Source organism: Methylobacterium sp. J-001 (assembly GCF_022829565.1).
Lineage (GTDB): Bacteria > Pseudomonadota > Alphaproteobacteria > Rhizobiales > Beijerinckiaceae > Methylobacterium.
On record NZ_JAKSYN010000170.1, the window covers coordinates 1 to 51,393 of the forward strand.

The 51,393-nt window shown below is 69.4% G+C and carries 53 protein-coding genes, 4 pseudogenes and 1 riboswitch; of the genes and pseudogenes, 33 read left to right on the forward strand and 24 right to left on the reverse strand.

Going from position 1 to position 51,393, the window contains the following annotated elements:
- A pseudogene (locus tag MKK65_RS21645) lies at window positions 1-238 on the reverse strand (porin family protein); the annotation flags it as partial.
- Window positions 239-803: 565 nt separating this feature from the next.
- Between MKK65_RS21645 and MKK65_RS21650 the strand changes: the two are divergent.
- Both MKK65_RS21650 and MKK65_RS21655 read left to right on the forward strand, forming a co-directional pair.
- Complete coding sequence (locus tag MKK65_RS21650; protein ID WP_058193543.1) at window positions 804-1,286, forward strand: DUF2721 domain-containing protein; 483 nt, start codon at window positions 804-806, stop codon at window positions 1,284-1,286.
- Between the two features lie 93 nt (window positions 1,287-1,379).
- On the forward strand, window positions 1,380-1,589 hold the full coding sequence (locus MKK65_RS21655; RefSeq protein WP_058193544.1) for a hypothetical protein: 210 nt from the start codon (window positions 1,380-1,382) through the stop codon (window positions 1,587-1,589).
- 64 nt (window positions 1,590-1,653) lie between these two features.
- On the opposite strand, the gene MKK65_RS21660 is transcribed toward MKK65_RS21655, so the two are convergent.
- The 3 genes from MKK65_RS21660 to MKK65_RS21670 form a co-directional block, all read right to left on the reverse strand.
- Window positions 1,654-1,854, reverse strand: a complete 201-nt coding sequence (locus MKK65_RS21660; protein WP_058193545.1) for a hypothetical protein — start codon at window positions 1,852-1,854, stop codon at window positions 1,654-1,656.
- A 173-nt stretch (window positions 1,855-2,027) separates the two neighbouring features.
- Window positions 2,028-2,357, reverse strand: a complete 330-nt coding sequence (locus MKK65_RS21665) for an energy transducer TonB (RefSeq protein ID WP_201025792.1) — start codon at window positions 2,355-2,357, stop codon at window positions 2,028-2,030.
- A gap of 122 nt (window positions 2,358-2,479) precedes the next feature.
- On the reverse strand, window positions 2,480-2,722 hold the full coding sequence (locus MKK65_RS21670; RefSeq protein ID WP_058193547.1) for a hypothetical protein: 243 nt from the start codon (window positions 2,720-2,722) through the stop codon (window positions 2,480-2,482).
- 178 nt (window positions 2,723-2,900) lie between these two features.
- Between MKK65_RS21670 and MKK65_RS21675 the strand changes: the two genes are divergently transcribed.
- Window positions 2,901-3,728 (forward strand): outer membrane protein, encoded by an 828-nt coding sequence (locus MKK65_RS21675; protein ID WP_058193548.1) that lies wholly within the window; start codon window positions 2,901-2,903, stop codon window positions 3,726-3,728.
- A gap of 367 nt (window positions 3,729-4,095) precedes the next feature.
- Window positions 4,096-4,275, forward strand: coding sequence for a hypothetical protein (locus MKK65_RS21680; protein WP_058193577.1), 180 nt, complete (start codon window positions 4,096-4,098; stop codon window positions 4,273-4,275).
- A gap of 546 nt (window positions 4,276-4,821) precedes the next feature.
- Here the strand turns inward: MKK65_RS21680 and MKK65_RS21685 are convergent.
- Window positions 4,822-5,805, reverse strand: coding sequence for a GlxA family transcriptional regulator (locus MKK65_RS21685; protein WP_082643332.1), 984 nt, complete (start codon window positions 5,803-5,805; stop codon window positions 4,822-4,824).
- A 53-nt stretch (window positions 5,806-5,858) separates the two neighbouring features.
- Between MKK65_RS21685 and MKK65_RS21690 the strand changes: the two genes are divergently transcribed.
- The 3 genes and pseudogenes from MKK65_RS21690 to MKK65_RS21700 all read left to right on the forward strand — a co-directional run bounded on the left by MKK65_RS21690 (window position 5,859) and on the right by MKK65_RS21700 (window position 8,079).
- A complete protein-coding gene (locus tag MKK65_RS21690; RefSeq protein ID WP_058193550.1) occupies window positions 5,859-6,629 on the forward strand; it encodes a DJ-1/PfpI family protein in 771 nt (256 codons plus the stop codon).
- Between the two features lie 47 nt (window positions 6,630-6,676).
- Window positions 6,677-7,015: a heat shock protein HspQ gene (gene hspQ, locus MKK65_RS21695; protein ID WP_058193551.1), complete on the forward strand. Its 339-nt coding sequence runs from the start codon at window positions 6,677-6,679 to the stop codon at window positions 7,013-7,015.
- Between the two features lie 125 nt (window positions 7,016-7,140).
- Window positions 7,141-8,079: pseudogene (locus MKK65_RS21700) on the forward strand (DUF4424 domain-containing protein).
- A 141-nt stretch (window positions 8,080-8,220) separates the two neighbouring features.
- Here the strand turns inward: MKK65_RS21700 and MKK65_RS21705 are convergent.
- The gene (locus MKK65_RS21705) at window positions 8,221-9,000 is read right to left on the reverse strand and encodes an invasion associated locus B family protein (protein ID WP_243960171.1); all 780 of its coding nucleotides are present in this window, start codon (window positions 8,998-9,000) and stop codon (window positions 8,221-8,223) included.
- Between the two features lie 426 nt (window positions 9,001-9,426).
- Here MKK65_RS21705 and MKK65_RS21710 point away from each other — a divergent pair, with 426 nt between their 5' ends.
- Together MKK65_RS21710 and MKK65_RS21715 are read left to right on the forward strand one after the other, a co-directional pair.
- Window positions 9,427-10,695 carry an AMP-binding protein gene (locus MKK65_RS21710; protein WP_243960172.1) on the forward strand — a complete coding sequence of 423 codons (1,269 nt, stop codon included), beginning with the start codon at window positions 9,427-9,429 and terminating at the stop codon, window positions 10,693-10,695.
- A 161-nt stretch (window positions 10,696-10,856) separates the two neighbouring features.
- Window positions 10,857-11,201 (forward strand): hypothetical protein, encoded by a 345-nt coding sequence (locus MKK65_RS21715; RefSeq protein WP_058193554.1) that lies wholly within the window; start codon window positions 10,857-10,859, stop codon window positions 11,199-11,201.
- A gap of 613 nt (window positions 11,202-11,814) precedes the next feature.
- Here MKK65_RS21715 and MKK65_RS21720 read toward each other — a convergent pair.
- Both MKK65_RS21720 and MKK65_RS21725 read right to left on the reverse strand, forming a co-directional pair.
- Window positions 11,815-13,035: a UbiH/UbiF family hydroxylase gene (locus MKK65_RS21720; protein ID WP_082643336.1), complete on the reverse strand. Its 1,221-nt coding sequence runs from the start codon at window positions 13,033-13,035 to the stop codon at window positions 11,815-11,817.
- 170 nt (window positions 13,036-13,205) lie between these two features.
- Complete coding sequence (locus MKK65_RS21725) at window positions 13,206-14,090, reverse strand: alpha/beta fold hydrolase (RefSeq protein ID WP_243960173.1); 885 nt, start codon at window positions 14,088-14,090, stop codon at window positions 13,206-13,208.
- A 107-nt stretch (window positions 14,091-14,197) separates the two neighbouring features.
- Between MKK65_RS21725 and recG the strand changes: the two genes are divergently transcribed.
- Both recG and MKK65_RS21735 read left to right on the forward strand, forming a co-directional pair.
- A complete protein-coding gene (gene recG / locus MKK65_RS21730; RefSeq protein ID WP_243960174.1) occupies window positions 14,198-16,417 on the forward strand; it encodes an ATP-dependent DNA helicase RecG in 2,220 nt (739 codons plus the stop codon).
- A gap of 311 nt (window positions 16,418-16,728) precedes the next feature.
- Complete coding sequence (locus MKK65_RS21735; RefSeq protein ID WP_058193557.1) at window positions 16,729-17,052, forward strand: hypothetical protein; 324 nt, start codon at window positions 16,729-16,731, stop codon at window positions 17,050-17,052.
- A 68-nt stretch (window positions 17,053-17,120) separates the two neighbouring features.
- Here the strand turns inward: MKK65_RS21735 and MKK65_RS21740 are convergent, their stop codons facing one another.
- Window positions 17,121-17,921 (reverse strand): DUF502 domain-containing protein, encoded by an 801-nt coding sequence (locus MKK65_RS21740; protein ID WP_058193558.1) that lies wholly within the window; start codon window positions 17,919-17,921, stop codon window positions 17,121-17,123.
- Between the two features lie 184 nt (window positions 17,922-18,105).
- On the reverse strand, window positions 18,106-19,020 hold the full coding sequence (locus MKK65_RS21745) for a sugar kinase (RefSeq protein ID WP_243960175.1): 915 nt from the start codon (window positions 19,018-19,020) through the stop codon (window positions 18,106-18,108).
- A gap of 768 nt (window positions 19,021-19,788) precedes the next feature.
- Between MKK65_RS21745 and MKK65_RS21750 the strand changes: the two genes are divergently transcribed.
- A complete protein-coding gene (locus MKK65_RS21750; RefSeq protein WP_243960176.1) occupies window positions 19,789-20,811 on the forward strand; it encodes a helix-turn-helix domain-containing protein in 1,023 nt (340 codons plus the stop codon).
- Window positions 20,812-21,043: 232 nt separating this feature from the next.
- Here the strand turns inward: MKK65_RS21750 and MKK65_RS21755 are convergent, their stop codons facing one another.
- A complete protein-coding gene (locus MKK65_RS21755) occupies window positions 21,044-21,472 on the reverse strand; it encodes a MucR family transcriptional regulator (RefSeq protein WP_058193561.1) in 429 nt (142 codons plus the stop codon).
- A 1,220-nt stretch (window positions 21,473-22,692) separates the two neighbouring features.
- Here MKK65_RS21755 and MKK65_RS21760 point away from each other — a divergent pair.
- A complete protein-coding gene (locus tag MKK65_RS21760) occupies window positions 22,693-24,093 on the forward strand; it encodes a DUF4105 domain-containing protein (RefSeq protein WP_243960177.1) in 1,401 nt (466 codons plus the stop codon).
- Between the two features lie 369 nt (window positions 24,094-24,462).
- Here the strand turns inward: MKK65_RS21760 and MKK65_RS21765 are convergent, their stop codons facing one another.
- Window positions 24,463-25,692, reverse strand: a complete 1,230-nt coding sequence (locus MKK65_RS21765) for a serine hydrolase domain-containing protein (protein WP_058193563.1) — start codon at window positions 25,690-25,692, stop codon at window positions 24,463-24,465.
- 331 nt (window positions 25,693-26,023) lie between these two features.
- On the opposite strand from MKK65_RS21765, the gene MKK65_RS21770 reads away from it, so the two are divergent.
- Window positions 26,024-26,350 (forward strand): DMT family transporter, encoded by a 327-nt coding sequence (locus tag MKK65_RS21770; protein WP_058193564.1) that lies wholly within the window; start codon window positions 26,024-26,026, stop codon window positions 26,348-26,350.
- Window positions 26,351-26,380: 30 nt separating this feature from the next.
- Here MKK65_RS21770 and MKK65_RS21775 read toward each other — a convergent pair whose 3' ends face one another.
- Window positions 26,381-28,414, reverse strand: a complete 2,034-nt coding sequence (locus MKK65_RS21775; RefSeq protein WP_243960189.1) for a TonB-dependent receptor — start codon at window positions 28,412-28,414, stop codon at window positions 26,381-26,383.
- A gap of 238 nt (window positions 28,415-28,652) precedes the next feature.
- Window positions 28,653-28,852, reverse strand: a riboswitch (cobalamin riboswitch).
- A 435-nt stretch (window positions 28,853-29,287) separates the two neighbouring features.
- Here MKK65_RS21775 and MKK65_RS21780 point away from each other — a divergent pair.
- From MKK65_RS21780 to MKK65_RS21790, 3 genes are all read left to right on the forward strand, one after another.
- Window positions 29,288-29,881, forward strand: a complete 594-nt coding sequence (locus MKK65_RS21780) for a cell wall hydrolase (RefSeq protein ID WP_058193565.1) — start codon at window positions 29,288-29,290, stop codon at window positions 29,879-29,881.
- 184 nt (window positions 29,882-30,065) lie between these two features.
- The gene (locus tag MKK65_RS21785; RefSeq protein ID WP_243960178.1) at window positions 30,066-30,293 is read left to right on the forward strand and encodes a hypothetical protein; all 228 of its coding nucleotides are present in this window, start codon (window positions 30,066-30,068) and stop codon (window positions 30,291-30,293) included.
- Window positions 30,294-30,497: 204 nt separating this feature from the next.
- Window positions 30,498-30,914 carry a hypothetical protein gene (locus MKK65_RS21790; RefSeq protein WP_243960179.1) on the forward strand — a complete coding sequence of 139 codons (417 nt, stop codon included), beginning with the start codon at window positions 30,498-30,500 and terminating at the stop codon, window positions 30,912-30,914.
- Window positions 30,915-31,256: 342 nt separating this feature from the next.
- On the opposite strand, the gene MKK65_RS21795 is transcribed toward MKK65_RS21790, so the two are convergent.
- Both MKK65_RS21795 and MKK65_RS21800 read right to left on the reverse strand, forming a co-directional pair.
- Entirely contained in the window at window positions 31,257-31,802 is a 546-nt protein-coding gene (locus tag MKK65_RS21795; RefSeq protein WP_243960180.1) for a transglycosylase SLT domain-containing protein, read from the reverse strand.
- Entirely contained in the window at window positions 31,762-32,271 is a 510-nt protein-coding gene (locus tag MKK65_RS21800) for a flagellar hook-length control protein FliK (RefSeq protein ID WP_243960181.1), read from the reverse strand. Before MKK65_RS21800 ends, MKK65_RS21795 begins: the two co-directional genes overlap by 41 nt.
- Window positions 32,272-32,316: 45 nt before the next feature.
- Between MKK65_RS21800 and MKK65_RS21805 the strand changes: the two genes are divergently transcribed.
- Window positions 32,317-33,138, forward strand: a complete 822-nt coding sequence (locus tag MKK65_RS21805) for a FliG C-terminal domain-containing protein (protein ID WP_243960182.1) — start codon at window positions 32,317-32,319, stop codon at window positions 33,136-33,138.
- 14 nt (window positions 33,139-33,152) lie between these two features.
- Window positions 33,153-34,217: pseudogene (flhB, locus tag MKK65_RS21810) on the forward strand (flagellar biosynthesis protein FlhB).
- A 122-nt stretch (window positions 34,218-34,339) separates the two neighbouring features.
- On the opposite strand, the gene MKK65_RS21815 reads toward flhB, so the two are convergent.
- Window positions 34,340-36,487: a malate synthase G gene (locus MKK65_RS21815; protein ID WP_243960183.1), complete on the reverse strand. Its 2,148-nt coding sequence runs from the start codon at window positions 36,485-36,487 to the stop codon at window positions 34,340-34,342.
- A gap of 156 nt (window positions 36,488-36,643) precedes the next feature.
- Here MKK65_RS21815 and MKK65_RS21820 point away from each other — a divergent pair, with 156 nt between their 5' ends.
- On the forward strand, window positions 36,644-37,543 hold the full coding sequence (locus MKK65_RS21820) for a LysR family transcriptional regulator (RefSeq protein ID WP_058193570.1): 900 nt from the start codon (window positions 36,644-36,646) through the stop codon (window positions 37,541-37,543).
- Window positions 37,544-37,847: 304 nt separating this feature from the next.
- On the opposite strand, the gene MKK65_RS21825 is transcribed toward MKK65_RS21820, so the two are convergent.
- From MKK65_RS21825 to MKK65_RS21835, 3 genes are all read right to left on the reverse strand, one after another.
- A complete protein-coding gene (locus MKK65_RS21825) occupies window positions 37,848-38,636 on the reverse strand; it encodes a class II aldolase/adducin family protein (protein ID WP_058193571.1) in 789 nt (262 codons plus the stop codon).
- 824 nt (window positions 38,637-39,460) lie between these two features.
- Window positions 39,461-40,168 (reverse strand): DNA helicase, encoded by a 708-nt coding sequence (locus MKK65_RS21830; RefSeq protein WP_243960184.1) that lies wholly within the window; start codon window positions 40,166-40,168, stop codon window positions 39,461-39,463.
- Window positions 40,169-40,390: 222 nt separating this feature from the next.
- A complete protein-coding gene (locus MKK65_RS21835) occupies window positions 40,391-41,170 on the reverse strand; it encodes an SDR family oxidoreductase (RefSeq protein ID WP_243960185.1) in 780 nt (259 codons plus the stop codon).
- Between the two features lie 187 nt (window positions 41,171-41,357).
- Between MKK65_RS21835 and MKK65_RS21840 the strand changes: the two genes are divergently transcribed.
- On the forward strand, window positions 41,358-42,044 hold the full coding sequence (locus tag MKK65_RS21840; protein WP_058193583.1) for a hypothetical protein: 687 nt from the start codon (window positions 41,358-41,360) through the stop codon (window positions 42,042-42,044).
- A 12-nt stretch (window positions 42,045-42,056) separates the two neighbouring features.
- On the opposite strand, the gene MKK65_RS21845 is transcribed toward MKK65_RS21840, so the two are convergent.
- A complete protein-coding gene (locus MKK65_RS21845) occupies window positions 42,057-42,194 on the reverse strand; it encodes a hypothetical protein (RefSeq protein ID WP_201025793.1) in 138 nt (45 codons plus the stop codon).
- Between the two features lie 519 nt (window positions 42,195-42,713).
- Here MKK65_RS21845 and MKK65_RS21850 point away from each other — a divergent pair.
- Both MKK65_RS21850 and MKK65_RS21855 read left to right on the forward strand, forming a co-directional pair.
- Window positions 42,714-42,995, forward strand: coding sequence for a hypothetical protein (locus MKK65_RS21850; protein WP_058193575.1), 282 nt, complete (start codon window positions 42,714-42,716; stop codon window positions 42,993-42,995).
- A gap of 97 nt (window positions 42,996-43,092) precedes the next feature.
- A complete protein-coding gene (locus tag MKK65_RS21855) occupies window positions 43,093-43,344 on the forward strand; it encodes a hypothetical protein (RefSeq protein ID WP_243960186.1) in 252 nt (83 codons plus the stop codon).
- A gap of 16 nt (window positions 43,345-43,360) precedes the next feature.
- Here MKK65_RS21855 and MKK65_RS21860 read toward each other — a convergent pair whose 3' ends face one another.
- Together MKK65_RS21860 and MKK65_RS21865 are read right to left on the reverse strand one after the other, a co-directional pair.
- The gene (locus MKK65_RS21860; RefSeq protein WP_243960187.1) at window positions 43,361-43,804 is read right to left on the reverse strand and encodes a hypothetical protein; all 444 of its coding nucleotides are present in this window, start codon (window positions 43,802-43,804) and stop codon (window positions 43,361-43,363) included.
- Complete coding sequence (locus MKK65_RS21865) at window positions 43,801-44,310, reverse strand: hypothetical protein (protein ID WP_082643285.1); 510 nt, start codon at window positions 44,308-44,310, stop codon at window positions 43,801-43,803. The genes MKK65_RS21860 and MKK65_RS21865 overlap by 4 nt, the downstream gene beginning before the upstream one ends.
- Window positions 44,311-44,567: 257 nt before the next feature.
- On the opposite strand from MKK65_RS21865, the gene MKK65_RS21870 reads away from it, so the two are divergent.
- The 6 genes from MKK65_RS21870 to MKK65_RS21895 all read left to right on the forward strand — a co-directional run bounded on the left by MKK65_RS21870 (window position 44,568) and on the right by MKK65_RS21895 (window position 47,725).
- Complete coding sequence (locus MKK65_RS21870) at window positions 44,568-45,011, forward strand: hypothetical protein (RefSeq protein WP_058192892.1); 444 nt, start codon at window positions 44,568-44,570, stop codon at window positions 45,009-45,011.
- 67 nt (window positions 45,012-45,078) lie between these two features.
- The gene (locus tag MKK65_RS21875) at window positions 45,079-45,492 is read left to right on the forward strand and encodes a phage holin family protein (RefSeq protein ID WP_058192891.1); all 414 of its coding nucleotides are present in this window, start codon (window positions 45,079-45,081) and stop codon (window positions 45,490-45,492) included.
- Between the two features lie 75 nt (window positions 45,493-45,567).
- The gene (locus MKK65_RS21880) at window positions 45,568-45,978 is read left to right on the forward strand and encodes a hypothetical protein (protein ID WP_243960191.1); all 411 of its coding nucleotides are present in this window, start codon (window positions 45,568-45,570) and stop codon (window positions 45,976-45,978) included.
- Between the two features lie 354 nt (window positions 45,979-46,332).
- Complete coding sequence (locus MKK65_RS21885; protein WP_058192889.1) at window positions 46,333-46,599, forward strand: hypothetical protein; 267 nt, start codon at window positions 46,333-46,335, stop codon at window positions 46,597-46,599.
- 141 nt (window positions 46,600-46,740) lie between these two features.
- Window positions 46,741-47,184, forward strand: a complete 444-nt coding sequence (locus MKK65_RS21890; RefSeq protein ID WP_243960190.1) for a DMT family transporter — start codon at window positions 46,741-46,743, stop codon at window positions 47,182-47,184.
- 238 nt (window positions 47,185-47,422) lie between these two features.
- Entirely contained in the window at window positions 47,423-47,725 is a 303-nt protein-coding gene (locus MKK65_RS21895; protein WP_058192887.1) for a hypothetical protein, read from the forward strand.
- Between the two features lie 244 nt (window positions 47,726-47,969).
- Here the strand turns inward: MKK65_RS21895 and MKK65_RS21900 are convergent, their stop codons facing one another.
- Window positions 47,970-48,227, reverse strand: coding sequence for a hypothetical protein (locus MKK65_RS21900; RefSeq protein ID WP_058192886.1), 258 nt, complete (start codon window positions 48,225-48,227; stop codon window positions 47,970-47,972).
- Between the two features lie 577 nt (window positions 48,228-48,804).
- On the opposite strand from MKK65_RS21900, the gene MKK65_RS21905 reads away from it, so the two are divergent.
- Both MKK65_RS21905 and MKK65_RS21910 read left to right on the forward strand, forming a co-directional pair.
- Window positions 48,805-49,026, forward strand: a complete 222-nt coding sequence (locus MKK65_RS21905; RefSeq protein WP_058192885.1) for a DUF6894 family protein — start codon at window positions 48,805-48,807, stop codon at window positions 49,024-49,026.
- A 125-nt stretch (window positions 49,027-49,151) separates the two neighbouring features.
- On the forward strand, window positions 49,152-49,595 hold the full coding sequence (locus MKK65_RS21910; RefSeq protein ID WP_058192884.1) for a DMT family transporter: 444 nt from the start codon (window positions 49,152-49,154) through the stop codon (window positions 49,593-49,595).
- A gap of 13 nt (window positions 49,596-49,608) precedes the next feature.
- On the opposite strand, the gene MKK65_RS21915 is transcribed toward MKK65_RS21910, so the two are convergent.
- Window positions 49,609-49,896, reverse strand: a complete 288-nt coding sequence (locus tag MKK65_RS21915; RefSeq protein WP_058192883.1) for a hypothetical protein — start codon at window positions 49,894-49,896, stop codon at window positions 49,609-49,611.
- Window positions 49,897-50,282: 386 nt separating this feature from the next.
- Here MKK65_RS21915 and MKK65_RS21920 point away from each other — a divergent pair, with 386 nt between their 5' ends.
- Entirely contained in the window at window positions 50,283-50,864 is a 582-nt protein-coding gene (locus tag MKK65_RS21920; RefSeq protein ID WP_243960188.1) for a hypothetical protein, read from the forward strand.
- A 294-nt stretch (window positions 50,865-51,158) separates the two neighbouring features.
- A pseudogene (locus tag MKK65_RS21925) lies at window positions 51,159-51,393 on the forward strand (porin family protein); the annotation flags it as partial.

The window sequence follows — 51,393 nt, forward strand, 5'->3', positions numbered from 1 at the left end:
TGGCGGTGGTGCCGGCGGCGGCGAAGGCGGCGGGGACGCCGAAGACCGAGCTGTTCGAGCGGCTGCTGGCGTCGAAGGCGTAGCCGGCGTTGATACCGAAGTAGGCGCCGGTCCAGGTGAACACGGGCACCGGGGTGAAGACGGGCGGCGGGGCGACGCGGCGCGGCAGGTCGGCGGCCGAGGCGGCGCCGGTCAGGAGGGCCGTGGCGGCGCTCGCGAGAAGAAGCTTCTTGATCATCTGGTCCTCTGTCTCCCGTTGGGCGGGATGTGTACCCGGCAATAGAGATGACAGGACGACCCGGCGCGATAGTGCAGCGGTGCAACAGGGCGGACAAGGCCCCCGGGTGGTATGCAGAGGCGTGCGGTGGAGCACATCCCGCGCCTACGGGGCTGATTTCAGCCCGGAGATTTGTATCTCAACGTGTCCGGCAGCAAAAAAACCCGCCGCACGAAGGCTGACGGGGCTTTAGTTTGCTCGAGAACATTCCCAGGACCAACCAGGAAGCTTCATCCTCCGTTAGATCCGAGGGACGGACGGCCCGCAAGCCCATCCGCGACTGTTGATGGGGGTTAAGATTAATTAACGTCCCCTGCCCGGCGCGCCCCGGCATCGACCCCCCGTGACCATCCGCTCTCCTGCCGTGCATGCGGGCGGGACGGTCAGAGCAGCGCGGCGCCGGGTTGCATTCGGCCGGCCTCCTGTGGTGAGCCTCCCGGCATGCCGTGTCCGAGATCATCTGCCGTCGTGCCGGGCAAACCCCAGGGCCGGCCGCCCGCGCCGCACCCGCGAGCGTAGCGTGCCCGTGTTCGGCTTCTCCCTGACCTCCACCGAGCCCGACAGCATCGCCCACATCATTCAGGTGGCGCTCGCGCCGGCTTTCCTGCTGTCGGCGCTGGCGACCCTGCTCAACGTGTTCTCCACCCGCCTCGGCCGGATCTCCGACAAGGTCGATACCCTCTCGGGGGAGATCGCCCGGGTGACCGATGCGGAGGCCGCGCGCCTGTCCCGCCGGCTGACCTTCCTGCGGCGACGCTCCTTCATGCTCGACGTGGCGGTCGTCCTGGCCTCGCTCGGCGCCTGCCTGATCGGGATGGCCGTGCTGACCCTGTTCGTCGGGGCGCTGCGCGATGCGGCGACCGCCTCGATCCTGTTCGCCTGCTTCGGTCTCGCCCTGGTCTGTACCGTCGCGGCGGTCGGGGCGTTCATGACCGAGATCCTGATGGCCGGTCATGGCGTGCGCGACGAGGTCGAGCATCAGCAGGACAAGGTCCCGGCGCGACCGTGACCGGATTCCCTTTCGCGTTGCGTGCCCGAGGAACTTCGTCTTAATCTTGATGCGGCTTGATTCCGCTCGCCTGCCGCGTCCAAGTGTTCCGCCATGAGTGTCGCGATCCTGGTTGCCCTCATTGCCGGAGCCCTGTGCCTCGGGATGCTCTCCTCCCTGCTGCCGTTCGGGCGGCGGGACGAGGACGAGGGGGAGATGCTGCAGCCCGGCGAGAGCGACCTCTTCGATTATGGCGGCCCGATCATCGACCTGGAGCCGCTGATCCCGCTGATCGAGGCGCAGGCGCTCGAGGCGAAGCGGTAGGCCCCGCACGTTCAGGGAAGGGCCGCCGGCCCGAGCGCGTCCGGACGGCGGCCCCGAGCCCCCTTTAGGCGGCTTCCTCGTCCGAATCGTCCGCGTCCAGGATGGTCTCCAGATCACCGACCAGGGCGTCGAGCTGATCGGCCGTCGCCTTGAGCTTCAGCGTGGTGCCGTCCTCGGTCTCCACCGCGATCTCGATATGGTCCTCGACCTTGGCGGCCAGGGCCTGCTTGATGGTGTAGGTCGTCACGTCAGCCTTGTCGGCCATGCCGGTCTCCTTGTTGGGCTGCGGGCAACGCGGATCGTCCGGGATCGGCGCTGCGGCAGAAGCTCGCGTCGCAGGCTCTTTCCGCGGTGGGCGGGCCTGCGCCCGGCCCGGTGCGATGCGCCGCCGAAACGCCGCCGTCGGGAGCCGAGGCTGCGCGGTCTGCGGCGCCCGGCCTACCGACGCCCGCGCTGCATCACCGTCCGCTGGCGATAGGTCGGCACCTCCGGGAGGCGTGTCGGACGCACGGGGGGCGGCAGCAGCAGGTCCGGCTTGGCCCGGGGCGTCTCGACGATGACCGCCTCCAGCACCGTTGGGCGCGATGGCGTGTCCAGAACGAGGGGCCTGCCGGGCTTGGCGGCCAAGGTGCCCAGTGCCCAGAGGGCGAGACAGGCCAGACCGACGAGAACGCCCGTCCAGGACGGTTCCGTGCGAACCATCAGGAAGGCGGCGCCGGTCAGGGCGGCCGCGGCTGCGAGCAGCCGGGGGGTGGGGTCGCCGGACATCACGGCTCCGGGCCTTCGAGTCTTCGCGCTCGCGCGCGCCGAACCGGCATCCACGTGGCCGGCGCGCGCCAGCCTCAATGATGCGGGCTGACGGCCGATGAACATCATCGCTGCAAGTCTAATCAATCCGCCAGGCTGGAGGGCGGCTGCCAGGTGGCGCCGGGATGCTCGCGGATGTCGCCGGCCCGGGTGCCGGTATCGGCATCGCTGGTCCAGTCGCTGGGTTCCGTGACGCTGGCGATCTCCGCATCCGGATAGGCGGCCGCCAGGAACAGGCGCGCCTCGCCCTCGGCCTCGGCCCGCACCGTCACGAGCGGCTTGTCTCCGTCCCCATCGCGGATCTGGGCGATGAACAGCTTGGTCATGGTGGGCCTCCGCTACCGTGGGGCGCCAACGAGCCGGCGGCGGGATGGTTCAAGGCCGGAGTCCGGATCGCGCGGACTCCGCCTTCCGCCACACCTGTGGCAGCCGCGATACAGCTTGAGTGTGGAAAACCGGGTAATTTCCCGCTCGATAGGAACATTCGCTGGGGAAAGACCAGTCATGAAGACGCTTCTGGCCTCGTTGGCCGCCTTTACTGCCCTCACCGCCGCAGCCTCGGCCGCCGACCTGCCGCGTCGCGCCGCCCCGCCGCCGATCTTCACCCCGGTGCCCGTGTTCACCTGGACCGGCGCCTATTTCGGTATCAACGCCGGCTACGCCTTCGACGCCAGCAGCAACAGCACCTCGAGCTTCGCCGTCCCGGCCCCGTACGGCAACGGCACCACGGCCTATTTCAGCCAGCGGAACCAGGAAGGTTTCTCCGGCGGTGGCCAGGTCGGCTATAACTTCCAGTTCACCCCGGGTTCGGGCGTGGTCGTCGGCATCGAGGCCGATGCCCAGTACCTCGATTTCGGCCGCAGCCGGAACAACGCCCTCGTCGTCGGCCCGCTGGCCCAGGGCGTCTACCTGACCGACCCGCGCGGCCTGTCGAGCCTCGACTTCTTCGGCACCGTGCGCGGCCGCCTCGGCTACGCCTTCGACCGGGTCCTCGTGTACGGCACCGGCGGCTTCGCCTACGGCTCGGGCAGCGCTGACCGCTCCTTCGGCGGCTTCGCCGGCAACGACAGCTTCCGCACCGGCTGGACCGTCGGCGGCGGCATGGAATACGCCCTCCCGGTCGACTCGTTCCTGAACTTCTTCCGGTCGAGCGCCGTGACGGTCAAGGTCGAAGGCCTGTACGTCAATCTCGATCGCAACACCCGCAACCAGGGTGCGTTCGTGATCAACGCCGCCAACAACGTCCCGCTGGTCTCCAACAACATCGGTCGCCGCGACGACGAGTTCGCCGTGGTCCGCGCCGGCCTGAACTACAAGTTCGGCTCGTACTAAGACTACTAAGACCAGGACCGCCCGGCCGCGCGCCGGGCGTCCCTCCGACCTGCGACAACGCCCCGGGAGCCTGCGCTCCCGGGGCGTTGTCGGTTTGTGCATCCTCCCGCAGGTCGGCAACCGCCATGCGCGATGACGCTCATGCGGTGCATCGGCCGCCCGCCTCAGTCACGCGGGTGGGTGGCACCGACCCGAAATCCGCGGCGTTCTCGAGCCGAACACGCCGGCTGCCCGCTCCACGACCCCGCCGGAGCCGCCGCGCTGCCGGTATGCGGCCGTGGCGGAGGCCCGGGGGAACAGCCCCGACGCCCCGGCCGTTGTTCAGATCATGCCGGCTGGGGCCGGCCCTTCGGGACTCGAGGCAACCATGACCAGCCGTACCCTGCAGACCACGCTTCTCGCCCTCGCGCTCGTCGCCGGCAGCGCCGGGATGGCGGCCGCTCAGAGCACGCCCAACGGCGACACCTCGACGTCCGGCTCGCCCGCCGGCAGCAACAGCACCGGAAACGGCGCCACCGGCAGCGGCGCGGCCCCCAGCGGCAAGTAACCCTGCCTGAGCCGGACAAGCGGGGAAACTGGGCGATCCGGGAGCCCCGCGCTCTGACATGCGTGCAGTCTTTCCGCCCCGCGTTTCTTATGGAACGCGGGGTTTTTCGTGGGCCGAGGGAAAGGCCGGGGCGGCACGCGCCGCTCAGGAACAGCCCGCCGCCGAGCCGACGCGCGCCGACCCTCCTCCCTCTGGCACAAGGACGTCGCAAGAGCACCTGTCCGGTCGCGCGTGACGACGGCATGGGCCGCACCGCGCGCCCATGGATGGGGCCTGGGGGGAGGAGCGCCATCCGCCGCCCGTATCCGATCGACCGCTTCGGCGTCGATGTCGCCTGTGGCGCGGCGCGGCGCGGCGCGGACCGTCGGGACGGTCGATGGCGCGATCCTCTCGACGGATGGGGATACCCCTTACGCCGCGGCCCGCGCCGCGATCATCGCGGCTTTGCCCGGCTGCGCATCCTGAACGCGGACCTCCACCAGGATCGCGACGGCGTGCGCGAGACCATCTGGGCTGCCGGCCCACCGGGCGATCCGCTGTGCGCCCTCACCCGCCGAACCGCGCCCGATACGCCTGCGGCGTCGCCGCGACGTGGCGCAGAAAACTGCGCCGCAGGGTCTCCTCGGAGCCGAAGCCGCAGGTCCGGGCGATGCGCTTCACCGGCTGCGCGGTTTCGGCCAGCGCCCGCCGTGCCGCCTCGATCCGCAGGCGCTCCACGGCCTTGGCCGGGGTGAGGCCGGTCGCCTCCCGATAGTGCCGGCTCAGGCTGCGTTCGCTCATCCCGGCGGCCTCCGCCAGGACCGGGAGCGAGAGATCGCCGGAGAGGTTCTCGGCGATGAAGGCGTGGAGCGCCCCGAAGCGGTTCTCCCCGGCCTGCAGGGCCAAAGCCGCGCTGAACTGCGCCTGCCCGCCGGGGCGCTTGAGGAACATCACGAGGTGGCGCGCCACCGCCAGGGCGCGATCGCGGCCGAGATCGGCCTCGACCAGGGCGAGCGCCAGGTCGATCCCCGCGGTGACCCCCGCGGAGGTCCAGACCGGGCCGTCCTGCACGAAGATCGGGTCGGGCTCGACCCGGGCCAGCGGGTAGCGCCGGGCCAGGGCGCCGCAATGCTTCCAATGGGTCACGGCCCGTCGCCCGTCCAACAACCCGGCGGCCCCGAGCAGAAAGGCCCCGGTGCAGACCGAGGCGACCCGGCGCGCCCGCCCGGCCCGGTCCCGCGCCCAGGCCACCAGCGCCGGGTCGGCCGACGCCGCCGTGACCCCGGGGCCACCGGCGACGATCAGGGTGTCCACCGGCGCGTCGCGCTCCGGCAGCGGGTCGGCCATCAGGCGCAGGCCGGCCGAGGCGGTGAGCGCCCGGTCGCCGGCCGCGATAACCCGCGGCGCGTAGGGCGCAAGCCCGCCGCTCAGGTCATTCGCCGTGGCGAAGACCTGGAGCGGCCCGGCCACGTCGAGGAGCTGCACCGCCGGGAAGGCCAGCAGCTCCACCGGGCGGGATGCGTCTGGCGAGAAACGAGGGGTGTTTGGCATCTCGGCCAGAGCGTGCCGCGGTAAGGTCTCCCTGTCCAGCCCGGAGGCTCCGCATGATCCCCCCCGAAACCCCTCTGCAGATCGGCTCGCTCCTGTTCGAAGGACTCGACCAGATCGACCTCACCGGCCCGTTCGCGGTGCTGTCGCGGATTCCCAATTCGACCTACCGGATCTACGGGCCGAGCTCTGAGCCGGTGCGCGACCTGCGCGGTCTGCGGATCACCCCCGACGCCGCCCTCGCGCAGGCGCCGCGGCTCGACGTGCTGCACATCCCCGGCGGCCAGGGCCAGGAGGCTCTGATGCGCGACGCCGCCGTGCTCGGCTGGATCCGCAGCCAGGCTGCGGGCGCCTCTCACGTCTTTTCGGTCTGCACCGGCGCGCTGCTGCTCGGGGCGGCTGGGCTGCTGATCGGGCGGCGGGCCACGACCTACTGGAACGCGGTCGACCTGCTGCCCTGGTTCGGGGCGGAACCGGTCGACGCCCGGGTGGTGATCGACCGCGATGCCGACGGCCGCACCTGGCTGTTCGCGGCCGGGGTCACCGCGGGGATCGACGGCGCGCTCCGGCTCGCGGCCGAATTGCGCGGCGACGATGCCGCCCGGCTGATCCAGCTCGGCATGCAATACGCCCCCGAGCCGCCCTTCGACAGCGGCACCCCGCGGACCGCCCCGCCGGCCATCGTCGCGCAGGCGCGCGCCGCGGCGGCCGGGATCACCGCCCGGCGGGAGGCCACGGCCCGGGCGATCGCGGCCGAGCTCGGCATCCCGGCCCCCGGACCTGCCGAATCGCACCTGGGAAACCGGTACATCCCACCGGCCCGGTGACACGCCCCGGCATCGGTCCTATCTGTCCGCTCTGAACGGACAGAGTCATGACGGACGTAACAACCAGAACCGCGAAGTTCGCGATCGGCGCGGTGGTGCGCCACCGGGTCTACCCGTTCCGGGGCATTGTGTTCGACGTCGACCCGGTCTTCGACAACACCGAGGAATGGTGGCTGGCGATCCCCGAGGAGGTCCGGCCGCGCAAGGACCAGCCGTTCTACCACCTGCTCGCCGAGAACGCCGAGACCGAGTACGTCGCCTACGTGTCCGAGCAGAACCTCCTGCCCGACACGTCCGGCGAGGCCCTGCGCCATGCCGGCATCGCCGAGATGTTCGAGCGCGACGCGGCCGGCGGCTACCGCGTGCGCGACCGCGTCCGGAACTGAACTCTTCGAAGAGTCCGGTCACGCTCGGGCCATGCTGCGACGATACTGCGACGGGTGTCGCCGCGATTCTTCGAAGGTCCCGTCGTGATCTCCCGTCCCCGCGCAGCGGCGCTGCTGGCCTCCTCATTGCGCCGGCCTGGGCCAATGACAGAGCCGCCGAACTCGATGCCGGCGGCCTGATCCTGAGGCCGGAACCCGGCATCGCCCTGGCCAGCGAAGACCTGTCGATCGCCCTCGACCGGATCCGCGTATCCTATGAGTTTCGCAACCAGGCGTCGGAGCCGCACACCGTCCGGATCGCCTTTCCGTTGCCACCGATTGACGGCCGGAGCTTGAGCTTCTCGGCCACGAAGCTCCCGCAGGTCGAGCACGCGAATTTCGTCGGCTTCACCGTCACGGTGGACGGAAGCCCGGTCCAGCCGGACCTGGAAGAGCGCGCCTTCGTGGGCGAGCGCGAGGTCACCGACCTGCTGCGCCGCCACGGCCTGCCGCTCAACCCGCTGCGCGTCTTGGAGATCGCGGCGGCGGCCAAGCGGATCGGCAAGCCGGACTGGGCGGAGCTGGTCCAGGCCGGGCTGTTCCCGGACGCCGCGGACATGACCGAGGGGCTCTAGCGCTTCGAAGCGAAGTTCCACTGGCTGCAGACGTTTCCGCCCGATCGGGAGGTGCGGATCGCGCACAGCTACGTGCCGGTGAGCGGCTTCCACGTCCTCGACCCCAAGGAGGCCGCCCGCGCCGCCTACCGGGCGACCTACTGCCTGGACGAGGCCGGGCTGGCGGCGATCCGGCGTCTGCACGCGCAGGCGCCCGACGCGAGCGGCCACCTGCGGGCCTTCGTGGTGCCCTACATCGTCACCACCGCGCGCAACTGGGCCGCCCCGATCGGCCGCTTCACCCTCACCGTGGACAAGGGCAGCCCGGAGGCGGTGGTGAGCTTCTGCCGCTCGGGCATCCGCAAGACCGGCCCGACCACGTTCCGCTGGGAGGCGCAGGACTACGTGCCCGATCATGACCTCCGGGTGCTGATCGTCCTGCCCGGCCCGGGCCCCAGGGGGATCCGGTAGGCCAAGGCCCGGGTCCGACAGGGCGATCCCTTCGGCTGAGCTCGGGGCGGAGCCCCGAAACGCACAGCGCGGTTCCGGCCATCGCGCATGAAAAAGGGGCCGGCCCCTGCGGACCGGCCCCTGATAACGTCCGCTGCGGCGTTACTTCGCTGCCGGAGCCGCAGCACCGGCGGCCGGCGCGGCGCTGCCCTGCTGCTCGAGCTTCTTGCGCATATCCTCGCTGCGCTTCTCCAGCTCGGCCTGAAGCTTCTTCTGCTGCTCCTCAAGCACCTTGGGGTCGATGGCCGGGCCGTCGAAGGCCTTGCCGAAGCCGGTCAGCGGCACCGCGAAGGTGACCTCGCGCTGGGTCTGGTTCTGGACCGAGACGTTGAGGGTCGTGCCCTTCTTCATGGCGGCGATGACGCCGGCATCGACGCCGCCGGCCTCGGCGAAGCAGCCGTTCGGGAAGCAGACCGCGAAGCGGCCCGGGGTGGCGGCCTGGCCGTCGACGTTGAAGCGGATGCCCGGCTGCAGCAGCAGGCCGAGCGGCAGCAGGTAGCGCACCACGCGCACCTCCTGCTTCTGGGCGGCATTCTTCATATCGTAGACGGCCACCGCCAGCACGGGCTGGCCCTGGTCGGACACGAAGTCACGGGTGGTGTAGCAGATGTCCGTGCCGGAGCCCTGATCCTTGCCGCAAACCTTCGTCCAGTCGGCCTGGCTCGGCTCGGACTTCACGGTCACGATCTGCGGGCCGGTCTGCGCGGCGGCACCGGCCGGCGTGTTGGCGGCCGGGGTGCTCGGCGCGGCGGGAGCAGGAGCGGTCGGCGCTGGGGCGGCGGGCTTCTTCGGCTGGGCCAGCGACGGAGCGGCCGCAAGGCCGAGGCCCGCGAGGCCGAGGAGGGCGGCGCGTGCCAGCGTCGCGGGGCGGGTGAAGGACATCGGCTCTGACCCCTTTGGAGAAACGTGATGTGGCTTGCGGAGCCGGCCTGACGGGCTGGTCCGCCGGACCGCCCGGGCACGCGCCGCCGTGGCGTGCCTCCCGAGGCTCCGGATGAATCGGTCCGACCATCGGGCGAGGATGGCGCCGGATGCGCGCATCGCCTGCCCCGGCGACCGGGCGGCCTGCCTCTCCCCTCCGAATGAGGCGAAGGCATGACACCGCGGCATTGCGTGCCCATCGGGGCACCCTGTGCCGCAGCCGGCTCCCGATAGGCCCCTGCCTGCCCGGCTGCAAGCGCGACGTTGCCGGCGCCCCCGGCGCGCCCTGCGTGACGACAGCCTCGCCCAAGTGAACGGGTCTTAGCTGGGGGTTAACCATAGTCGGCCGACCATGCGGGTGGATCTGCAGTGCGGGTGGGGGGCGGATTGAGCGCGTTCGCGGTGGCGGAGAGGACGGCCGATGCCGCGCCGGATGCGTCCGCGCGGTCCGGCGGCTTGTCGGCCAGCCTGTTCGCGGCGGCCCAGACCGGCCCGCAGCGCACGGCGCTGCGTGATTCGGGCGACCGGGCGGCCTGGTGCGGGCGCCCACCGATCACCTGGACCTACGCGGCGGCCGCCGAGATCATCGGTCGCCTCGCCCGCGGGATCGGGGCGTGGCGGCTGCCCGCCGGCAGCCGGGTCGGCCTGTGGTTTTCCGGCGGCGCCGAATCGACCCTCGCCCACCTGGCTGTCGAGGCAGCCGGCCACCTCCCCTGCCCGATGCCCGCCCTCTGGGATTCCGAGCAGCTCTCGGTCGGCATCGCGTCCGCCGGCCTGGTCGCGATGCTGACGGAGGGCCGCCGCGGCGGCCGCCGCCCGGCCGAGGACCTTGCCCGCGCGGCCATGGGCCATTTCGGCCTGCGCTATCTCGCGGCCTTCGGTCCCAGCGTCCCGGACGGCGTGATCAGCCTCGATGCGATGGCCCTGGAACGCGGGGTCGTCGAGCCAGTGGCAAGCCGTGGCCTCGTCACCTTCGCGGCGGGGGATCCGAGCCGTCCGGTCTACCGCAGTGCGGCGGCGCTCTCGGCAGCGATCGATGTCCATCTCGCCGCGCTCCCGGTGACGGCAGAGGAGCGGATCCTGACGCTCCTGCCGGCCCATGACCTGCGCGGCCTGGTAACCGGCCTCGGCGCGGCGCTCGCGGCCGGGGCCAGTCTCGAGACCGTGATCCCCTTCGACGAGGCGGGGTTCCGCGCGGCCCTGATGCGGCCGGCGCCGACCCGGCTCGTGGTCCCGGCCTTGGTCGAGACGGCGCTCGCCGCCCTGCCCCTTCCCTGGACCGTGCGGGCGCTCCAGGTGGTCCATCGGGCGCCCGCGCGCGTGATCGCGAGCGCCCTCCCCGAATTGGCGGGCCCGCGCCGCCTCGCTTCGCTGGTCTTCGACGAGGACGCGGTCCTCACCCGTCTCGGCAGCCGCGACCTCGCCGCGACCCTGGCCGATCCGGAGCGGGCACCCCTGCCCCGGGCGCTCCTCGATCTCGCGTTCCTGGACCTCGGCGACGACCGGGATGGCCCGTTGGCCTATCGCGGACTGGCCTGCGCCACGGCGGCGTTGCCCCGCAGCGGCGTCCCGGAGCCGGACGTCCTGGCGTGGCGGGACTCTGGCTACCGGCCGGTCCTGTTCGGCGGTGTCGCGACCGGGATCGAGGCCGTCTGAACGGCGGACGATCGTCGGTTCATCGCGCGCTCAGGTACGGAGGATAATCTCGCATCCGCACACGGCTGGACGGATCCGATCCGCGCCTTCGTGGGTTTCGCTTCGGATTGTGGTTCTGGCTATCTTCCCAAGCCACGTTTCATGAGGTACCGCTCAAGCCTATGGGTGCGCTGCAACAAGTGCTCGTGGTCGATGACGGTGTTCGCGCCGTGGACCGGTCCCTTTCGGGCGAGCTCGCCAACCTCGGCTACGCGAGTGTCACCGCCTCGATGGAGGCGGCGGACGATGTTTTGGCCGTGATCGCCCGCCCGGCGGCGGTGCTGCTCCAGGCCCCTACCCGTCGTGATCCTGCCTATGCCCGCCGCGCCGCCCGCCTGCGCTGCCAGCTGCGCGACCGCGGTATCCCGGTTCTCCTGATCGGCGACGCAGGCGAGTCACGGGCCGGCGGCCCGGTGGACCTCGCCACCCGCCTCGGCGCCTACGTGGCCGCCCAGCCGGACCTCTGAGGGCACTCACCGACTGAAGCCCCGTTACGGTGACGGGGCGCGGGCAGCGAAGCGGCCTCGGGCATCCTGCGAGTTCCGATTTGGTGCAGGCCTTGGCGGCTCCCCTCGCGATGAGCGCACACGGATCCCCGCCATCGAGCCCGGGATCCGAAGGCCGATGTTGTGCTGCGATTCGGATCGTTGAGGTGATCTCGTCGCTGTCGCTCGACACGCTTCCCTTCGCGCCGCGCACGACGATCTCCAGTTCGGCCAGGGCTACCAGGTCTCCGTGGACCCGCTTGACGTCGCGGTCGAGCGCGCGGGCCAAGGCTCGAATTCCCGTCTCGGGCGTCTGTCGAATGGGGCACAGGCGTTCGTAGCGCTTCGGCGTCAGCGCGGCGCACAGGGCACTCCAGTCCCGAAACAGGATGCGATCGCTCCCAGGGACGACGTGTCGCCCTCCGCCGCCTTCCCGGTCATCTCCGCCGCTGCCGACCTCAGTCCTTACCCGGGGCTCGCCTCCAGGCTTCGACGGCCCTGCTCCTGCCAATGATCGGCTGCGCTGCGCTCCGTGTCGAAGCCGATCCCGCGTCGCACCACAGCGTCTCTCCCAGCCCCCACCGAGAGAACGCGCTCAGCGCGCCCCGCGCATCAATTCCGGTGCGCCGAGCCGCGGCAGCACGCCTTCGCGCATCACCACCCGCCGGAGCGGGCCGAGATGCGACATGGCGAGCAGCCCGAGTCCCCGGAGCGCGTCGACCGGCAGCAAGTCGGTCAGCAGGCTGCGGTTGAGCAAATCCACCGCAGCGGTGCGGGCCGCTGCGTCGAGGCGGCGGCTCCGGGCGTAGCCGTCAAGGACCGGCCGGGCGCCGGGATCTCGGCCATCGCGGGACGCGGCCACCAGCACGTCGCGCAGGGCAGCGGCGTCGCGCAGACCGAGATTCAACCCTTGCGCGCCGATCGGTGGGAAGACGTGGGCCGCCTCGCCGACGAGCGCCAGGCGCTGCGCAACCGGGCTCGATACGGAGAGGCCGCGCATCGGTACGAGGCCGCGTGGGCCGTCGACTCGCATCGCGCCGAGCATGGCCCGGGCCTGCCGCTCCACCGCCCGGCCCAGGGCGGCGTCGTCCAGAGCCGCGAGGCGCCGCGCCGCGCTCTCCCCGGTGACCCAGACCAGGCTGGAGCGATGCCCGCCCGGCAGCGGCACCAGGGTGAACGGGCCGGAGCGGGTGTGGAACTCGGTGGAGACGTCCCGGTGCGGACGGTCATGTGCCAGGATCGTGGTGATCGCGCTCTGTGGATAGGTCCAGTCGCGCACGCGCACGGCGCTGGCGGTCCTGAGCGGGGAGCTGGCCCCGTCGGCGCCGACCACGAGACGGGCCGCGACCGCGCCGCCATCAGCCAAGCGCAGCTGCGCGACAGCCTCGCCGGGGGTGGCGCCGGCGGCATCCGCCTCGACCAGGGTCAGATTGGCCTGAGCGCGGGCGCCGACACGCAGGCTCTCGACCAAGCGGGCGCTCTCGACGTTCCAGCCGAAGGCGTCCAGCCCGATCTCGGCGGCCTGGAAGCGCACGGGCGGCGGCCGGAACAGGCTGCCGGTGTCGTCGATGATCTGCAGGGTGCAGAGCGGACTCGCATGCGGCGCCACCGCCTCCCAGGCGCCCAGGGCCTCTAGGAAGCGCACCGACCCATCGAGCAGCGCCACCGTCCGCCCGTCCGCCACGGGGGCGTGGCGGCCGACCAAAGCCGTCCGGATGCCGGCCTGGGCGCTCGCCAAGGCGGCGGCCAGCCCCGCGGCCCCCGCGCCCACCACGGCGACGTCGAATGCCGCGCCCTCCGGTCTGCTGCCCTGCACGATGTCTCACCCGCTTCCGCGCCGATTCGTCCACGCGGCCCGTGCTCCTATCTGAGCATTCCGGTATCCCTGCCAAGCCCGACCCGCGAAGGCCACAGCGCCGCAGCCCGGAGCGAAGCATGAAGGGGCCTCGGACCTCGGCCTCCTTAGCGCTGCCCGAACGCGCCGTTTCACCCGAGGAACGCCGACAGCTCCGCGAACACCTCCTCCGGTCGCTCCTCTTGGAGGGTATGGCCGCAATCGAGCGCCTGGCCGGAAACATCCGTGGCCTTCTCGCGCCAGGTCTCCAGCACGTCGTAGGTCTGGCCAACCGTGCCCTTCGCACCCCAGAGGGCGAGCAGCGGCGCCGTGATCCGCGCGTCCGAGTCGGCCGCGTCGTGCTCCAGGTCGATGCCCGCCGCCGCCCGGTAATCCTCGCAGATTGCGTGGCGGCAGGCCGGGTCGCTGTAGCAGCGCAGATACTCGGCGAAGAGGTCCGGCGGGGTCGAGCCCGGGGTCTTGGACTGGCCCTCGACGTGGTGGCGCAGGAAGAACTCCGGATCCGCGCCGATCAGCGTTTCGGGAAGCGGATGCGGCTGGATGAAGAAGAACCACCAGAAGTACCGGGTGGCGAAGGCCTTGTCGGTGCGGGCGTACATCGTTGCCGTGGGGGCGATGTCGAATAGGGCGAGGCGCTCCACCCGCTCCGGATGGTCCAGGGCCAGGCGGTGGGCGACGCGGCCGCCGCGATCGTGGCCGACGAGCGCGAACCGGTCGTGGCCCAGCGCGCGCATCACCGCCACCGCATCCGCCGCCATGGCGCGCTTGGCGTAGGCGGCGTGGGCCTCGCCGCCCGGGGGCTTGTCCGAATCGCCGTAGCCGCGCAGGTCCATCGCCACGACCGTGCGGCTTTCGGCCAGGCGCGGCGCAACGTGGAGCCAGGTCGACAGGGTCTGCGGGTGGCCGTGCAGCAGCAGGACCGGCGGCCCGGAGCCGCCGGAGCGGGCGTGGATCGTCACGCCCGGCTCGGTCTCGATCCGGTGCCGGACGAAGCCCGGCAGAAAATCCGTGCCCATGCGCTCGGTCGCCTCCGTCCCCTGTGCCCGTGTCCCTTGCGCCGCACTGGCGCGCCGGGATGCACCGGATGATAAGGCGGCTCCGGCAGGATGTCCGCCGAGCCACCATGACAGATGCACGCGCGACTCAGGACGCCGCCCTCCGGGACGCGGCCTTAAACGACCCGGACGCCGAGGTGCCGGAGGGCGAGGGGGTCCGCGCGCCGCTGCTGCGCCCGAGCATCCTCGATCCCCTGTTCGCCCCGGCCCGCGCCCTGCCGGGCGTCGGCCCCAAGATGGCGCCGCTGATCGAGAAGCTGCTCGGCACCCCGGAGCGGGAGGCCCGGGTGGTGGACCTGCTGTTCCACCTGCCCCAGGGCGGCGTCCCGCGCCGGCTGATGGGTTCGATCAGCGATGCGCCCGTGGGCGAGCCGGTGACCGTCGGGGTCACCGTGGTGGCGCACCGCCCGGCCCAGATCGGATCGGGCAAGCGCCCGCACCGGGTGCTGGTGGAGGACACCACCGGCGACATCTCCCTGGTGTTCTTCGGCATGCCCCGGGCCCGGGTCGAGAAGATGCTGCCGCTGGGCACCCACCGCTACATCACCGGCCGGATCGACCTGTGGGACGGCACCCGCCAGATGGTCCACCCGTCCCGGATCGTGGACGAGGCGGGGCTGGCCGAGCTGCCCGCGGTCGAGCCCATCTACGGCGCCACCGAGGGGCTGACCTCCCGGGCAATCAACAAGCTGGCGGTGGCGGCCCTCGACCGGCTGCCGACCCTGCCCGAATGGCAGGACCCGGCCTGGCTGGAGAAGAACCGCCTCCCCGCCTTCGCGGATGCCCTGCGGGTCGAACACCGCCCCGAGGAGCCCCTCCCGAAATCCGAGGATCCGCTCCAGCCGCCGCCCGCCACCCCGGCCCGGCGCCGCCTGTCCTATGACGAGCTGCTGGCCTCGCAGCTGGCGCTCGCCCTGATGCGCGCCCGCCAGCGGCGCAAGGCCGGCCGGGTCAATGCCGGCGACGGCGCCGTGAGCGGCCGGATCCAGGCCGCCCTGCCCTTCGCGCTCACCGGCGCGCAAGGCCGTGCGGTGGCGGAGATCCGCGCGGATCTCGCTGCCCCGCGCCGGATGCTGCGCCTGCTCCAGGGCGATGTCGGCTCGGGCAAGACCGCGGTGGCCCTGCTCGCCCTGGCGTCGGCCGTCGAAGCCGGGCGGCAGGCCGCGCTGATGGCCCCAACGGAGATCCTGGCGCGGCAGCATTTCGAGCGGCTGCAGCCCCTGGCCGGCGGTCTGCGCTTGCGCCTAATGACCGGCCGGGACCGGGCCGCGGAGCGCAAGAGCACGCTGGCTGCCCTCGCGGCAGGCGAGATCGACATTCTGGTTGGCACCCATGCCCTGTTCCAGGAGGCGGTGACGTTTCGCGACCTCGGTCTCGCCGTCGTGGACGAGCAGCACCGGTTCGGCGTCCACCAGCGCCTGGCGCTGGGTGCCAAGGGCGAGGCCGTGGACTTCTTGGTCATGACCGCGACGCCGATCCCGCGCACCCTGGCGCTGACCTTCTTCGGCGACATGGACGTCTCGATCCTCGACGAGAAGCCCGCCGGCCGCCAGCCGATCCGCACCCTCACCCTGCCGACCGAGCGGATCGACGAGGTGGTGGCCGGTCTCGCCCGGGCGATCGCCGGCGGCGAGCGGGTCTACTGGATCTGCCCGCTGGTGGAGGAATCCGAGTTCATCGACCTCGCAGCCGCGGCCGAGCGCTTCGACGACCTGAAGCAGCATTTCGGCGACGCCGTCGGGCTGATCCACGGCAAGATGCCGGGCCCCGAGAAGGATGCTGCCATGGCCCGGTTCGCCGCCGGGGAGACCAAGGTTCTGGTCTCGACCACGGTGGTCGAGGTCGGCGTCGACGTGCCCGAGGCGACCATCATGGTGATCGAGCATGCCGAGCGCTTCGGGCTGGCGCAGCTGCACCAGCTCCGCGGCCGGGTCGGACGCGGCTCCAAGGCGTCCTCGTGCTTGCTGCTCTACCGGGGGCCGCTCGGGCAGGTCGCGCGGGCGCGGCTCGAGATGATGCGCGACAGCGAAGACGGCTTCCGTATCGCCGAGGCGGACCTGAAGCTGCGCGGCGAGGGCGAGGTGCTCGGGACCCGCCAGTCGGGCCTCGCCGCGTTCCGGCTGGCCCGGATCGAGAGCGACGGCGACCTGCTGGAGGCTGCCCGGGACGATGCCAGGATGATCGTCGAGCGCGATCCCGGCCTCAAGAGCCCGCGCGGACAGGCCCTGCGGGTGCTGCTCTACCTGTTCGAGCGCGATGCCGCGATCCGGCTGATCGGGGCCGGCTGAACAGAGGCCTTTCCTGAACGGCGCCGTTCAGGAAAGGCCTCTGTTCAGGAACGCCGCAGCTCGGCCATGTGCGCTAGGGAACATGCCGAACGGAATGGGCGGCTGATGCCGGGCAAGCGACCCAGACGGATAAAGTGCAATTGCGGCAAAGGGTTGGCTTTGCGCATGCCTGCGCGGAGCCGGGCTTCAGGACCGCGGGAAAGCGCTGAGGCATGGGCCGTGACCTTGCATCAGCCACAATCGTCCCTTAACTGCAGATGAACGAATGGCCCGGTAAGCCGGGACATCACGGACGAATCTGGAGGACGGACATGCCGCACGGACTGTTCCAAAACCTGCCGGGCTCCCACGAGATGGCCGGTACGCAAGCCCTACCGACCGAGCCCTGGCTGATGCCGATCTCGGATCGGGCCGCCGCAGCGGTGTCGAAGACGTCTGAGGAGTTGCAGGCCGCCGTCCGGCAGGCCGCGCGTCCCTTCTGGCTTGCCGCTAACGGGCTCTGCATCGCGCTGGGCCTCGCGCTGACGCTCCAGTGCGCCACCGGCTGGACACCAACTCCGTCCCGCAGCGCTGTGACGGTGGCTCAGGCGACCCCGCCGACCATCGCGCCGCAGACGGCCTCGCTGCAGCGCTGAGCTTCCTTTAAAATTGACTGATGGAAAGGGCGGTCCCGCTCGCGCGGGGCGGCCCTTTCCGTTGAACCTCACGCGTCCTGCGGTTCCCGCCGGGCCGCTGGGTCGCCTGCCTGCTGCGCGGCCCGCAAGGACGCCGCCATGGCGTGCAGCCGACCCTGCGGGTCCTCGGGCTGGATCACGCCGGCCGACATCACGAGCTTGGCCGCATCGTCGACGCTGATGTGCAGTTCCACCACGGCGGAGCGCGGCAGGTAGAAAAAGAAACCCGTGGTCGGGTTGGGCGCACAGGGTAGGAACACCCCGACCATCTCGTCCGCGCCGGCCGCGTTCCGGGCCTGGAGCGCGCCCTCGACCTCCGGGGATGCGGGCGCCGACAGGAACACCACCGACCACGTGCCCTTCACCGGGAACTCGACCAGGCCGACCGTGCGGAACGAGGTGCCGTTGGCCGAGAACAGGGTCTCGAAGATCTGGCGCAGGCCCTTGTACAGGCCGGAGATCACCGGGGTGCGGGCCAGCAGCACCTCGCCGAACTCGATCACCGAGCGGCCGACCAGGTTCGCCGTGAGGAAGCCCAGCAACGTCACCGCCAGGAACGCGATGACGAGGCCGAGGCCGGGAATCGAGAACGGCAGGTAATGGTCCGGCAGATAGCTCGCCGGCACCAGCGGCTTCACGAAGGAATCGATCAGCGCGATGAACCACCAGGTGATGTAGGCGGTGATCGCGAGCGGACCGGCCACGATGATGCCGGTGAGGAAATAGGTGCGCAGCCGCCCCCGGGCGCTGACGCGCGTCTTCGCGGTGGCGGGGCCGGGCGCGGATGCGTCGGGCTCGGGAGCCTGAATCGGCGGGGAACTCGGCGCCACGGGTGCCCTCTCGGCCGCTCGATGCGCGGCGATCCTGCCTGAGGGCGATCAATCCCCCGCAGGCACAGGTAGCGGCTGCGCTTGTCCGCCTCAAGGGCGGCGGGCCGATCGGTGGGACCTGCTGTTCTCGAGGGCTCCGCCCCCGAACCCCGCCAAAGGGCTGAGCCCTTTGGAAACCCAGGACTCAGAACGCCAGGGCCGGCATCGCCTCCCGGGGGATCACGGCGCCGCGATGCCCGATCACGACGCCTGCCAGGCGGTGCGCCTCGGCGGCGGCGGCCTCCGGGGCCAGACCGGCGACGCGAGCCGCGATGTAGCCCGCCGCAAAACTGTCGCCGGCGGCGGTGGTGTCGACCACCCGCTCTACCGGGCCGGCCGGAACGGCCGTGTCGCCGGCCCCGTGCAGCACCCGCGCGACTGGGACCGGGCCATCCGAAGTCTTGAGCACGATCTCGGCGCGGCCGCGATGGCGCAGCACCTCGTCCTCGCCCGCCGCGCCGTAGAGCCAGTCCAGATCCTCCAGCGAGGCGAAGATCAGGTCCGCCTGGGCCAGGGCCGCCCGGAACGCGGTGCGGGCCACCTCGCGATCCGGCCAGCCGCGGGGGCGGTAATTCGTGTCGAACGCGACCCGGCCGCCCCGGGCACGCAGGGCCGCCAGGGTCTCGGCGAGCGCCGCGCGCCCGGTCTCGCCGTAGAGGGACAGGCTGATGCCGGAGACGTAGACGAGGTCGTCGGTCTCCAGGGCGGCGCGCGTCTCCGGGGCGCCCGGCTCCGAGAACAGGTCCCGGGCGGCGGCGCTGTCGCGCCAGTAATGGAAGCTGCGCTCGCCCGCGTCGTCGGTGCGGATGATGTAAAGACCCGGCATCCGGCCCGGCAGGCGACGGATCCGGCCGAGGCCGATGCCCTCACGGCCCCAGGCCTCCACCATCGCATCGCTCCAGGGATCGTCCCCGAGGGCGGTCACGTAATCGACCGTCACGCCGAGGCGGGCGAGGTAGAGGGCGGTGTTGAGCGTGTCGCCGCCGAAGCCCCGGACGAGGCTCCCGTCCGGCCGCTCCGACAGCTCGACCATGCACTCGCCGACGCAGGCGACTCTCATGCCGCTACTCCCCCTGCGGGCCATCGACCGGCCCCGCGACGGACGGGGCCCGTTCGCCCCGATATGTCAATCGCGCGGCGTCATGTCCGGGCGGTCGCCCGGCCATCCGGTCCGAGCTCAGCGGGGGCGCCGTCTGTGTCCGGGGTCCGTTTCGGGCCGTACCGCTTTGGGAGGTGTCCAGGAACAAGCACGGCGTATTCCGCTGGCTGTTCCTGGTATGTTGTGATGTTGATAGCGAGTATATTGCGCAAAATATTGGATCCAATCTGATGCGATCCTCATGCTTTGCCGGGACAGCTGTGATATTCCCAAAATGAATATTTTATTTAGGTGCCCAATTCGGTGCGATATATTTATTCTATGCCGATGCTGTGATGCGGCTTGCATTTGGGCGCGTTCTCGCGAGCGGACAGCGTAAATGAAAAATAATTACTAAGACATATTGATGAATGTTGTTCGACGCGCGTATCGGATCTGCCTGAAAAACAGGGCGAAGTAGCAGTTCGACACGTATATTATCTTCAGACCGATGCGCCTGGAGCGCCGATATGTCGTATTTTATATAAGGAATGAGTTCGATTCTTGCGCCGAACAGAACTGACGATCGCGACTGCAGCGGATCGAGCCGGGCCGCGCGGATTGCGCGCGCGGGCAGGACGCGCCGCGGACGAGGCTTTCGGTTCAGTTCGGAGCCCGGGGCGACAGGCACTGGCCGCGCGGAGCCCGGATTGATGTCGGCGGGCGCGAACAAATTTGAGATGACCTGAGATGTTTCATTCCGCCCTCAGCGCCCTGACCTTTTCCTCCGGGGAATTTCTGACGATCACCGAGAGACGGGGGTTGAGTGGCGCCTGGAGCTGGGTGCTCGCCGGTGGCGAGCAGATCTGGTCGCCCGGGTTCTTCCGCCTTCTCGGCCTGGTGCCGAATGCCACGAAGGCGAGTTACGACTTGCTCCTGAGCTTGGTCCATCCGGAAGATCGGCACCGCCTGCCCGCGCCCGGTGAAGTCCGGCAGGGCCATATCCCGCATGAGACGATCGTCCGGGTGATCCGCCCGAACGGCACGGTGCGCGTGCTTTCGCTGGTGATGGAGGCGCGCTTCTCCGCGGAAGGCCGGCCCATCGCCGTCAACAGGACGGCGCTCGATGTCACCGACCGCGAGCAACTGTCACGGATGCGGGAGGTGGAGCGGCGGCGGGGCGCGCTGTATCTCACCGAGCACATCGTGGCCTTCTCGGTCGGGCTCGATCTCCGTCACGAATTCCCGTTCGAGATGGCGCAGGTGCACGGGCTGCCATACGAAGAGATTTGCCTCGACCCGTACGCGATGATCGTTCCCGAGGAGCGGGCGGCCTTCCAGGATGCGGCCCTGACACAGATCGAGCGGCGGCTCTTCTTCCAGGGCACGGCCCATGAGCGCCTGGCGAACGGCGAGCTCTGGCATTTCAAGATCATCACGGTGCCGGTCCTGGATCCGGACGGCGTCTATCTCGGACGCTGCGGGCTGAAATGCCCGGCTCGAAGCCCCATACCGATATCGTCGGCTCTGAGCAAAGGCCTCGACCAGGCCGTGACCGGCCATCACCTGCGCGCCGCCCGGGCTCTGCTCGACTGGTCGATGATGGATCTGGCTCAGGCGAGCGGCGTGTCGCATTCCACCGTCCGGCGCCTCGAGGAGGACCGCGAGCATCGCGGGAGCCGATCTCGGCTCCAAGCCGTGGAGGCGCTGCGCCGGGCGGGTATCCGGTTCATCCCGATGGACGACGGAACGCTGGCGGTGGGCAAGAGCTGAACGGAACCCGTTCGAGCCGCCTTGACGTCGATGCCATCGCGGGGGTCGTCCGGGTGACCATGACAAACGTCGTGGCCGGCAGGCGGAGCGCGACTTCGGCGTGCTCCAAGATCGTCCGGGAGCTTAGCGGATCCCCCCACTGCGCCCCGGGCCGTCAGGGCGCGCGTCCCTCGTGGTCGATCCGGTCGGCCCAGAACCGGGGTCCGGTCCACGTGGGGACGCGCACGCGCAGTCAGCCGACCTTGTGGCCGAGCTGGATCGCCTTGGCGATCTGCGAGCGCCGCTCGGCGTAGCTCGGGGCGACCATCGGGTAGTCGGCGGGCAGGCCGAACTTGGTCCGGTAGCGCTCGGGGGTGAGGCCGTGGGCGGTCAGGTGCCGCTTGAGCGTCTTGTAGGACCGGCCACCAATGAAGCTGATCAGGCCGTCCTGGCCGATCGAGGCTTCGATCTGCGCGGCCGTCGGGCCAGTCCAGGCGGAGGTCGAGCCGGCCGCATTCCCCTGAAGCACCGAGATGGCCGTGTGAACCTGGTCGATCAGAACCGGCAATTCACCAACACCGACAGCGTTTCGCGATACATAAGCAGCGACTAGTGAAGCTGTGCATTTGATCAAGTCGTAATTCGGTTCCTGAAGCTTTTCGTGAATATCGATAGCGTTCATTTTCCCCTCGCTTCAGTTCGTCGCGGCAATCAGAGTTCGGATCCGAAGATATGGATAAAATCATCGTCTCATTCCGTGGGAACTTGCGCCTGACTGCTGATTCTCCGCCAAAATTGGCAACTAACAATACGAAGTTGGGGCAATTTGTCTAGGTTTTAACTTGAATGGTCTTTGAGCATTTTTTGTTTCACGATAGCAACACTAAGTTGCTTGCAGAGCAATACGTGGCAAATAGGGTTCATTGGCAAAGGCCACGGCAGGGATATGGGCGTATAACCATCTCGCCGGGTGCTTCGCTGGCCGCGGGACGTCCGCATGACTTGCGAAGCATTGAAACCGGGAGGCGAAATCGACAGTACCTATGGCCGTATCAACCCCGCTATAGTCCGAAATCGGATCGTCATCGGAAATATTGCCGAGCAGTTTGGCCGATTACTGGCTTAATAGCCAATGAGATCGAATCTAAAATCGATGATAAGAGTGGATTTACTTGGAAAGCCACGCTTGGAGAAACCTGCCAATAGCCAGGCTGTCGAATCGGGGTCGGTGCCTGCCCTCGTGTGATCGGGGATCTGCGGCAGGCTGTTCGCCAGATACGGCGCCCTCGGCAGCGCGACACCGTTCGACTGCATCCGCCTCGTCGGCGCAGTCCGGTCGGTTCGAGGTGAGCCTGGAAGGCACCGATCTGCCTGTCGTCGTCGTGGTTGGTATCGACTGCCACTGGCTCTGGACGACGGCAATACGCTGCCGCAGCCAGCCAAGGGCGATGGCTCCTCCGCCGAGGGTATCATCTCGAACGACCGGACGTCGGCCCTCAGCGTCAGTATCGGAGGTCGCTGCAGGCCGATGCGGATCGGTTCGGGCTGGATCAAGGTCCGGTTCTCTGCCGGAAGCTCGACCGGGTCCGAGACCGACCGCTACGGCGTCTTCGCCCAGATCTCTTGCAGGCTGCCGGGTCTTGGCCGCGGTGGTTCGGACATTCCGCCAGTTCTCGTGCGGGATGACGGAGCTGCGCTGAGTCGTAGGCGGGGCGGCAGCGGCCGGTTCGGGTGAAACCGGTGCCGCTCCCAAGGTTCTTTCCCATCGGCTGGTTCGGCGAAGTCCGCTATGCCTGGTGGATACCAGGCCGGCAGGTGCAGCGGCGGCGATTCCATTAACGGAGCCCTCAGGCGACTCGTGAAAGGTACGAGCCGCAACTGTGCTTCCGAAGACGACCGGTCATGTCCCATCTCTCCTCCCTGCCGCAGCGGCATGATGGTCTCGATTCCCGTCGTCCGATCCGGGAGGGCAACGCCCGGATGGCGCCGCTCTGGCAGGTGCTGGTCGGGGGCGAGGCGGTCCGGCGCCATGCGACTCTGATCCTGGCCGCCGGCGTGGCCCTGGCCTTGTTGGGAGTGGCCGTGATGATCGATGCCTTCGCGGGGGCGGTCCACATCCCGGAACGCTGGTTCGGCCTGCTCCTGCTCCTGGACGGCCTCGGCTCGCTCGCCGCCGGCCTGATCGCCGCGGGGGCGGCCCGGCGGCTGCGGATCTTCAAGGGCCTGTTCTTGTCCCTGGCGGCCATCCTGATCATGATGGCCTCGGCTTCGAGCTTCTTCCTGCTGGCGATGCTGTTCGGCACCGCCTTTTTGGTCGACGGCGCGATCCGGATCGTCCTCGCCTACCTGCTGAAATTTCCCGAATGGCGGACCTCGGTGGCGCTCGGCGCGCTGGGCGTCGCCTTCGGGGTGTTCCACCTGCAGCCCTGGCCGACCTGGTATGTCGGAACCGTGGGCTACTGCATCGGGATGTTCCTGATCATCAACGGCGGCCGGCTGGCCCTGGCGGGCTTGCGCACGCGGCGGACGGTGTTGGAGCCGATGCCGGAGGGGGCGCCGGCCCCGGGCGCCGACAGCCTGACGGTCTATGTCTGGACCCCGACCGGGCAGGCCACGACGCCGGCCACGCAGCGGCTGGTCCGGCGCTACGTCGCCTCCGTCGACGTGGCGGGGCGCTATTCCACCGGCCATGCCGCCCTGGAACAGGGGGGCGAGCTCTACATCAGCCATTATCCCGCGGTGGAGATCGATCGCTCCCCCGCCAATCTCCGGTCGAGCCTGCGCGCCGGGCCCGAGAACGACGTCCCCGGCCGGTTCCTGCCGTCCCATCGCGCGGAGGTCGCGGATTGGTGCGAGGCCACCGTGGCGGTCACGCTGAACGGCGTCGACGGCGCCCGGCTGCGGGCGTTCTGGGAGGCCTATCGCCGCGACACCACCTACAACTTCATCAGCCGCAACTGCTCGACCACGGTCGCCCGTGCCCTGGACGTGGCGGTGGAGGGGGCGTTCAGCCGCGACGGGCATCCCTGGCGCAACCTCGCCAACGCGCTGACGAGCCCGGAATTCTGGGCCGCAGCCCTGCTGCGCAACGGCGCCCGGTCCATGACCTGGACCCCTGGCTTGGTGCTCGATTACACGCGGGCGCTCAGCGCCCTGGTCGATCCGGTCGCGCCGGTGACGACCATCGCCTGGGCGAGCGTCGGCCGGCGGTTCATCCGCAACGGGCGGGTCGGGTCGATGACCCGGCTGTACCAGCTCGCCCGGCGCCGGCCCGCCTCGGGCGCGGGCCCGACCGAGGCCTGAACTGCCTCCCTGCCGGCCGTCGCCTGCGGTGCGCGCAGGGCGGTTCCGGCGAAGCGTGACCTGCTCCCTCTCCCGCACAGGCGACACGGGTTCGAGGCGCAGGCGTTGTTGCAGGCTGCGACGCGCCTCCTCTCCCGTGCGGACTACGATGTTCACACATCGCACCGCGAACGGCGCGGCGCTCTCTCCTCCCCCTTGCGGGGAGGAGTTGGAGGTGGGGGTGGCTCAGAAGGCACCCTTAACGTTCGATCCTGCACCACCCCTGACCCCTCCCCGCAAGGGGGAGGGGAAATGCGCGGTGCTTCAAACGCTTGCCGCCGGAATGATGTGTGAATCCGCTAAGGGCCGCCGACGGGCGCCGCGCCCGGGTCAGCGGGCCGTGCGGCGGGCGGCGAGGTCGCCGGCGATGGCCTGCATCACCGACAGGGTGTCGACTTCGTCCTGCTCGGCGCCGTGGTCGCTGAGCTTCACGATCACGGTGCCGGTCTCACGGTTCACGTAGACATACTGGCCGTAGACGCCGATCGCCGAGATGTCGCTGTCGTCGCCCCCGGGGGCGTGCCACCACTGGGCCGAATACTGCCAGCCATCGACCGCCCTGCGGGCCGGCGTCTCGATCCGGTCGATCCAGCGGGCCGGGATGATGCGGTTCTGCCCGGCGCGGCCCTGGTCGGCCACCAGCAGACCGAGGCGGGCGAAGTCGCGGGGCGTGGCGTTGATGCAGCAGAACGCCTTCTCGATGCCGCCGGCCCGGTCGAGGTTCCAGGTCGCGTCCGCCTGGGCGCCCATCGGCTTCCAGATTCGCTCCGAGAGCAGGTCCGCCAGCGGCTTGCCCTCGACCCGCGCCAGGATCAGGCCGAGCAGCTCTGTGTCGATGCTGCGGTAGCGGCCCTGGCTGCCGGGCTTGAACGCCAGATGGGCGTTGTCGCGCACGAAGGCGGTGATGTCGCGCGTTAGGTACATCCCGGCGGTGCCGGTGAGCGGATGCTGAGGGTCGTAATTCTCCGGCACGGCGATTCCGCTCGTCATGTCGAGCAGGTCGCGCACGGTGATCTGGCTGAACACCGCGGCGTGGCGCAGTTCGGGCAGCAGGGCGGAGACCCGGTCGGTCTCAGCGAGCTTGCCGTTCGCCACCGCGGCGCCGACCAGCAGCGACACGATCGACTTCGCCACCGACCAGGAGGGGAACAGCGTCGCCGGGCCGGTCCCGGGGCGCTGCCATTCGTGGATCAGGACCCCGTCCTGCACCACCAGGAAGGCGTTGGCGTGCGTCTGCGCCAGCATCGTCGCGAGCGGGACCGACTTTCCCTTCCAGGGGACACGCTCCAAGATCGGGCTCGGGCGGAACGCCAGGTCGCGGGCGTGCTCGGGCGCCTGCACCACCCGGCTCGGGAACCACGGTCCGATCGCGGAGGGCTCGATGACCGCCAGGGCCGCCAGGGTGACCGGATTGGGGACGTTGATCAGCGCCGTGGCGGTCCAGGCGCAGCCCGCCGCAACGATGCCGCTGGCCGCCGCGATCACGCCCCAGCGCGTGCCCCGCCGACGCCCCGGGCGGGGGCCGGCCGAAGGCTCCGGGATCGCGGACGACGAGGTCATGATGGATCGGTATCGCTCTGGATCGTCACGGTCATCGCGCCGTCGACCGGGGTCCGGCGCGCGCGGCGACCATGATGAGGAGGCGTTAACGAAGGGCCAACCCGATCGGACGATGAATTCAGGGCTCGACCGCGTGAGCTCGGCGCGGGGGATTCGAAAATCTTCATCGCTTCGACGGAAAAGGGCTCTCGAAGTCTGGCGGCATCCTATGGGAGGAGGCCGTCCTGCACAAACGGCAGCCCGCCATCCTTGACTGACCGTCTATGCTCACCCGAAGAACTGGCTTTCATTTGAAGCTGGCTCCGTTCCTGCACAAAAGGTCTTCCGCGCGATGAACCCTTTCCTGATCCTCGGGCTCGCGATCGGCGCGGAGGTCACCGCCACCCTGGCGCTGAAGGCCGCCGACGGCCTGACCAAGCCGGGGCCGACCCTGATCGTGGCCGTCGGCTACGGCACCGCCCTGTGGCTGATGTCGAGCAGCATGAACATGCTGCCGATCGGCGTGGTGTACGCGATCTGGTCCGGGGTCGGCATGATCGGCGCAGCACTCGGCGGCGCGTGGCTGTACGGCGAGCCGATCAGCCCGACCATGCTGGTGGGGATCGCGATCATCGCGGTTGGCGTGGCCGTCCTGGCGTCTGGCCAGGGCCAGCATTGAGCCGGCTTCCCGGGGCCGCCTGGGCTGCGCTCAGAAGCGGCCCGCGATGGTGAGGCGCACGGCCGTGGGCTCGACCGGGTGGAACACGCGGTCGATCAGGCCCTCGGCCGGCTCTCCGGGCAGGCGCGAGACGTAGGCGTAGGTGATCTGGTCGGACCGGCTGTTGGTCAGGTTGAGCACGTCCAGGGAGACGCTGACCCCGTTCTCGAAGGCGTAGCCGACCCGGCCGTTGAACAGGGCGGTCGGGCGCGAGCGGATCGAGTTGTCCTCGATCAGGGGGCGCGGCCCGAAATACCGGAACCGCAGGGAGCCGAACCAGCCGAGCGGCTCGCCGAAGGTGATTCCCGCCGACGCGATGGTGGTGGGGGCTTCCGGCACCCGGTTGCCCACCGGATCGAAGTCGGAGAACCGGGCATTGGTGATCGTCAGGTCGCCTTCCAGCGAGAGCCACGGGGTCACCGCGTAGCGGTTGGTCCACTCGACGCCGAAGCGTCGGGTCGGGCGGCTCGGCTCGGTGGTGCCGGTATCGCCCTGGAACAGGTTCTCCGAGGCGAAATCGAGCCGGAACAGCGCTAGGCTGGTCTCCAGACCGGCGATCGAGTGGTTGCGCAGCCCGACCTCGTAGCCGGTCGAGGGCACCAGGAACGGCGCGCGGGCGATGTTGAACAGGGGGCTCGCCGGATCGACGGTGGCGGTCACGCCGCGCACGTCGTTCGAGTGATAGCCGCCGCCGTAATTCACGTAGAGTTCGGTGTCGAACCACGGCCCAAGGGTCAAGCCGAGCTTCGGATTGACGATACCGTCGCGGGCGCGCCCCGAATTGGCCGGCGTGTCCGAGGCGACGCGGGCGGCGTAGCCATCGGCGCGGAAGCCGAGGCTGGTGCGCAGCCAGTCGGTCCAGCGCACCCGGTTGTCGAAATAGAAGGCTCCACTGGTCTCCAGCACCCGGTCGTCGAGCACGCCCGAGCGGTATTGCCGGCGCGTCGTATTGAACAGGCCGACCCGGATGCTGTCGGTTCGGGTCTGTACGCCGATCTCGTTCTCCATCGGCATGCCAAACAGATCGCCCTGAAAGATATGCAGGGCCTCGCCGCCGCCGAGGATGCGCTGGTCGAGCTGGTGGAACTGGTCCCCGTTGACCGGGTCGTTCAGGAAATAGGTGAAGTCGTTGAACAGGTTGAGCTGCGAGCGGATCACGTAGGCTGAGGCCCGGGTCACGCCGGTGTCGTCGGTGCTGCTGAAGCGGCCCGACAATGAGAGGCGGCTCGTGTCGCCGCCATCCGTGGGGTTGATGGTGCCGTAGCGGCCGATCAACCCTTGTGTGACCGCCCGCTCGGGGATCTGATTCGTGGCGGTCCAGCGGCTGGCATAGGCCATGCCGGTGACCGAGAATCCGTCGAGCGCCGTGCCCTGGCTGTAACGGGCGACGGTGCTGATCTTGCGCAGGGCGTCGGGGACCACCCAGGGCCCGTCATAGACCTGCGCGTCAGCGGCAACCAAAAGATTGCCGTCCCCGAGCGGGGTCGAGGCGATGCTCAGGGCCCGCTTGTAGCCGAAGCTGCCGATGGAGGTGAGCGCGAGGTTCTTGGCGACGGTGTCGAGGTAGTCGATCCGGACCGAGCCGGCCGAGGCGAAATCCCCGTCGCGCACGAAATACGGTCCTTTATGGAACTCCACCGCGCCGACGAGTTCCGGGATCAGGAAGTTGATGTCGGCATAGCCCTGGCCGTGGGCATGGGTGCGCATGTTGAGCGGCATGCCGTCCAGGAACAGGGCGATGTCGGTGCCGTGGTCGAGGTTGAAGCCGCGCAGGAAGAACTGATTGGCTTTCCCCTCCCCGCTATGCTGCGTGACGATCAGGCCCGGCACCGCCTCCAGCACCTCGCCGGGACGCGTCACCGGCCGGCTGTTGAGCTGGGCGCCCGTGATCACCCCCGCGCTGGCGGAATCCACGGTCAGGAGCGGGCCGCCGATGCCGGTCACGCCGCCGACATAGCCCGCACTGGCTACGGCACCGCCCCGTGGGGGCGCGGCAGGGTCGGCGGTGACGGAGATCTCATCCAGTGTCGCCTCGGCAGCCGGACCCGGCTTCGATCGGTCCTGGGCGGATGCCGGCGGGGGGAGGATTGCGAGGCAGAGGGCCGTCAGCGCGGACAGTTTGAAGAGCGCGGGGCGGGGGACAGGACGGGACACGGGACCTCGGGCGACGGCAGTGGCACGTCACCGCGAACGAGGCCGTGCCGACCGCGCTTGCGCACGGGCGTCCCGACACCCGCCAGGACACCCCGCCCGGCGCGTTTCGCGTGTGACCACGACTGACGGCAGGTCTCCTGGCTCACGGGTCGCCGCCCTCCCGTCGTCTTCCCGGGCGAGGTGACCCAGTGACGTGGTGACGAGAAGGCTCGCCGCTTACAGTTGCGGGGGCAGCCGCGGCTTCGGGTCAATATCCCTCACCGCGTTCCCTTTTGATCCCCGAAGGGAACCGTCGCGACCACCATCGAACCAAGGTGCAGGCCGCGTCAACGCCCCGGCACCGGTTGGCGGCCGGTGTGTCTCCCGGATGACACCGGGCCCTGGGCTGAGCCTCCTCCCCGCCGCGTCATTTCTCGGACATGCGCGCCGGATGCTATGCCGGGCGGGTCCCGGAATGTCTTTAAAATGCTGACGGGAAACGATTTTTTTACGGTCGGACCGGCGGATTGGCGACGGACATTGCACGCGGCCGAAGGGATCGCGCTCCGGGCCTGCCGGGTCTGTCGGGCCGTCTGCCTGCGCCTGCGATCCGGCGCCCTCGCCGATGGACGGAGGACGGCTCGCCACATCCTCGCCGCGAACGTGCACTCAAGCTTGTGCGTACAACGACGGTGCGAGGCGAGGCCGCGATGGCGCGGGCGTCTCGCACCGAAACGCGGCTGCAGGAGGACGGAGCGCTGATGCATGCAGGGTAGCGAGAGGATTCAGATCGTTTCCGGGCTGGTCGTCCTGGCACTCGCCAGCGGTCTCGGTGCGTGCAACACCGCTTCACCCCTGACCACGGGATCGATCCCCGATCGCAAGCCGTCGATGGTTGTCAGCGATGCCGAGCGCGACTGTCTCGGCCGGGCCATGTATTTCGAGTCGAACCGCAGCGACGAGGGCGGCCTGCTGGCCGTCGGGACCGTGGTCATGAACCGGATGGAAGCCGCGATCTTCCCGGGCGGCATCTGCGCGGTGGTCGGCCAGCCTGGCCAATTCGCCCCCGGCGTGCTCACCAAGCCGATGCAGGAGCGCGATCTTCAGAAGGTCGCCGACGCGGCCGACGCGGTGCTGGCGGGCGAGCGGCACCCGAAGGTCGGGAAGGCGATGTATTTCCACACCGCGGGCCACCACTTCCCCTACAAGAACATGCACTACGTCGCCGTGGCCGGCGGCAATGCCTTCTACGAGAAGCGCGACTCCCGCGCGGCCAGGAAGGAAATGCCGGACTCCCCCGCGTTGCCCACAACGGTCTCGACCTACGCGGCGGTCCCGCCTCTGCCGGCGGCGCAATAGGCCGCTTACGGCCCATGATCCGCAGGCTCTGCCTGATCCGGTCGCGGTCCGGCAAGCTCCTGCCCGACCTCGTGAAGTGTCCGACCCGGTAGCCGGGCAAGTCAGCCGGCCTCGGATCGCGCGTCCGACGCCGAGCGGGTCCCGGTTTCCGCGGCCGGCAGCGAACTTGAGCTGGATCCTACAGTTGTCTGCTGGCATTCAGCTCGGCTCCTGCGCGGCGATGTCAGAGGATGACGGTTTCAGCCGCCTGGTGGAGGCGGTCATCGCGACGCACGCGCTTCTGCTCGCGCACGGCACGCCGACCATGCAACTCCTGTCGCGGTTGCTGCTGATCGAGATCGGCGCCGAGATCGCCCTGCGATCCGATCTGGAGACCGCCGCGAACGACAACCCCGACGATCCGCAGGGTTAGGGCGAACACGGCCGATTCATCGGTCGCGGTCTCGCCGATGTTGTCGAACGCTTCGGATTGAGCGGTACTGGCCGATGAAATGCCATCGCCAGCTGCGGCAAAACTGTTGATCGGTTCCGTCGTCCGAGGGGGCGACATTTACATCGACGGACGAGGCCTTAGCTTGTCGGTCGAAACTACCCACGAATCACGGAATTCCTCCCGATGATCGCCCACAGGGTAGCGCTCGCCGGCGCGGTTCTCATGCTGAGCATCGTGCCGGCGGCCTCTCAGTTGCGCCGCCCGATGACCTGTACGGAGGACGTGTCGGTGAGGCTCGATCCGGTCCCCGCCCCCGAAGGCGCGAAACCGCAACCGCAGCCACAACGGGCGCGGACCTTCTCGCTGGTCTCCAGCGGCGGCCTGCTGACCGTCATCTCTGCCGGCCGGTCCGACTATTACGAATGCCAGGTGGCCTCGCCGCGCTTGAACGAACGGACGCCGCGGAATGCGATCAAATGCCAGAACGGCGTGTATTTTCTTCTGATCGATCTGAACAAGCTGAACTTCGTCGAGGCACAGCTCAATCCGGAAGACCGCAGCGAGATCAAGATGAGCTACGGCAGCTGCCGGACTTTGTAGCTCACTCCATCCGGATGAGGATGTAGGCCGAGACGGCGATGACGACGACGGTGACGGCGAACAGCAGCAGCGTCTTCGCGAAGGGGTTGTCCGGCGGCTCTGGCGCGTCGTTCATGATGCTCCCCAGCCCCGGAAGGATGGTGGCGTCTACCATTCGGCTCAACGTATGAGCAGGCAATGAGCGGCGTCTGCCCAGCGTATTCAGTAATCTGCGCTGTTGGCGCCGACGAATCCGTTGCTTGCCCGGATCCGTGCTTCGGGCCGCGCCGCCGGTGCAGGCAGAGGCTTGGCCGCTCTCAACATGGTCCGGCGTGGCCGAGGTCTCTCCACGACGGCGGGAGATCACCGGCAGAACTGCGTCGCGGCCGGAGTCCATTGTCCGAATCCCGTCGCAACCATGTTGGCGACGACCCGGCAGATATACTGCTTCTGTGCCGCGTTGTTGTTCGGTCCGGCATGGGAGCGGGCCACCGCCATGGTCCAGCTGCCCTCCCGCTTCTTGAGTTCCTGGAGGAATTGCGTCGCGTATTGGACGTTCGCGTGTGGGTCGATCATGGCCTCGACCGAGCTGAATTTGCCACCGTGGTAATGGTGGTTGATCTGCATGCAGCCGAGATCGATCAGGCGCACGCCCTTGCTGCGCGCCTCCGCGAAGCGGGCGAGCACGTCCCGCGGTCCCGTCCCGAAATAGGCTGTCCCGGCGATGTTCATGGCATAGGGCTGCAGCGAGCCGCGCTTGCCGGTCTCCGTCAGACCAACGGCGTAGAGCACGCCCAGCGGCACGCCGTAGCGGGCGGAGGCGCGTCCCATCTCGTCCTCACAGACATTCGCTGCCGCCGGGACGGCGCTAGAGATAAACGCCGCTGTCACGAGGACGTACCGCTTCATCCGTCCGTTCTCCTTCGCGTCGTGGGAGGGCTTGACGCTGCGCATCCTGCCGCTGTCTGGCGCCCTCGTTGCCCGGTCGCGCGCCCCCATCGGCGAACGACGAGGCGTTCTGCTGTGAGGCCTGCTGCTGGGAGCCGCCCGACCCGCCCGCATCGGCCGGCCGAGCCTGCGCGACGCTGACTTCGGCCCGATAGCCGCTGTTGCTCAGGAGGTCGGTGAGGATCCCCGTGTCCTTGTGCAGGAGCGCGGCGGTCTCCGGCTGCGAGGCGCGCAGATGCGTCTCGAGCTGGCCGTTCGAGAGCCGCATCTCCACGGTGACGACACCCAGATCCTCCGGCCGAAGCTGGATCTTGAGCATGCGCAGCGGTCCCGCGGGGACGGCGTTGGCCCCCGGATCGGCGGGGAGCTGGCCCTGCGTGGCCGCCGCGCTCGCGCGTTCGAGTTCCTCCTTGATCGCTGTCGCGATCATCGGCAGGGATCCGCCGGGCAGGCTCGTGGCGATCCCGGTCCCATCATGCGGTCCTGCCGACGCTGCGGATTCCTCCGCACGCTCGCCGACAGCAGCAAGGACGGCCCGTTCGACACCCGACACGGCGCGGCCCTGCGCGGGTGCGATCGTCATCGGCGTCGCGGACGCGGCCTCCGCAGCGGCGGCCATGGCGATGGCGCGCCGCGGATCCGGCTCGGAGCGGATCTGGGACTGGAGCATCCGCAGACCGCGGCCCTGATCCTGTCGAAGGTCAAGCCGGGCTGCGCCGCCAAGGTCATGGCCCAGCTGCCGGCGCCCCTGCGGAACGGGGTCATGCGCCGGATGCTGACGTTCAAGCCCATCGTCGATGGCACGATGAAGATGATCGAGCAGTCGATGCACGAAGACTTCATGATCAACCAGGCCCGCAATTCCGGTGCCGACACCCATGCGCGCATGGCCGACATCATCAACAAGATGGAGCGCCAGGGCATGGAAGAGGTCCTGGACAGCCTCGCGCAATCGCGTCCCAAGTCGGCGGAGATCCTGAAGAGCCTGCTGTTCACCTTCGACGACATCATCAACATGACGCCCCGGGCGCGCACGGCCCTGTTCGATCAGATCCCGCCCGACCGAATCATCCTGGCGCTGAAGGGCACCAGCGGCACCCTCCGCAACGTCGTGCTGGGCGCCATCACGGCCCGCACGCGACGCCTCGTGGAGCACGAACTCGAAGGCGGCGAGCCGGCCGCCCAGCGCGATGTGCTCGAAGCGCGCCGCGCGATCACCGACCAGGCCCTGGAGATGGCCTCCCGCGGCGAGATCGAACTCAATCAAGCTGAGACGGAAGACACCTTCTTCAGCTGAACGGATGGGGTGCGATGTCGGACGAGGACAAGGAGAGCAAGACCGAGGCTGCGAGCGAGAAGAAGATCAGCGAGGCGCTGGAGAAGGGAAACGTCCCGTTCTCACGGGAAGCGACGATCTTCGCCTCGATCGGGGCGATCCTCATCATCCTCGTCTTCGTGGTCCGGGATCGCGGCGCCCTGTTCGTCCAGCAACTCGCCCTGCTCATTGAGCAGCCGCGGAACTTCGCGCTGGCCACCAGTCAGGACGCCGAGCAGCTCGTCGTGGCACTGGCCCTTGCGATGTGGCAGCTTCTGCTGCCCATGTTGGTGATCCTGATGGCGGCGGGTCTCGCCGCCTCGATATTCCAGAATGTGCCGCGCATCGCGGGCGAGCGCATCAGGCCGCAATGGTCTCGCATCTCGCCCGTCAGCGGGTGGAGCCGCATCTTCGGTCTTCAGGGATATAACGAATTTGGGAAAAGTATCCTCAAATTCCTGGCTATCGGCGGCGTCGTCTCTATGATTCTGCGCGCCGACCGACACGAGATCGTGAATATCATGTTCGAGGATCCGATCGGCCTTCCCGAATTGCTCTTGAGCTTGTCGGTCCGGCTGGTTTCGGCGGTCAGCGTGGCGACGATTGCTTTGGTGGCCGGTGATCTCGTCTGGACGCGCGTGAAGTGGCAGCGCGACTTGCGGATGTCGAAGCAGGATCTGAAGGACGAGTACAAGCAGACCGAGGGCAATCCGGCGGTGAAGGCCAAGCTGCGCTCGATCGCGCTGGATCGCGTGCGCAAGCAGATGATGGCGTCCGTGCCCCGGGCCACGATGATCCTGGCCAACCCGACGCATTACGCCATCGCGCTGCGCTACGATCAGGCCTAGAACGATGCCCCGATGGTGCTGGCCAAGGGCAAGGATCTGCTCGCCCTGCGCATCCGCGAGATCGCCGAGCAGCACCGGATCGAGATCGTGGTCGACAAGACCCTGGCTCGGGCGATGTACGACAATGTCGAGATCAACCAGGCGATCCCGGCGGAGTTCTACCGCGCGGTCGCCAACCTCCTCGTCTACGTGATGACGCGCAAGAAGCGCTGAGCGCGCTGCCCGAAGGGAGACCGGTTCGGCGACGAGCGCGCGTCCGATCAAACGCGGATAGCCTCTCCCAATCGCAGCGCGATCGCGAGAGGTTCCGGCGTGCCCCGTCGGAAGCCGAGGCGTCAGGCCTGGCCGCGCTTCGCCTCGCGACGGAAGCGGTGCAGGACGAACTCGGTGTAGCCGTTCGGCTGGGCCGCGCCCTCGAAGACCAGCGCCTCCGCGGCCCGGAAGGCCGGCCCGTCGATATCCGGGCCCATCGGGCGGTATGCCGGATCGGCCGCGTTCTGGCGATCGACGATGCCGGCCATCCGGCGCAGGGCCTCGGCGACCTGGGCGCGGTCGACGATCCCGTGGCGGAGCCAGTTGGCGATGTGCTGGCTGGAGATGCGCAGGGTGGCGCGGTCCTCCATCAGCCCGACATCGTGGATGTCGGGCACCTTCGAGCAGCCGACGCCCTGGTCGATCCAGCGCACCACGTAGCCGAGGATGCCCTGGCAGTTGTTGTCGAGTTCCTCGCGGACGGCCTCCGGCGCGAACGCCTCCGTGGCGAGCGGCAGCGTCAGCATGGCGGCCCGGGTCGCGGGCGCCCGGTCGCGGAGCTCGGCCTGGCGGGCACGCACGTCGGTCCCGTGATAGTGGAGCGCGTGGAGCGTCGCCGCGGTCGGGGACGGGACCCAGGCGGTGTTGGCGCCGGCCGCCGGATGGTCGCCCTTGGCGGCGAGCATCGCCGCCATCCGGTCGGGGGCGGCCCACATGCCCTTGCCGATCTGCGCGTGGCCCGGCAGCCCGCAGGCGAGCCCGGCATCGACGTTGCCGTCCTCGTAGGCCCGGATCCAGGCGGTGGCCTTCATGGCCTCCTTGCGGACCACCGGGCCGGCCTCCATCGCGGAGTGGATCTCGTCGCCGGTCCGGTCGAGGAAGCCGGTGTTGATGAAGAATAGGCGGTCGGCAGCCGCCGCGATCGCGGCCCTGAGGTTCGCGCTGGTGCGTCGCTCCTCGTCCATCACACCGATCTTCAGGGTCCGCGGTGCCAGCCCGAGCAGCGCCTCGACCCGGACGAACAGCTCCACCGCGAACGCCACCTCGTCGGGCCCGTGCAGCTTCGGCTTGACCATGTAGACCGAGCCGGCCCGGCTGTTGCGGATGGCGCCCGTCCCCTTGAGGTCGTGCAGGGCGATCAGCGCGGTGACCGCCGCGTCGAGCATCGTCTCGGGGATTTCTTCCCCGTCGAGGGTCACGGCGTCCGTGACCATATGGTGCCCGACATGGCGCACCAGCATCAGCGACCGGCCCGGCAGGGTCAGGCTGCCGCCATCGGGGGCCGTGTAGGTCCGGTCCTCGGCGAGCCGGCGCTCGATGGTGCGGCCGCCCTTGGGCAGGCGGGCGACGAGGTCGCCGCGCATCAGCCCGAGCCAGCTCCGGTACACCGCGACCTTGTCGGCGGTGTCCACGGCGGCGACGGAATCCTCCATGTCCATGATGGTCGAGAGGGCGGATTCCAGCACCACGTCGGCGATGCCGGCCGGGTCGGTGCGGCCGATCGGGCTGGTCCGGTCGATCCGGATCTCGATATGCAGGCCGTGGTGGCGCAGCAGGAGGATCTCCGGCGCCTGCGCGGCGCCGGTGAAGCCTGCCAGCGCGGCGCCGTCCTGCAGGGCGGCGCTGCGGCCGCCGCCGAGATCGACGGCGAGCGCGCCCGCGGTCACGGCAAAACCCGTGGCCTCGGCCCACGTACTCCCGGCCAGGGGCACGGCCGTATCCAGGAACGCCTTGGTCCGGGCGACCACCGCGGCGGCGCGGGCCGGGTTGAAGGCCTGCCCCGGGGCCAGTTCGCCGTCCTGCGGGATCGCGTCGGTGCCGTAGAGCGCGTCGTAGAGGCTGCCCCAGCGGGCGTTGGCGGCGTTGAGCGCGTAGCGCGCGTTGGAGATCGGCACCACGAGCTGCGGGCCGGCGATCTCGGCGATCTCGGCGTCCACATCCGTGGTGGTGACCCGCACCGCCTCCGGCTCCGGCTGCAGATAGCCGATCTCCGCCAGGAACGCCGCGTAGGCGGCCGGATCGTGCGGCACGCCCCGGCGGTCGCGATGCCAGGAATCGATATCGGCCTGGAGCCCGTCGCGCCGGTCGAGCAGGGCCCGGTTGCGCGGCGCGAGATCCCGGAGGATCGCGGCGAAGCCCGACCAGAACGCGTCCGCGCTCAAGCCCGTCCCGGGCAAAGCCTCCTCGGACAGGAAGCGGCGGAGGTCTTCGGCAACGACGAGGCCCGACATGGCGATCCCCTGGGCTGGCGCGCGCTGTTGAGAAAAACTTGAGCGGCGCGTGAAGATTCTTTGATGGCCCAGCGATAGAGCCCTTGGCTCCCGCGAAAAAGGCGCCAAAAGGGATTTGATTCTTTCCGCGGCGTTGAGAATGTCGGCCCCACCGCCATGCAAGATCACAGCGATCTGGAGATTTTCGCCCGGGTGGTCCGGGCCGGCAGCCTGACCCAGGCCGGGTCCGAGCTCGGCCTGTCGGTGGCGGTGGTCTCGAAGCGGCTGAAGCGGCTGGAGGAGCGCCTTTCCGTGCGGCTGCTCCACCGGACCACGCGGCGGGTGGCGCCCACCGATGTGGGCCAGGAATTCTTTCAGCGGATCGCCCCGATCGTCGACGCCATCGCGGAGGCCGAGACCCTGGTGTCGCAGCGGGCCTCCCGGGCGCGGGGGACGCTGCGGGTGACGGCGCCGAGCTCGTTCGGGCGGCTGCACATCGTCCCGCACCTGCGGGCCTTCTTCGCGCTCCATCCCGACCTCGTCCTGAACCTGGAGCTCAGCGACGATTTCGAGCCGATCGTCGAGCGCGGCTACGATCTCGCGATCCGGGTCGGCACCCTGGAGAGTTCCGGGCTCACCGCCGTGCGCCTCGCCCCGGTGCGGCGGGTCCTCTGCGCGCGGCCCAGCTATCTCGACGCGGCTGGGCGTCCCGCCGGCCCGGACGATCTGCGCGGCCATGTCTGCCTGGCCACCGAGAACCAGAACCCGTGGCGCCTGGTCGGGCCGGACGGGCCCTGCACGGTGAGCGCCGCCGGGCCCCTGCGGACCCATTCCAACGAGGTGGTGCGCGAGGCGGTGATCGGTGGCCTCGGCATCGCGCTCCGCTCCACCTGGGACGTGCACGCGGAACTGCGCAGCGGCCTGCTGGAAGTGGTGCTGCCCGCCTACACGGCCGCTTCCCAGGCGGGCATCTATGCGGTCTATCCGAGCCGGGCCTTCGTCCCGGCCAAGACCCGGGCCTTCATCGAATTCCTGAAGCGCTCCTACCGGTCGAGCGCCGCCTGGCCGGAGCCGTGAGGCGCCCTGCCCGGCTCAGCGGCGGGGGACCGAATTCGTGCGACGCCGGATGTGACGCGGGTCCCCTCTCCAGTGCGGGCTAAGATGTTCACATATCGCTGCCGAATGTGGGCCAAGGTTAACCCCAAGCGCCCTCCCTCCCCCGCAGAGGGGGGAGGGAGGGCGTGTGTTGGTCTCGAAGAGACTCTTTTACAGTCGAGAACCGTCCGGACCGTGCTTTTCCTTCCACAAGGGGGAGATGAGCACGTTCCACCCAGCCCGGTTGACGACATCCCCTGCTCTCACCCCGCCATCCGTAGCCGGCTCACTGCGCGAAGTCGGGATCCGTGCGGGCCAGCATCCGCTTGAACGCCGCCCATTCGTTGTCGGGGGCGCCCTGGACCGCGATGCGATCGTAGCCGGCTGCGTATTGCCCCGCGGTCTTGCTTGCGATGGCGGCGGAGGGGCGGGTGATCGGTGCGCCGGCGGCCTGGATCGCCAGCTGCGCCCGGCATGAGCGCTCTAGGTTGTGCATCAGCTTGAACGCCTCGCCGACCGACCGGCCGCAGGTCAGCAGCCCGTGGTTGCGTAGGACCATGACCGGCTTGTCGCCGAGATCCGCCACCAGCCGCGCCCGCTCGTCGAGGTCGAGGGCGATCCCCTCATAGGCGTGATAAGCGAGCCGGCCGGCGAACTGCATCGACCATTGGTTCAGGGCGAGCAGCCCCTCCTCCTGGCACGAGACCGCGACCCCCGCGACCGTGTGGGTGTGCAGCACGCAGATCGCGTCGTGGCGCGCGGCGTGGATGGCGCTGTGGATCGTGAAGCCGGCCGGGTTGATGCCGAGCCCCATCGGATCCTCGAGCACGCGCCCGTCGATATCGACGGTGACGAGATTCTGGGGCGTCACCTCCTCGAAGCGCAGCCCGTAGGGATTGATCAGGAACCGATGGCCCTCCCCCGGCAGCCGCGCCGAGATGTGGGTGTAGATGCTGTCGTCGAGGCCGAGCCGGTGGATCAGCCGGTAGGCCGCCGCTAGGTCGAACCGCATCGCCTGGATCGCGGCGGGGTTGGCCTCTTGGTCCGGGGCGCTGGAATGGGCGGCTGCGATCATGCGACGGCTCCTGGCTTGGTGAGCGAGATCGCCGACAGGGTGCACCAGGGGCCGCTGGCCGGCAATGCGTCGGCGCCGATCGAGGGAATCCGGGATTCACAAGGTCCTGGACCTTGCGCGGGTCCAGGGCGGAGCCCTGGTTCATCGGGGCTCCGCCCCGAACCCCGCCAAAGGGCTCGCCGTTTGGGAACCCCTTCCCCGGTCTGTCCCTTGACAATGTTCCTATTTTGTGCTCATGGTCTCTCGCCCGCCGCGACGCGTCGTGAGACGTCTCGGGGCGCCGATCCGGTCAGCCGCCGGGTCGGCGGCGGTGGGCCGGTGCCTGCGTCTGCCGTCGGCTGCGGCAGGCCCGGGCGCGGGAACGCGACACCCCCCGGCTCGGGCTGGGCGGCGGCCGGCGGAGGAAATGCCAATGGCCGTTCAGAGGCCTGAGGGCGACCCTGTCCTGGGCGGTGCGGCGGTTCTGCGGCGCCCTCTACTACGAGGGGGCGTGCGACGAAGGCTCGCTCGGAAGCGCTGAGGGGCGATGAGCACCTCGGGACTGGAACTTAGCGCAGGCGGGTTCCCGCGTGACGGACATCGGACGAAAAAACGGATCTGAATGCGCGGCCGGCCGGTTGGCGGCAGCGCCTTCGATCCGCGGGACGCCGGGAAGCCGGCTCTTTGTGCAACGTTGCGTTCGGGCTTCGCGGCGTCCCGCGTCACCCCGGTTGCGACTGGGTGTTTGGGCCATGCTCCCGGCGGGTTGCCGCGTGGGGTCGATGACGCGTGTCCGGATGCGGCAGCGCGCAAGGAACGGGACACCGTGCCGGGACGCTCCGCGATCAGGCCACGGCGTCGAGACGCACCGTGCCCGCGTGCAGGAAGCACGCCTTGGTGAAGAGGCTCAGATCCACCGGGTTCGGCAGACGGATATCGGAGAGCTGCGGCAGGGGCCGGTTCGCGGGGTCGAAGGCGCGGTCGATCTGGGAGAGCGCCACTACGATCGCCGATGTGTCGCGCGCCAGGGTCTTGAGGTCCCGCACTTGAACGTCGAGTTCGGGATTGCTGCGCTTCTGGTCCAGGATCTGGAGATAGTCGATCACCACGAAGCTGCCGCCGCGACCGTCCTGAACCCGGTCCGCGATGTAGCGCGCGCAGATCCGGTCCGAGGTATCGACAATCAGCGGGATCGGCGCGCCCTCCCCGCGCAGGGAGCGGATCCGGGCCTGTACGGCGGCCTTGCTCGATTCGAGGCTGAAGAAGAAGCTGCGGCACTCAGCCTGCGCCGCTCCAAGGGCGAGGCCCAGACCCAGAAGCGTCTTGCCATGCCCGGGGCGTGCACCGAGCAGAACCAAGTCGCCGGGACTGAGAGCCGCAAAGATCCGCTGCGTCGGGCGCGATGCGGGGTGCGACCCGGACAGATAGCTCCAGCTCCGGTAGCCCTCCCGTTGGGCGATCCGGTCGAGGGCGTGGTGGAGCGGCGCGTTCGACCCGCGCGCAAGCAGCTTGGCTTGGCGCCTGAGCCGGAAAATGGGAGCGGACAGAGTCATGCAAGGACCTCCTCGTCCGAGCGATATCCGCAATCCCTCCTGATGCGTGCTCGAACGGAGTCGGCGCAATGCGTGGAAGGCCCTGCATGGGAGATGCTTCCCCGATTCGGAGGGGGGCGGCATGGGCCGTGCCGTCTTGTGATACTGCGCAACCGCGTAGCCGAAGGCAAGCGGACCACGACCGGCCGCGCGGGCGATCGGCGCCTGTTCGCCAGCCCCTGCTCAGAACGTCCCAGGATAGGCCCCGCCATCCATCAGTAGGTTCTGGCCGGTGATGAACCCGGCCTGCTGGCTGCACAGGAACGCGCAGGCGGCGCCGAACTCGTCCGGACGGCCGAAGCGCCCCGCGGGGTTGTCGCGAGCCCGGGCTTCGAGGAATGCCTCCACGCTGGTGCCGGCCTTGGCGGCGCCGGCGGCGGCGTTGCTGCGGATCCGGTCGGTGTCGAACGGGCCGGGCAGGAGGTTGTTGAGCGTCACGTTGTGCCGCACCGTCTGGCGGGCGAGGCCGGCCACGAAGCCCGTAAGCCCCGAGCGGGCGCCGTTCGACAGGCCGAGATGCGCGATCGGCGCCTTCACGGCCCCGGAGGTGATGTTGACGATCCGGCCGAACTTCCGCCCGATCATGCCGTCGACCGTGGCCTTGATGAGCGCGATCGGTGCCAGCATGTTGGCGTCGAGCGCCCGGATCCAGGCGTCGCGGTCCCACTCGCGAAAATCCCCCGGGGGCGGGCCGCCGGCATTGGTGACCAGGATGTCGGGCTCCGGACAGGCGGCGAGCGCGGCGGCCCGGCCGGCCTCGGTGGCGATGTCGCCGGCCACCACGGTCACCGCCGCGCCGGTCTCCCGGCGGATGGCGTCGGCGGTCGCCTCCAGGGTCTCCCGGGTGCGGGCCGTGATCGTCACCGCGACGCCCTCGCGGGCGAGCGCTAGGGCGCAGCCCCGGCCGAGCCCCTTGCTAGCCGCGCATACGAGGGCCCGGCGCCCGCTCAAACCCAGATCCATCGATGCCTCCGAGAACCGGCCCTCCCAGGGAGGGCTTCCGCGAGCGTGATACCGCGCCGAATTCGCAGGCGTCACCCGGGCTCGGGTTGGGAGATCCGCGGGCATGGGATGATCATCTGCCGGGTTCATCCGGAAGTATTACTGAACCCGATGCGATATACGCGATTGACCAGTCATGGAGGTGACCATGACGACACTGCGTACTCCGGTTGTCGGATTCGTGCTCTATATCCTGTCGGCCGGACTGGCGGCGGCGCAGCCGGCCGTCACCGGAACCGGCGGCGATCCGCTCACCACCGAGAAGGCGCCGAACACCACGGCGCTCGGGCAGACCAAGCCGCCGAGCCGGGCCGCCAGCCCGGTCGCGACCAAGCCGATCGAGCGCCGGACGCCGCGCCAAGCCGCGGACGACGCGATCAGCACCCGGATCTGCATCGGCTGCCGCCCGGATCCCGGCACCACCGGCTCCCTGCCGGGTGCCACCGCCTCGGTTGCCCCGATCGCTCCGGCCGCGGGCAAAGGCGACGTGAAGCTCGACGAGCTTCGGACCCTGGCCGAACCCAAGCAGCAATCCGACCTCGACACGCTCCCCCTGGCCTCGGCGCATCGCGAGCAGGCGAGTTCGGCCCAGGAGAGGACCGACGGCCTCTGGCAATCGTGGCTCGTCTCGGTCTGCGCCGGCTGCGGCGATCAGAAGCCGGCCCGGGCGCTGAAGCTCGAGGATTGGCCGAACCGGGAGGCTGCGGCGACCCCGGGCGCGGGCGACCGCAGGCCGCCGCCGACCCCGGTGCGAGCCGCCGAGAGCGCTCCGCACCGGAGCCTCGCGGCGGATCTCTCGCCGGAGAACATCACTGGGATCCGCCGCATGCCCTGAGGGGGGCGGCGCTCACCAGGTGCGCAGATCGCGGCGCGACGGCGTGTCTGGCACCTCGTCGAGGCCGGGGGCCACGAACCCGGCCCAGAGCAGGGCTCCGACGCCGGTGAGCAGCGGGGCGGTGATACTGAGAACGAGGCTGAGGGTCACGGCGGCCTGCTCGCTGGACAGCTTCGAATTGTCCGAATGCAGCAATCATCGCCAGGAAGTGTTGTTTTGACCTTAAGATGATCGGTCGGTTTGGCGGCGTGCCGTGTCTTTGTGCGTGGCGCAAAGCGATTTCGCGCATTACCTCCGAACGGTGCAGGTCCCGGGATCGCTCCGCCACCCCACCGCGGTGACGGCGTGGGACGATGGCGCGCCGACGGCCGGTTCTGTGCGTGCCCTGCCCGCTCAGCCCATGTCGCCCGAGACCTCGGGTCTCGCCGATAGGGGCGGCCCTGTTCGTGTCCGTCGCCCGAACCGGATCGGTCGGGCCGGGGGCACCGGCGAGGCGGGCGAGCAAAGCTCCCCCTCCCGCCTCGCCGGTACTGACCGGCGCGGGGGTTACGCAAGTCAGTAATCTTCGTCTAGCATTCTCACTATGGAGTCGCCAATCAGCGGTTTATACGGAGCGATATAGCAGAGATCGCTTTTTGGCTTGATCCTGTACTGTGTTGAGATGGCTTCATGGCGACCCTTCTCGCGGATCCGTTCGGCCGTCAGCTCTTGAGCCTGCTCACCGCGGAGTACGGCCTGCCCGGTGATCCCGGGCGGCGGGCCCTCCGGCACGAGCTGCAGCAGCTTCAGCTGCGCGCCGAGGCCGGGAGCGCGCCGCGACCGGTGCGGATGGCGATCCGCGCGGCGCTCTCGGCGCTCCGGGCGGAGTTTTCGGGGCCCTGCCCCGTCGTTCCGGCGGCGGCCGTGCCCGAGTGCCGCGCCGTCGAAGGCGGCCCCCAGCCCGCGCTGTGACGCGCGCAACGGCCGGGGCGCTCGGCACTCTTCATCGGGCTGTTACAACCGAGACTTAAAGCCATCCTGCGCGACATCATCTCGGGAGATAAGGCGGATGCCGGCCCATTATTGTATTAACCCGCTCGATCCCTATGCCGAGCAGGAAGTGCTGGTCACCTACGACGATCATCGGCCGTTCGTGTCGGTCCGGTCGGCGATCGACGAGGACGGTTACGACATCCTGGCCGACCTGTCCGAGGAATGCGTCCGAATCCTACAGCTCGAGATCGCCGTGTATCACGGCCATAGCGAGCCCTATGCCTGGGCGCAGCATGCGGTCGACGTGGTCGCCGCTCCCGCCGCGTGAGCCCGGCGCGGCCGCGTCAGGGCCGGGTCGGCTCGGCGGCGAGCGCCCCGAACTCGCTGACCATGCATTCGTGCATGCGCCGCAGCCACATATGCGCCTCCGTGGCCCGGGCTTCCGCCCGGTCGGCCCGCTCGGCCGCCAAGCGGACCTGTTCCTCGGCCCGCTCCGCACGGGTGACCGCTTCGCGCATCGTCGCCTCGGCATGGCGGGCCCGGTCCTCGGCCGCCCGCGCCGCCGCATCCGAGTCCCGCACCGCGCGCTGCGCCTCTCGGACCGAGTCCCGCGCGCGCTTCTGCATCTCGCGGACCCGGGCCGCGACGCCCCGGACCGCCAGCAGCGAGGCCGACCAATCCTCGTCCTCGGCGGCCGCGGCGGTGTCGGCTCCGGAGAACAGCGCGATCACCCGGTCCATCGGATCGGCCTCCGGGGGGATCGTTTGCGCTCGGGCCGGGCTGCTCATGCGGCGGCCTGATCGGTCAGGTCGGAGAACTCGGACATGATCGCGTCCTGGACCCGGGCCAGCCATTCCTCGGCGTGCCGGGCGCGCTCCTCCGCCGCCCGGGCGCGGGCCTCGGCAGCCTTCGCACGCTCTTCGGCGGCGATGACCTGTGCCTCGGCGCGGACCTGCGCTTCCCGCGCCTGAACTTCAGCGATCCGGGCCCGTTCATTCGACGCATTGATGTCGTCGCGGACCTGCTCGAGCACGTGCTCGATCCGCTCCTCGCGCTCCCGGGCCTGCGCCTCGACCTCGCGCGCCTGGCGGGCCGCGGCCTGCACCCGGTGGATCAGCGTGTCCCAATCCTGCGGCGACGATTGCGGCGTCGGCGCCTGGGCCTGCTCGTTCAGCGACGAGACGACCCGCAGGACGTTGCCGAGGCTGGCCTCGGGGACGGCATTCGGCTCGCGCTTCGACTTGTCGACGGTGCGGAAGCGCGGATCGTTCAACAGCCGCTGCAGTTCGCTCACGGGGCGCTCTCTCCCTGCCGGTAGACCTGGGCGATGATTTAACTGATCGGAATGATTAACAAATCGTTAAAACCGAGTCCACGAGGTGAGGCTTTGTTAACACAGGCTAGCCTCTATGCTAGAATTCGCGGGACACGGCCGGGCGGCGCGGGCGTATCCGCGACGCCGGAAGACCCGGCCCCCCGGCCGGCCGCGGAACTGTATGCGACGCTCCCGGCTTCCCCCCAGATCGAATGGCCTGCGGGAGGAACAGCCTGATGCGGAACGGTGCCCAGGATCGAGGCCCGACCGCGTCCGGTCCGGATCAGGACCCGACGCGCGGGTTCACTGACGCCTTGCGTGATCAGGCGCGGGGCTACGCGGCCAAGCGCCAGGCCGACGCGGCGCGGGTCGTCGCGGATGTCGGCGACGCCATCCGGGACACGGGCGCCGGCTTCGACGGGCTTCCGCAGCTGAAGTCGTTCTTCGATCAGGCCGCCCTCGGCGTCGACGGGCTGGCCGAGGATATCGGTCGCCGCTCCTTCGGTGAGATGTACGACGAGGTCCGCGCGGCGGCCCGGCGCCGGCCGGCTCTGACCGCGGCCGCCGCCATGCTGGCCGGCTTCGCGCTCTACCGGCTGATCAACACCCCCGGGATCCGGCCGGTCCCTCGCTCCCGGGCCCTGGTTCCGGTCGATGTCCTACCGACGCCGGATATCTGAGGCCGGCGTCGGAGCCGTCTCTCGCTGAACCGCCCCGCGTCGGCAACGCGCGTGCCAGGAGGACAGGATGGCCGAACCCGGCATACGCAGCATCCCGACCCTCGTCGGCGATGCGGTTCGCGAGCTGCGCGATTTCGTCGGCGACGAGCTGGCCTTGTTTCGCGCCGAGATGGCACAGGGCGTCCATCGGATCTCGCTGGGCCTCGGGCTGCTGATCGCGGCGGCGGTCCTGGCCATCACCGGCCTGTTCACGCTGCTCCTGGCCCTGGTGAAGGGCATCGCCGTCCTCGTGCAATCGGACGCCCTGGCGGCGCTGATCGTGGGCGGCACCTGCCTCGGGCTGGCCCTGGTGCTGGGCCTGTTCGGCCGGAGCCGGGCCTCGCTGGCGAATCTCGCGCCGACCCGGACGGGCCGGCAGATCAAACAGGATGCGCAGGTTCTCGCGGATCGCCCTGGACATCGGCTCCAGGACGATGCGTGAGAACCGCGATCTCGCAACGTCCCGAGAGCCGGAACCGGCCGTTCGGGACGCTGCGCCAACGGAGCATGGGACCACATGAGCAACGCGGCTGACGAACTCGAGCAGGATGTTGAGGCAAGCCGCGGGCGCCTGGATCGCACGCTGGGCGATCTGCAATCCCGGCTGCAGGGGCCGGGCATGCCCCGGGACCTCGCCGACCTGAAGCGGTCCGGACAAGCCGCCGGCGAGGCCGTCGAGCGCTTCGTCGCCGACGTGCGGGTGAACCCCGTGCCGGCCCTTCTGATCGCGGCCGGGCTCGGGCTGCTCGTATACGACGTGGTCCGTTCGACGGCGCGTCGGCGCTCCACCGCGATCGCGGCCGGATCCTCTGCCGCGGATCGGGGGCTCGCAGCGAACCAGCCGGACCGGATGGAGGCACGGCTTGATGAGGCCTTGGAAGAGAGTTTTCCCGGGAGCGATCCCGTTTCCGTGCGGATCACCAAGTAGCGCGCGCTGACAGGCACGCGAGACCCGCGAGGGGCGGCCTGTGATGGCCGCTCCGTCCCCGGCGCCTCTGGGGGGCCCATTGTCGGCTTATGGCCGGGCGCCGTCCGGATGTGGTCCGGCTCATCCGGTGTGGAACTGCCGTTCAACGCCGTGTCGGCTGGGCCATAGAGCCGTCGATCACTGATTTTCGCCCTGAATCTGCGCGGTGCGCGACAAAATATGCTTGCGGTTGGCCCCCGAATGTCAGGCCATTCGGCGCCCCCTCGTGCTGCTCCGGGAACACGTCCGCAATCGGACCGGTATTCACCGCAGTGGCGCGCGTCCGGGAGGCGAAGGGGACCTGATATGACGGACATGGATCCCGAAACGGGCCCCGCGATCGATCCCCAGGCCGCGAGGATGCCGGAGGTTCTGCGCCTCGCGACGGCCTTGGCGGAGCAGATGCTGGCCGCCCAGATCATGGGACGCGCGATCTCACCGGCCCAATTCACGGCTCTGGTGAGCGCGGCCCGGCTCCTTCAGGACAAGGATGTGCCCTGGCCACCGCTCGTGCAGGAGGTCGTCCACGAATTGGCCGAACGGATGGAGGCCGCCGGATCGGAGCCGGACGGCAAGGCCTGACGGCCGCCCGCCCCCGGCCGCCTCGCTATGGGGGCCGGCCTCGGGCGGTCGTCGCGACAGGATGTGAAGCCGCCGCCGGTCGCGTGACGCCCCTGTCACGACCGCCCCACCGACCCGGTGTTACAGATCGAGACCCCGACCATGTGGTACCTCTACGGCTTCGTGCTGCTGGCCGGCATCGCCAACGCCGTCCAGGCGGGGCAGAACGGGGCGCTCTCAAAGGGCTTGGCCGAGTCCTTGACCGCGGGCCTCGTGGTGGCGGCCGGCACCGCCACCTGCATCCTCGTGGTCGGCCTCCTCTCCGGCAAGCTCGCCTGGCCGACGGCGGCGCAGGCGCTGGCGATGCCCTGGTGGGCGTGGTTCGGCGGGATCCTTGGCGGCTGCATCATCCTGGCGCAGTTCATCGTGGCGCGGCAGATCGGGGCGGCGCCGTTCCTCGGCCTGCTCGTGACCTCGGGGGTGGTGACCTCGATCGTGCTCGACCATTTCGGCTGGGTCGGCTTCGAGATCCATCCCGCCAGCCTGTGGCGGATCCTCGGCGGCCTCCTGATGGTCGCGGGCGTGGCCCTCGTCGCCGCCTTCTGACGGCCGGATGGCCGAGGGCTTCGACCGGCGTCCCCGGAACACGCCCACCTGGATGGGGTTGCTCATCGGAGAGTGGAGGAGCACGCGATGCTGACGGGTGGTTTGCTGTGGTTGATCGGTGTGCCGATCCCCGTCCTCATCCTGATCTGGTTCTTCTTCCTGCGCGGGCGATAGCGCATCGTCTCGAAAGGGGCAGAGACCGCCTCGACAGGCCTGCTCCCGGGGCTATCCTGTCGGGATGCGCATTTCCTTCGCCGCCATCGCGTTCGTCGTCGCCGCCGGTGGGGCGGCCGCCCAGCAGCAGCGGCCGACAATCCCCGAACTGCTGACCGCGGAGGCGAAGGCTGCGCTCGCCTGCGAGGGTTCGGGCGATCCCGCCATCATCCGGGAGCAGTGCCGGCTCCGCGACCGCTTGAGCGGGCGTCTGGCCCAGGCCGGCTATTGCTGGGGGCGCAAAGGCCAGACCGACGAGACGAAAGACTGGCACGCCTGCCAGCCCGACTCGATCTTCGAGGACGATATCGAGGCGGTCCAGCGCTGAGGCCGGGCTTCGGAAGGCCTCGGACCTGGCCCGGGTGCAGGACTTAAGCCCGGCACGTCTCACGGGCTTCGCCTTGAACCTTGGCGAAGGGCTGCGGCCTTCGGAAACCCGTACCAAGCACGCCGGATCGCGATCGCGCGTTCGGGAGCGCTCGTGGCCGAAGTCGATACCGATTCGGTGTCGGCGAGCGCGTCACACCAGGGATTGATAGGCGCGCCGAATGGCCACGCGATCGGGGACGGCACTAGCCGATCGCCGCCGGGTGGGGCTTCGGCTCGCCTTTGTAGTGCCGCGGGATCAGCGGGCAACCATCGTGCACACGGAAGTGCGACAGCGATGAGCGCCGCACCGCGGTGTAGCCGCCCTGGATCATCAGCCGCCCGAAGCAGGCCGGGCAGCGCTTGAGGGCATCGCGATGGCGGGCCTGCGCCTCGTCGACCGTCATGGCCACCCAGGCCCCCTCGACGGAGACTTCGCAGGTCGGGATTCCAGGCTTCACCATGAGACGACGATGCCGTTTGGCGGCGCTCCGCGCCAGCGCAGGCGCGCCACAGCAATCCGCCGACCGACAGGATTTTGTGCCGCAAAGCGTCGCGGTACGACCGGGGTCACGCGCAGCCGCTCGGGCGGCCGGCTCGGTCTCCGCGTCATCGGGCCGAAGTCGTTCGCCGGGTGATGCCCTGCGAGGCCCCCTTCAGGACGCCGGCTTGTTCTGTCCAGATTGTGCCTTGATACACAGCAGCACGCGACGAATATGGTTGCGTAGCTCGTCTTTACTATTCGATACCGCTTCGGCTCTCTTTGCAGAGTCCGGTTTGTCACACGTCGACATGGCAAGTGCCCCAAGCAAGGAGCGCCACCTCAGCGGGCCTTAAGGCCTTGGTTCGGAAGGCGATCGCCAGTAGCTTTAATGGATCGTCTCGCCAAAATCTCGATATAATTGCAACTCGGCGACTCAATTCAAGTTTCAGATATTTTAAGGTTTATCGTTGTTTTTGAATGCTGCTGTGTCGCTTCGCACTACGTAGCCGAATGCATGGGCCCTCTCCGGAGGGTTTCGGTCAGGGGGGACGCGCTAGGTGCCGGAACGCTTCTACTTCGACATCGAGAACGGCAGGGAGTCGATCCGTGACGAGGAAGGCGTCGAGGCCGACAGCTTGGAGACGGCCTTGGCGGAGGCCCGGAGCGTGATCCGGGAGATGGCCGACGAACTGGCCGCTTCCGATCCCGACGCGATCTGGACGCTTGTGGTGAGGGACGCGTCCGGATCTGCGGTCGGGCGTCTGCCGATCAAGCCATAGATCCGCGCGCACCATCCGTCGAACCGAGAAGCCCGCGCCGGCCGATGCGCCGCTCGCGGCGGGGGGCGTCAAAATTCCGCGGCGCAATGGCGGATCTTGGCCGCAGCGTCGAGAGCTAGCGGAGAATGTGGTATCTCTATGGACTGACGATCCTCGCCGGACTCGCGAATGCGGTTCAGCCCGGCCAGAACGCGACGCTGTCGAAATCCCTCGGGTTGCCGATCACCGCCGCGTTGCTGACGCTGCTGATCAGCACGGCCGCTCTCTTGGTCGGCGGCCTCACGCTCGGCAAGCTCGAGATGCCGAGCGGGCAAAAGCTGGTGCAGGTGCCCTGGTGGGCGTGGCTCGGCGGATTCCTCAGCATCCTGCTGATCCTTGCCCAGCTCTACGCGTCGCCATCCATCGGCGCCGCATCGTTCTTCGGCATCATCGTGACGGTGGGCGTGGCCGCGTCGATCGTGCTCGACAATTACGGATGGGTCGGTTTCGCCGTGCATCCGGCGAGCCTGTGGCGGATCCTCGGCGCCGTCCTGATGGCCGTCGGCGTGGGAATGGTGGCCCTGTTCTGAGCCGCGGTCGATCTCACGCCGGATCCGTTCTCGCCACGGCCTCGGCTGCGTACCGGGCGCGCCCGGGACCATCCCCCGCCGCGCCGGTGCGGGTACACCACGCGGCGAACCCCTCGGGCTCGATCGGCACGCGCACGACCTCGACGCCGCTGCGCTGGACCTCGCGCTCCATCTGCTCGGTGGCGATCCGCCAGGTCTCGTAATGGGGCGGCAGTTTCGTCCCATCGGCGAGGCCGGCGCGAAGCGCCTCATAATGCTCCGGGGCGTACCAGGGCAGGCCCACGCGGCGCGGTCGGGTCATCGGAAACTCGCAACCGGTGCATATCGGGAGGCACGGTACCGACCGCTGCATGGTCGGTGCTGCCCTCAACGGCGAAGTAAGGCTTTTGGTTCTGTCGCCCGATCACCCCGGCCTCGCCGCCGGCCTTGGGCGAGGTGCCGGCCCCCTGGTGTGAAAGCGCACGTGCGACGCAGACGGGTCGGATTTGCGCGCGGGCCGGCACCTGCCGGGTGGTTGTCGGCGTTGCCCGGTATCCGTAATTCAGATCCGCCGGATCGCGACGGCGTCGTGATCCGGCCACCCTTCCCAAGGGTGTCTCCTCCCAAGACTTCGGGCCGCTCCCTCGGGGGTGGCCTTTTTTGTCTTCGCGGACGAATGGACGGACCCTATTCGCCAGCCTGAGCGGTATGGGCGACGGCACCGTTCCGCCCGAACGATTCGTCGGCCGCCTGCCGCAACTCCCGGCGGGCGATGACGTCCGCGAGGGTCACCAGAGCGCCCATCAGCACCAGGACCAAGACAACACGACGAAGAAGCGGCCGAGTGAACATGCGCAGCATCCCGGAACGACGGCCTGTCTAGCAGAGGTCCTGCCGGGCGGCTGCCGCTCCCGGGTCACAGAGGGTACGGAATGCGAACGCCCGCTACGCGGTGATTGCGGATGCGTGCGTTCGGAGCGGGGGTCAGAGACGATCCGACCGAGACGGCGGGGCGTCATCGTCGTCATCATCGTCGTCGTCATCCGGCGGCGGCGGTCCCCGGCGACGGGATGGCGGCATTCCATCGTCATCGGCCTCGGGCGGCGGCGGACGGAACCGATTCGGTGGCGGCGGGCCCCGATCGAGATCCGCGCCCGGCGGCGGCAGGCGCCGCTCATCGTAGGGCTGGGCGCCCGCGCCTGCGGTCGCGAGGACCAGCAGGGCGGCGCTGGCAAGGAATACGCGCATGAAGCCTCCATCAAGCTGCCCGTCGGGCATGGCTTCCCGTGAACGCGTGGTGGATCGCGCGGTTACATCCGCGTCGGGAAACGAGGGCTGGCACTGTCGCCCGCCGTTCACGGCGGCTCCGTGATCACGGCTTCTTGAGCAACCCTATGTACGGACGCGGCGTTGCCGCGCCAGCCCCAGTAATCCCCGAGCGATGCTCAACGGGCCGAAGATATTTACCGATGGTTTACTATGACGCGCCGCGCCATGGCCGGGCAGTGTGTCCGTAAAACTACAGCTTTTCTGTCGACCGATTGGTAGTCATGGCGTCAGATTTCACGTCCTGGATTGCCCCACATGACCAAGCTGATCGCCTCCCTGGCCGCCTTCACCGCCCTGACCGGCGCCGCTTCGGCCGCCGACCTGCCGCGCCGCGCCGCCCCGCCACCGATCTTCACCCCGGTGCCCGTGTTCACCTGGACCGGCGCCTACTTCGGTATCAACGCCGGCTACGCCTTCGACGCCAGCAGCCGCTCGAACAGCTCGGTCTTCGGCGTCCCCGCCGCCTTCGCCGCCGCCGGCACCACCGCCA

Excerpts from the sequence above, each read along its gene's own strand:
- MKK65_RS21895 (WP_058192887.1), top strand. The coding sequence starts at position 47,423 with ATGCGCATTTCCTTCGCCGCCATCGCGTTCGTCGTCGCCGCCGGTGGG.
- MKK65_RS21890 (WP_243960190.1), top strand. The coding sequence starts at position 46,741 with ATGTGGTACCTCTACGGCTTCGTGCTGCTGGCCGGCATCGCCAACGCC.
- MKK65_RS21910 (WP_058192884.1), top strand. The coding sequence starts at position 49,152 with ATGTGGTATCTCTATGGACTGACGATCCTCGCCGGACTCGCGAATGCG.
- MKK65_RS21815 (WP_243960183.1), bottom strand. The coding sequence starts at position 36,487 with ATGTCGGGCCTCGTCGTTGCCGAAGACCTCCGCCGCTTCCTGTCCGAG.
- MKK65_RS21875 (WP_058192891.1), top strand. The coding sequence starts at position 45,079 with ATGGCCGAACCCGGCATACGCAGCATCCCGACCCTCGTCGGCGATGCG.
- MKK65_RS21820 (WP_058193570.1), top strand. The coding sequence starts at position 36,644 with ATGCAAGATCACAGCGATCTGGAGATTTTCGCCCGGGTGGTCCGGGCC.
- MKK65_RS21685 (WP_082643332.1), bottom strand. The coding sequence starts at position 5,805 with ATGCCAAACACCCCTCGTTTCTCGCCAGACGCATCCCGCCCGGTGGAG.
- MKK65_RS21670 (WP_058193547.1), bottom strand. The coding sequence starts at position 2,722 with ATGACCAAGCTGTTCATCGCCCAGATCCGCGATGGGGACGGAGACAAG.
- MKK65_RS21885 (WP_058192889.1), top strand. The coding sequence starts at position 46,333 with ATGGATCCCGAAACGGGCCCCGCGATCGATCCCCAGGCCGCGAGGATG.
- MKK65_RS21830 (WP_243960184.1), bottom strand. The coding sequence starts at position 40,168 with ATGACTCTGTCCGCTCCCATTTTCCGGCTCAGGCGCCAAGCCAAGCTG.
- MKK65_RS21690 (WP_058193550.1), top strand. The coding sequence starts at position 5,859 with ATGATCCCCCCCGAAACCCCTCTGCAGATCGGCTCGCTCCTGTTCGAA.
- MKK65_RS21675 (WP_058193548.1), top strand. The coding sequence starts at position 2,901 with ATGAAGACGCTTCTGGCCTCGTTGGCCGCCTTTACTGCCCTCACCGCC.
- MKK65_RS21790 (WP_243960179.1), top strand. The coding sequence starts at position 30,498 with ATGATCGCCCACAGGGTAGCGCTCGCCGGCGCGGTTCTCATGCTGAGC.
- MKK65_RS21680 (WP_058193577.1), top strand. The coding sequence starts at position 4,096 with ATGACCAGCCGTACCCTGCAGACCACGCTTCTCGCCCTCGCGCTCGTC.
- MKK65_RS21655 (WP_058193544.1), top strand. The coding sequence starts at position 1,380 with ATGAGTGTCGCGATCCTGGTTGCCCTCATTGCCGGAGCCCTGTGCCTC.
- MKK65_RS21850 (WP_058193575.1), top strand. The coding sequence starts at position 42,714 with ATGGCGACCCTTCTCGCGGATCCGTTCGGCCGTCAGCTCTTGAGCCTG.
- MKK65_RS21805 (WP_243960182.1), top strand. The coding sequence starts at position 32,317 with ATGCGGTCCTGCCGACGCTGCGGATTCCTCCGCACGCTCGCCGACAGC.
- MKK65_RS21835 (WP_243960185.1), bottom strand. The coding sequence starts at position 41,170 with ATGGATCTGGGTTTGAGCGGGCGCCGGGCCCTCGTATGCGCGGCTAGC.
- MKK65_RS21715 (WP_058193554.1), top strand. The coding sequence starts at position 10,857 with ATGGGTGCGCTGCAACAAGTGCTCGTGGTCGATGACGGTGTTCGCGCC.
- MKK65_RS21735 (WP_058193557.1), top strand. The coding sequence starts at position 16,729 with ATGCCGCACGGACTGTTCCAAAACCTGCCGGGCTCCCACGAGATGGCC.
- MKK65_RS21840 (WP_058193583.1), top strand. The coding sequence starts at position 41,358 with ATGACGACACTGCGTACTCCGGTTGTCGGATTCGTGCTCTATATCCTG.
- MKK65_RS21755 (WP_058193561.1), bottom strand. The coding sequence starts at position 21,472 with ATGAACGCTATCGATATTCACGAAAAGCTTCAGGAACCGAATTACGAC.
- MKK65_RS21860 (WP_243960187.1), bottom strand. The coding sequence starts at position 43,804 with ATGAGCAGCCCGGCCCGAGCGCAAACGATCCCCCCGGAGGCCGATCCG.
- MKK65_RS21800 (WP_243960181.1), bottom strand. The coding sequence starts at position 32,271 with ATGATCGCGACAGCGATCAAGGAGGAACTCGAACGCGCGAGCGCGGCG.
- MKK65_RS21665 (WP_201025792.1), bottom strand. The coding sequence starts at position 2,357 with ATGTCCGGCGACCCCACCCCCCGGCTGCTCGCAGCCGCGGCCGCCCTG.
- MKK65_RS21855 (WP_243960186.1), top strand. The coding sequence starts at position 43,093 with ATGCCGGCCCATTATTGTATTAACCCGCTCGATCCCTATGCCGAGCAG.
- MKK65_RS21900 (WP_058192886.1), bottom strand. The coding sequence starts at position 48,227 with ATGGTGAAGCCTGGAATCCCGACCTGCGAAGTCTCCGTCGAGGGGGCC.
- MKK65_RS21705 (WP_243960171.1), bottom strand. The coding sequence starts at position 9,000 with ATGTCCTTCACCCGCCCCGCGACGCTGGCACGCGCCGCCCTCCTCGGC.
- hspQ (WP_058193551.1), top strand. The coding sequence starts at position 6,677 with ATGACGGACGTAACAACCAGAACCGCGAAGTTCGCGATCGGCGCGGTG.
- MKK65_RS21920 (WP_243960188.1), top strand. The coding sequence starts at position 50,283 with ATGGGCGACGGCACCGTTCCGCCCGAACGATTCGTCGGCCGCCTGCCG.
- MKK65_RS21760 (WP_243960177.1), top strand. The coding sequence starts at position 22,693 with ATGTCCCATCTCTCCTCCCTGCCGCAGCGGCATGATGGTCTCGATTCC.
- MKK65_RS21870 (WP_058192892.1), top strand. The coding sequence starts at position 44,568 with ATGCGGAACGGTGCCCAGGATCGAGGCCCGACCGCGTCCGGTCCGGAT.
- MKK65_RS21880 (WP_243960191.1), top strand. The coding sequence starts at position 45,568 with ATGAGCAACGCGGCTGACGAACTCGAGCAGGATGTTGAGGCAAGCCGC.
- recG (WP_243960174.1), top strand. The coding sequence starts at position 14,198 with ATGACAGATGCACGCGCGACTCAGGACGCCGCCCTCCGGGACGCGGCC.
- MKK65_RS21795 (WP_243960180.1), bottom strand. The coding sequence starts at position 31,802 with ATGAAGCGGTACGTCCTCGTGACAGCGGCGTTTATCTCTAGCGCCGTC.
- MKK65_RS21770 (WP_058193564.1), top strand. The coding sequence starts at position 26,024 with ATGAACCCTTTCCTGATCCTCGGGCTCGCGATCGGCGCGGAGGTCACC.
- MKK65_RS21915 (WP_058192883.1), bottom strand. The coding sequence starts at position 49,896 with ATGACCCGACCGCGCCGCGTGGGCCTGCCCTGGTACGCCCCGGAGCAT.
- MKK65_RS21825 (WP_058193571.1), bottom strand. The coding sequence starts at position 38,636 with ATGATCGCAGCCGCCCATTCCAGCGCCCCGGACCAAGAGGCCAACCCC.
- MKK65_RS21660 (WP_058193545.1), bottom strand. The coding sequence starts at position 1,854 with ATGGCCGACAAGGCTGACGTGACGACCTACACCATCAAGCAGGCCCTG.
- MKK65_RS21765 (WP_058193563.1), bottom strand. The coding sequence starts at position 25,692 with ATGACCTCGTCGTCCGCGATCCCGGAGCCTTCGGCCGGCCCCCGCCCG.
- MKK65_RS21780 (WP_058193565.1), top strand. The coding sequence starts at position 29,288 with ATGCAGGGTAGCGAGAGGATTCAGATCGTTTCCGGGCTGGTCGTCCTG.
- MKK65_RS21745 (WP_243960175.1), bottom strand. The coding sequence starts at position 19,020 with ATGAGAGTCGCCTGCGTCGGCGAGTGCATGGTCGAGCTGTCGGAGCGG.
- MKK65_RS21750 (WP_243960176.1), top strand. The coding sequence starts at position 19,789 with ATGTTTCATTCCGCCCTCAGCGCCCTGACCTTTTCCTCCGGGGAATTT.
- MKK65_RS21725 (WP_243960173.1), bottom strand. The coding sequence starts at position 14,090 with ATGGGCACGGATTTTCTGCCGGGCTTCGTCCGGCACCGGATCGAGACC.